This is a genomic window from Kitasatospora sp. HPM-01-4, assembly GCF_051374625.1.
Lineage (GTDB): Bacteria > Actinomycetota > Actinomycetes > Streptomycetales > Streptomycetaceae > Kitasatospora.
The window spans coordinates 7,486,901-7,544,571 of sequence record NZ_JBPQGP010000005.1; the positions used below are offsets into that span (position 1 = coordinate 7,486,901).

Here is a 57,671-nt window from a genome sequence, read left to right on the forward strand (position 1 = left end):
ACGACCCATCGCCGGGCCCGCGTCGAGTTTCCGGTCCTCCTCGCGGTCCTCCTCGCGGATCTCCTCCCCGGCGCCGTCCGGTCGGCACTCCGGTCGACCCGGAGGGCCGGCGGGCACGCCGCGAGCTCCGGCCGAAACCATCCGGTACCCGAAAAGTCAACTGGCAGTATTCCCAACGGTGTTCTGGACAGCCTGACTTCATCGCCGTAGCCCTCGACCGAAAGGCCGCCCCTTGTCCACCACAACCTCAGGCAGGACCGCCGGCGCCACGCTGCTCCTGTCCCTGGGCAGCGTGATCGTGCTGGCCTCCTGCGCGATGGCCTTCCAGCACGCCTTCGCCATGGACCCCGCGATGCCGATGGCGCCCATGCCGTCCGCCACGGGACGGAAGCTGCACGGCATGCCGCTGTCCAGGATGCCGGAGATGTTCATCGCCATCGGCGGACTGCTGCTCGTCGTGGCCGGCGCCGCCCTGCGCGGGCGGCCGCGATCCGCCTCGGCCGACGCCCGTCCGGGCCGGCGCGGCCGGCTGGTGGTCGCCGTCATCGGCACGGCCGCACTGACCATCGACATCAGCAAGACCTCCACGCTGGGCTTCGTCATCCCCGGTATGCGGGCCGAGTACGGTCTCGACCCCCGGACGGCCTCCCTGCTGGCGGTCTGCGGACTGAGCGGGACGGCGGCCGGAGCGCTGCTGTTCGGCGTGCTCACCGACCGGATCGGACGCCGCAGTTCCTACCTGATCGCCACCCTCGGCTTCGCCGCCACCAGCATGTGCGGCTCGATGCCCTCCTTCCACGGGAACCTGCTGATGTGCGGCCTGATGGGCCTGGCGGTCGGCGGCCTCGCCCCGCTGCTGATCACCCTGCTCACCGAGACGGCCGGCGGGCAGGTCCGCGGCTCGGTGGTGGTGGCGCTCTCCGTCGTCGCCACCGCGGTCGGCTACCTGGTCGCGGCCGGCTCGGCACTGTGGCTGGAGCCGGTGTTCGGCTGGCGGATCCTCTGGCTGATCGGCGCGCCCACCGGCGCCGTCCTGGCCCTCCTCGCCCCCTTCGTACCCGACTACACGTCCGCCCCCGCCCCCGCCCCCGTCCCAGCGACGCGGAGCGCACCGGCCGTCCACCACGTCCCCAGTTCCGCACGCGCTCTCACCCACGGCCTGCAGCGGGCCTTCGCGACCCTGATCGGACTGCTCACCTTCGGCCTCACCACCTGGGTGCCGAGCCTGGCCCGGGTCGGCGGTGTGCCGGTGCGCACCGCGAACCTGATGCTCACCGTGGCGGCGATCGCGATGGTCCCGTGCGCCCTGCTGCTGATGCTGGGCTACCGCCGGTTCGGCCCGACCTCCATGGCAGCGGGCCTGGCCACCGTCACCGCCGTGCTGCTGCTGGCGCTCACGGCCAGTGGCGCGGTGGCCCGGGTCGGCTGGATCTGCGCGGGCGCGCTGGTGGCCGCGCTGTTCTCGGTGAACTCGATGGCCGCGATCTTCCTCCCGATCGCGGCGGACCTGGCCGCCCCGGAACGGCGCGGCCGGACCACCGGGTGGGTCTCGCTCTTCAACCGCCTGGGCGGCCTGTGCGGACCGCTGCTGCTGGCGGGCCTGGTGTCCTCGGCCTCCGACGTCCTGATGGCGGTCTCCGCTCTCGCCCTGCTGTGCGGCGCGGCCGCCTGGTACATCAGCCGCCGCCACCGGCTCGCCGCACCGGCCCTCGGCGCGGTGACCGAGTGACCGCCGCGCCCCGGCCGAGGGCGAAAGACGCGAGCGCACAGGCGCGGTGCGAGCGCGCGAGGGGGTGCCGGGGCGCGGGCGCGAGTGCACAGCAAGGGCGGAGAAGAACGCCGATCTCCGGCGGCCGATACTGATCTCGCTCAACTCACCAGTCTTGGTTGTGAGTTGAGAAGACGTCAGGTGCTCTCTGAACCGCCCAACGGAAGGAAGAGGCATGGCCGACTCACAGGACGTGATCCACGCACTGGCGGCAGACGGCGAGGCCGTCGAGGCCCTGGTGGCCGACCTGGCGGAGACCGACTGGGCGCGCCCCACGCCGGCGCCCGGCTGGACCATCGCCCACCAGATCGCCCACCTGACGGCCACCTTCAGGATGGCGGGCCAGGCGGCGGGCGATCCCGAGGCGTTCAAGGAGGTCGCCGCGGGCGCGGGGAGGGACTTCGACGGCTCGGTGCAGCAGGTGCTGCGGCCCTACCTGGCGAAGGCGCCGAAGGTCCTGCTGGAGTGCTTCCAGGTCGAGCGCAGGGCCGCGGAGAAGGCCCTGGCGGCCGTCCCGGCGGGCCGGACGGTGCCGTGGCTGGTCCGTCCGCTGCCGGCGCCCGTCCTCGCCGCCGCCGGGATGATGGAGCTGTTCGGACACGGCCAGGACATCGCCGACACGCTCGCGGTGCGCCGGGAGCACACCGACCGGCTCCGTTATCTGGTCGAATTCGCCGTCCGCACCTGGGACTTCGGCTACCAGGCGCACCAACTCACGCCGCCTGAGACCGAGTTCCACTTCGAGGTCACCGCTCCGTCGGGCGCACGGTGGGAGTTCGGTCCCGCCGACGCGGACCAGCGCATCAGCGGCCCCGCTGTCGACTTCTGCCTCCTGGTGACCAGGCGGCGGCACCGTGACGACCTCGCTCTGACGGCCCGCGGCAAGGACGCCGAGGCCTGGCTCGACATCGCCCAGGCCTACCGCGGCCCGGCCGGGCCGGGCCGCACGCCCGGTCAGTTCCGCGGGCGCTGACCGCCGCACCCGCCTGCCCGGCCGGACCGTACCCGACTCCGCGCCGACGCCGGGCAGCAGCAGCCGCGCCGAGCCGCGAAGAGCCGGCCGGGCGCCTGCCCGGCCGGCTCTCCCGTGCGGCGCCGCACGGGAGGGGTCACACCTCGCCGAAGGGGCTGTTCTGGTAGGCGGCCAGCCGCCACTGGTCGCCGTTGCGCACGGCGATCCACGACGCGCGGATCTTGCGGTCGGGGTGGACCGTGCTCTCCCCGGGTGCCAGGACGCCGCCCTCGGTGACCAGTACGGCGGCCGATTCGGAGAGGAACCGCAGGTCGATCGGCGTGCCGGTGACCCGGGTGCCCTTGAACGCGCCCCGGAAGGCATCGTCAAGGAAGGACCGGATCGCCGCCTGGCCCTTGCAGTAGACGCCGGGCAGGACCATCGTCGCGTCCTCGGTGAAGACGGCCGCGAAGGCCTCGGCATCGTGCTTCGCCCAGGCGGCGATGATGCGCTGCGGAAGGACGGCGACCGCCTCCTTCGCCGTCGCGGCTGTCTTGCTGGTGTCGTTCATCAGATCCCTGCCTTCGTCCGAATCTTCCACTCCGGGGCGGTCTCACCCCGAAGCGGCCGACGTGTCATCAGGTCGTGGTGCGGAGTCGGCCGGTGCCGTCTCCCGGTGGCTTCTGCCGGGGCTCCCACGCCGTGGCGAGGCCCGGACGTTCCGTCCGGACGGCGGTGCGCCGGATCGGCTCGGGGGAGCGGGCCGGGCCGGTGGTGGGCGGCGTGAGTGCGAGGTCCATCACTTCTCCGGAGCGCGAGGGCGGTGGAAGCCCGGGAGCGGTCATCGCCTGCGCTCAGCCGGTGGACACCTCGATGCTCGCCCGTCGCGCGGATGCCGGACCACTCCCGGCTTGCTCTGGGCCGCTTCCGGCTCCGGTGGGGTGTGCCACGGGCTCATCACCAAGGATCTGACATGCTGTCAGATTCGACATCGACGCGAACCTGCCCCGCCCGAGGGCCACTTCCCCGGACGTGCTCGCCCCCCGGCCGGGAGAACCCCCAGGACACCGCCCGGCCGAGGTCGAGAGCGGCACGCCGACTCCGACGACGGGGTGAGAGGCGTCCGAAGGTGGCGTCGAAGCCGTCAGGAGCGCAGGCGTGAGGTACTTACTGATCATGCATATGAACCGCAGCGCGTGGGATGCCCTCACCGAGGCGGAGCGCGAGGAGATCGCGCGAGGGCACCGCGCCTTCCAGGAGACCATCAGGGAGGCCGGCGAGATGCTTTCCACCCACGCCCTCGCCGACCCGCTGCGGAGCTCCGTGGTGCGGGTGAAGGACGGGACGGTGACGGTCACCGGCGGCCCGCTCCAGGACACCGCGCTCTTCCTGGCCGGCTACTACCTGGTCGACTGCGAAACCCAGGAGCGGGCACAGGAGTTGGCGGCGATGATCCCCGACGCCCGGATCGACGGGCTCGGCATCGAGGTACGGCCCGTCATGTTCTCGGCGGGGGTCGAGATGTGACGCGCGGTGTTCACACCGGGCCCGTCCGGAAGCCGCGCGACCACCGGCTCCCGGACGGGCCGCGGCGCGTGGGGCCGCGGCGCGTGGGGCCGCAGAGCCCCGCCGCGAGTAATCGGGTGGACGCGCCCTCGGACCGAGGACGAGGAGCGGAACGGCCGACGCCCCCGCGCGCGCTCAGACGCGCAGGGTCGTCGGGCGTACCGCCCCGGGGTCACTCCCCGGCGCCGCCGCTCTGCTTGAAGAACACCGCCGCGAGGACGGCCAGCAGCGCGAACACGGCCGCGGAGAAGGCGCCGACCAGGTTGAGCCCGCTGACGAAGGCCTCGCGCGCGGCCCGCTGCAGCGCGGCCGAGGACTCCGGCGGCAGCTGGGCCGCCTCGGCGACGGCACCCGCGACGGTCGCCCTGGCATGGGCCGCCCCCTCGGCGGACAGCCCGTCGGGGACCGCGCCACGCATGCGGTGGCCGTAGACGGCGGCGCTGACCGTACCGAGCAGCGCCAGGCCGAGCGCCCCGCCGAGGTAGTTGGCGGTCTCGCTCATCGAGGCGGCGGAACCGGCGCGCTCCGGTGGCACCGAGCCGACCACCAGGCCGGTACCGAGCGCGAACAGCGGCCCGGTCCCCACCCCGAGGATCGCGATGCCGGCCACGACCGGCCACACCCCCCGATCGTCGCTCGCCAGGACGAGCCAGGACGCCCCCACCGCCGAGACCACCAGGCCGCCGACGAGCGCGGTCCGCGGCCTGACCGAACGCGTCAGGGCCGGCGTGCACATCGTCCCCGCCGCCACGGCGAGCCCCATCGGCGCGAACCACCAGGCCGACAGGAGCGGCGAGTACCCCAGCACGGTCTGCAGGAGCTGGGTGACCAGCAGACCGATCCCCGCCATCACCATCCCGGCCAGCACCAGCGCCGTCACGATCAGGGCGACCGAATCCGTCGTGAACAGCCGCAGATCCAGCAGCGGGTCGTCGAGCCGCAGCTGGCGCCGCACGAACAGGGCCACGAAGACGGCGCCCACCACGATGGCCGCCACCGCCGTCACGGTGGACCCGCTGCCCACGCCCAGCGCCTTGATCCCGTACACCACGGGCAGGATCCCCAGCAGGGACAGCACCACGCTCACCGGGTCGAGCCGCCGGGCCTGCTCGGGGCGGAACTCCGGCAGCAGCAGCGGACCCGCGATCAGCACCACCGCCATGACGGGTACGGCCAGCAGGAAGACCGAGCCCCACCAGAAGTGGTCCAGCAGCACGCCGCCGACCACCGGCCCGAGCGCGGCCCCGGCGAACAGGCAGGTCGCCCACGCCGAAATGGCCTTACCGCGCTCGCGGTCGTCCCGGAACATGTTGGTGATCAGCGCCAGCGTGGACGGCATCAGGGTCGCCCCGGCGGCACCCTGCGCCCCACGGGTCACGATCAGCATCACCGGGTCGGTCGCGTAGGCGGCGGCCACCGAGGTCACCGCGAACGCCGCCGAACCGGCCAGCAGCAGTCGGCGCCGTCCGATCCGGTCCCCGAGTGTGCCCATCGTGATCACCAGCCCGGCGACGATGAATCCGTACGCATCGGTGATCCAGAGCTGCTGGACGCTGTCGGCGCCGAGATCGGCGGTCAGCCGTGGCAGCGCCAGGAACAGGACGTTGACGTCCAGTGCGACCACCAGCGTCGGCAAGGCCAGGACCACCAGTCCGAGCCAGGGGTTGTGCTCCGTCTTCGACGGGCTGCTCTCCGCCACAGTGACGGACATGATCAGCCTCCCTCTCCGTGAGTGCCCTTCTCACTCGTCCGTCGGAGCCGGAGACCGGATCTTGCGCATGGGCCGCGGGATTCTCCGCCGGACCCCTGCCGGTGGCGCGGATCGCAGCGTTCCCGGGCGGTACGGCGGACCCGGACGGCGTACCTGGATCAGGCGTCGTCCCCGGCCAGGCGGGCCGCCCGGGACTCCAGGTAGTGGCGTTCGGGGAGACTGGCAGTGCGGCGGGCCGCCTCCCGGTAGCAGGCGCGGGCCCCGGCACGGTCACCGGTCATCTCCAGCAGGTGCCCGCGCACCGCGTGGAGCCGGTGGTGGTCGGCGATGCGGGCGTCGTCGTCCAGCGGGCGGAGCAGCTCCAGACCGCTGTCCGGGCCGTCGGCCATGGCCACCGCGACGGCGTGGTTGAGCGTCACCATCGGGTTGGGCGAGACCTGATCGAGCAGCCGGTACAGGATGACGATCTGCCGCCAGTCGGTGTCCCCGGCACTCGGCGCCTCGGCGTGCAGTGCGGCGATGGCGGCCTGGAGCTGGTAGGGCCCCAGCGGATCCCCGGCCAGCGCCTCCGTGGTGAGCTCGACGCCCTCCTTGATCGCCTGGCCGTCCCAGCGGCCGCGGTCCTGCTCGGCGAGCGGGATCAGACGGCCCTCGGCATCGGTGCGCGCCGCCCGACGGGCGTCGGTGAGAAGCATCAGCGCCAGCAGCCCGGTCACCCCGGGGTCCTCGGGCAGCGCCCGCCGCACGGCACGGGTGAGCCGGATCGCCTCCCGGGTCAGTTCCACCTGCTGGAGGTCGGCGCCGAAGGAACTGGCGTACCCCTCGTTGAAGATCAGGTACAGCACGTGCAGGACGACACCGAGCCGCTGCGCGCGCTCGGCGGCGGGCGGCAGCGTGAAGTGGCCGCCGGCGGCCTTGATGCGCCGCTTGGCACGGCTGATCCGCTGCGCCATGGCCGCCTCGGGCACGAGGAAGGCCCGCGAGATCTGGGCGGTGGTCAGCCCGCCGCACGCCCGCAGCGTCAGGGCGAGCTGGGAGGAGGGGGACAGGCTGGGGTGGCAGCACAGGAAGAGCAGGATCAGTGAGTCGTCCCGGTCCGAGGGGAGGCGGTCGTCCGGGCCGGGCGCGGCCGACCCGTCCGGCGGGGCCAGGGCCGCGACGGCCTCCTCCCGGCGCCGCCGTGCGATGTCGCTGCGCGCCCGGTCGGTGAGCCTGCGCTGCGCGACCGTGATCAGCCAGCCGAGCGGGTTGTCCGGGATCCCGTCCCTGCGCCACTGCACCGTGGCGTCGAGCAGCGCGTCCTGGGCGGCGTCCTCACACGCCTCGAACCTGCCGTAACGCCTGGTCAGGTTGGAGACGACCTGGGGGATGAGTTCACGCAGGAGGTCGCCGGCGTCGTCACCGTCGTTCACCGCGCACCCGGGAGTTCCCCGGAATCCGCTGGGCGGGGAAGGGCTAAGACCGACCGGCAATAGGGAGCGTGGGTGAAGGAGCGGGGTGAGAGCCGAGTCTGGGCGTGCATCGTGAGGAGAGCGCAGCGGCGCTGCGCGCGACGAGGGATGTGCGTTCAGGCGAGAGCTATCGGCACGCGACGCCGCGGGCCCTATTGCCGGTCGGTCTAAGGCAGTCATCCGACGTCAGACCATCCAGAGTGATACGTACTGGTCGATACCAGTGGCGTCACGGTAGCACGCGGTGGCGGCGCGTTGCGGCGGCGGAGCAACTCGTCCGAAGGACCCGGGGCCCGGGGGACGGGGCGTCCCCCGGGCGGAGGATTCACGCGGCCGAGCCGTCGGAGAAGACGATCTCCCGGACCTCGATGCCCAGGCCCTCGACCTTGGCGTCCGGGATCATCGCGGCGATCTCGTGGGCCCGGTCGCGGTCCTTGCAGTCGATCACGTAGTAGCCCGCCAGGAACTCCTTGGCCTCCGTGTACGGGCCGTCGGTCACCGCGGGAACCCCGTTCCGCACCCGGACGACGGAGCTCTGCCCGGGCGCGGCGAGCGCCTGGGTGAAGACGAACTCCCCGCTTTCCTTGATCTTCGACATGAAGGCGCCGTGGCCGCTCATCACCTCGTTGCGCTCATCCTCCGACAGGGAGTCCCAGACCGCCGGGTTCATGTGCATGATCAGCAGGTACTTCACGGTGCTGCTCCTAATGATGCGAGGCGCCCGGTGCGCCCTTGTGACCCTATGTCGGAGCCCGGTCGGCGCTTTCGACATCGCCCGGAAAAATTTTCCTGGTCTGTTCCCGGGAGCCGGGAGCCGGGCGCGTGACACGGCGGGGTGACTCTCCCGTGCGGGTGCCGCCTCAGGCGGCGCGGTGCACGATCCGGCCGCCGACCGCGGTGAGGGCGGGGGTGAGGTGGCCCAGTTGCTCCGTCGGGCAGGTGAGCGGGTCGGTGGAGTAGGCGACCAGGTCGGCCGGTGCGCCGGGGACCAGTGCGACGCCGTCCGGGGCGCCGAGGAGCCGGGCGCCGGCGGTGGTGTACAGGTGCAGCGCCTCGGGACGGCTGATGGCGTGCCGGGGGCCGAGTACCCCGGCGGGGGTCTGACGGGTGGTCATGCCGTGCAGGCCGAGCAGAGGGTCGAGGGGGCCGATGGGGTGGTCGGTGCCCGCGCTGATCCAGGCCCCGGCGTCGACCAGTTCCCGCAGGGGGAACAGCTCGGCCGTCCGCTGCGGGCCCCAGGAGGCGGTCAGGGCGTGGGAGAGTCCGCCGAGCAGCGCCTGCTGGACGGTGATGTGCACGCCCAGCGCGGCGGCGTCGGCGATCCGCTCGGGTGTGATCAGGCCGCCGTGCTCGACGACCAGCATGCCGGGCGGCACCGGACCGAGGCGGCCCTCCACCTCGCGGACGGCGTCGAGGAGTTCGGCGACGGCCCGGTCGCCGAACGCGTGGGTGCCCACGGGCCAGCCGCGCCGCACGCAGAGGGCCAGGGCCTCGGTCAAGTCCGAGCGGTCCCACAGCAGTTCGCCGTGGAAGTCGGGCCGGTCGGCATAGGGCAGGGACAGTGCGGCGGCTTCGACACCGCCGTCGAGCACGAACTTCAGGCCCCACAGCCGCAGCAGCCCCTGCCCCGTCCCCGGTGTGATGCCCTGGTCCTCGAGGCCGTCGAGATAGGCGGCGGTTGATCCGGCGGAGGCGATGGCCGCCGGTGTGGAGAAGATCATGGCGTGGCTGCGTACCGACAACTGCCCGGCGGCTTCGGCCCTGCGGTAGGTCTGCCACTCCTCGGGGGTGACGGCAGGGTCGCGCACGGTCCCGATCCCGTGGGCCGCGTAGGTGGCGGACGCCTGGCGCAGGCCGTCGGCGAGGGCCTCGGAGGGCAGTGGGGGCAGGACTTTCAGGGCCAGTTCCAGTGCGGCGTCCTGCACCCAGCCGGTCGGACGGCCCGCCGCGTCGCGGGAGATGAAGCCGCCCGGCACATCCGGCGTGTCGGGGCCGATGCCGGCCAGGCGCAGCCCGGCGGAGTTGAGCACTCCGTTGTGGCCGCCGCGCAGTGCCAGCACGGGGTGGTCGGTGGTGGCCCGGTCCAGCTCCAGGGCGGTGGGCATCCGCCGCTCGGCCAGCTGGAGTTCGTGCCAGTCGGCACCGGTGACGATCCACTGCCCGGCGGGGGTGCGCGCGGCACGCTCACGCACCAGCCCGACGAACCGGGGGATGTCCCGCGCCTGGGAGACGGGCACGCCGAGCAGGTTGCGGGCGGCCAGCATCAGATGGTTGTGGGTGTCGACGAACGCCGGCAGTACGACGAGTCCGGGATCGTCGACCACCGTGGTGGCCGGGCCGCTCCATTGCCGCAGCAGGTCCCGTTCCTCGCCCGGCCCGGCCACGGCCGCGATCACGCCACCGCGCACCGCCAGTGCGGTGGCCGGCCGCCCGGTCGCCGCCAGGGTGTGCACGGTGCCCGCGCGCACCACCAGATCCGCCGTCCTGTCGTTCATCGGAGCACTCCCCTTTTTGTCACCGTGGACACCACCGGACCGGCCGGCCTCGCGGCCGCCGTGGCCGCAACCTACCCCGACGCGCTCCACCGCCTGCCGACCGGCTCCCCTGACGACGCATCACCGCACGGACCCGCCGTCAACTCCGTACCACTGTCGATACCGATCGGGTGAATTCCCGCCGGTGTTCTCGGGCCGTACGGGCCCCAGGCGACCTCGTGCGAGCGGTTCGGACCTCCCGTGGCGCGCACCGGTGACCTGTGGGATTCCCGATCACGGTGCGGTACCCGTCGGGCCCGGCTGCCGAGCCGGTGGGATCCGCCCTCGCGGCACGGGTGACGGCGCCGTTGCGCGGGACGGTCGCGGTTCCTACGGTCCCTGGCATGACTATTCCCACGGAGGCCATCGGCAGCATCCCGAGGCCGAGCTCCCTGCAGGCAGCGTTGGCGGAGCACGCCCAAGGAAGGCTGAATGAAGCCGAACTGACGAAGCTTCAGGAAGAGGCGACGATCGAAACGCTGACCAGGCTGGAGGAGCTGGGCTGCCCCGTGCTGGTCGACGGAGAGCAGAGCAAGCCCAGCTTCGTCACGTACCCGCTCGCGGGGCTGACCACCCTCGACCCGGACGGTGCCGTCATCCCCTTCGCCGACGGCCACATCCGCCAACTGCCCCGGCTGACCGCGGGGCCGTTCCGCTACCGGGTCCATGCGGACGGCTATCTGCGCAACGCCCTGCGCCACACCGGCCGCCCCGTCAAGCAGGCGGTCATCGCACCGTCCGCGCTCAGTCTGCTCTACCCCGCCGAGCCGATCGACGGCTACCCGCGCGACGCGTTCCTGCGCGATCTGGCCGACGAGGCCGAGGCCGACATCCGCGGCTGCCTCGAGGCGGGCGCGCACCGCGTCCAGCTGGACTTCACCGAAGGCCGGCTGTCCCTCAAACTGGACCCGTCCCAAGGTGTGCTCGACGACTTCATCGCCCTCAACAACGAGGTGCTCGGCCGGTTCACCGAGGAGGAACGGGCCCGCATCGGGGTGCATACCTGCCCGGGCGGGGACCAGGACTCCACCCACAGCCTGGACGTCGACTACGCCGAACTGCTGCCCAAGCTCTTCCAGTTGAAGGCCGGCAACTTCTACGTACAGCTGGCTGGTGAGCCCGACCCCGAGCGTGTCCTGAGCATCATCGCCGGCCAACTGCGGCCGGGGATCCGGGTGTTCGTCGGGGTGACCGACCCGATCGATCCCGTCGTCGAGACCCCGGAGCAGGTGCGCGACCGGGTCCTGCTCGCGGCCCGGCACATCCCGGTCGACCAGTTGGGCACCTGCGACGACTGCGGTTTCTCCCCGTTCGCCGACGACACCTCCACCTCGCGCGACCTCGCCTTCGCCAAGATCGACGCGCGGGTGCGGGGGACCGCGCTGGCATCGCAGGCCCTCGGCCTGTGACCGTGCTCCACACCCGGCACGGGTGACGGGCGGCGACCCGCCGTGGGCGGGTCGCCGCCCGCTTCTGTGGCCGAAGGCCCGCGCAGTCGAGGCCGGAGCCGGGTCCACGCGGCCGGAGCCGGGCCGACGCGGCCGGAGCCGGGTCGACTCGCCGGCTCGGGGGAACGTGTCGGCTCGGGCCAACGCGCCGGCTCGGGGAACTCGCGGGCTCGGGGCAGCCGGCTCCGAAAGCGTTTCGTACGGCGAGTGGCGGAGATCTTCGCCGGGTGCGGGATGGCCGCGACCGACGGAAATCCCCCGGACAGTGGGCTGCCCGGGGCGGGCCGGTGGGCCCAGGGCAGACGAATTGACCCGTGGAGAGCCGCCGACCGTTCAGGAATCCCGAATCGCCCTGCGGTCGGGGCGGGTTGTCCATCGCCGCACCTTTGTGCTTCCTTCGCCGAAATTCCGTCCGCGATGCGGCAGGCCCGCGATGCGGCGGCCCGCGATCCGCCGTCGGCGGCATGCCGCCCTGCTCGGGCCGGTGACCGCGGACGAGGAGCCCAGGGCTGCCCGCACCCCTGCCCTCGGGAGTTTTCCCGACGGAGAACCCCTGGTAGAGCCGGTTGTCCGGCGGTGAGCAACGTGAGAGAAGCTACGGCGAGCGCGCGGCGTACATCCTCGTGTAGTAAACCTGCGCGTGAAGTTGGATTCACCGTCGCAATTCGGAAACGCGGATTCCAAGAAACGCGGAACTTTCCTGGTTTCAGGAGGTCTTGACCGCGTCCTTGCACGCCCTGTGAGTACGGGAACTTGTCGATCCGTCGAGAGGGGAACTCGGTGGCGTACCGTGAGCGGTTCCGCAGACTGATACCAGGCCTGGTGGTGATAGTGGTGGCCACCTCGTTGTTCTTCGCGGTACGGACCTCGGTCGCGGTAGCCGGGGGGGAACAGGTCGCGAAGCAGTACGGCTTCAAGGAGATGCCGATAGCCATGCCGCCCGGTTACGACCGGCAGCCGATGAACACCGTCCGGACCGTGAACCCGGCCTACCAGAAGATCCGTTCGTGGATCTCCTCGGTCGGTGCCAGCATCGCGATCAACGACCTCACCGGGCACGGCGTGGCCGACGGCATGTGCATCGTCGACACCAGGACCAACAGCGTGATCGTGACGTACACGCCGACCGCCCGGCCGGCCGACCGCTTCACGCCCTTCGTGCTCGACGCCGCGCCGCTCCCGGTGGACGACACCATGGCGCCCACCGGCTGCACGCCCGGCGACTTCAACGGGGACGGCCGGATGGACCTCCTGGTGACGTACTGGGGGCGCACGCCGATCCTGTTCATGGCCAAGTCGGATGCCACCACCCCGTCCGCGGGTTCCTACGTACCGCGGGAACTGGTGCCGTCGCAGTCGCTGGACGGCAGGTACCACGGCCCGCGGTGGAACACCGACGCGGACTACGTCGCCGACCTCGACGGCAGCGGCCACCCGTCCATCGTGATCGGCAACTACTTCCCCGACTCCGACGTGCTCGATCCGCACGGGCTGAACAACGTGGTGATGAACAACTCGCTGTCCAGCGCCAGGAACGCCGGCGGCGACCACGTGCTGCGCTGGTACCGGAGCACCTCGGGGCCCGAGCCCACGGTGTCGTACGTGGAGGAGAAGGACGCCATCCCCTACAGCGCGTCGACCGGATGGACGCTGGCCATCTCGGGTGCCGATCTGACCGGTGAGGGACTGCCGGACCTGTACATCGCCAACGACTTCGGACACGCGCACCTGCTGTACAACAGGTCGACGCCCGGGCACATCAGCTTCACCGAGGCCAAGGGCGAGCGCACGCCGACCACACCCAAGTCCTTCGTGCTCGGCAACGGTTCGTTCAAGGGCATGGGCGTCGACTTCGGCGACCTCGGCCACGACGGCAGGTTCGACATGGTGGTCAGCAACATCACCGTCCCCTGGGGCCTGGAGGAGAGCAACTTCGTCTGGATCAACCAGGCCAAGGACGACGCCGACATGCGGCGCAGACTGAGCAGCGGCGTCGCGCCGTTCACCCAGGAGGCCCAGCAGTACGGAATGGCCTGGACCGGGTGGGGCTGGGACGCCAAGATGGGCGACTTCCTCAACAGCGGCGACCTGTCGGTCCTCCAGGCCGACGGCTTCGTGAAGGGGAACATCGACCGGTGGCCCTGGCTGCAGGAGATGGCCATGACCAACGACGACCTGCTGTCCAACCCGGCGATGTGGCCCAACGTCCAGCCGGGTGACGACATCGCCGGGGACGAGGCCATCGCCTTCTACGCGAAGACCCCCGACGGCCGGTACGTCAACATCAGCTCGCAGCTGGGCATCGCGGTGAAGACGCCGACCCGCGGCATCGCCACCGGTGACACCATGGGGACCGGCGCACTGGACTTCGCCGTGGCCCGTCAGTGGGGGCCGCCGGCCTTCTACGCCAACACGTCGCCGAACCTGGGCGACTACCTGAACCTGCGGCTCTACCGGCCGACCGGGGCCGGCGGAGCGGGCCAGGGCCTGGTGAACACCGGGTCACCGGCGTACGGCGCCACGGTCCGGATCACCACCCCGGCCGGCACCCAGATCTCCCAGCTCGACGGCGGCGGCGGCCACGGCGGCTTCCGCAGCTTCGACGTGCGCTTCGGGCTCGGCACCTACCACGGGCCGGTCACCGCCCACCTGACGTGGCGGGACGCGGGCGGCACCCTGCACCAGACGACGAAGCAGCTCAGCCCGGGCACGCACTCCCTCATGCTGACCAGCGACGTCCAGGAGGTTCCGAGCCGATGAGCACGACCGCGCAACCCCGACCCAAAGGCGTGGCGGCGGCCGCGACGGCCGGCCCCGCGAAGCCGAAGGACCCGCGGTACCTCGCCCTGCGGAACTTCGCGATCTCGATCAGTGTGTTCAACATCTTCGGCTACACCCTGCTCGGCTTCGAGCAGCCCTGGCTGTGGCCGATCATCGCGGTGCTCACCGCCTACGTCTGCGAGATCTGCTTCGAGCTGATCAGCGCCTGGGCCCAGCGGCGCGCGCCCCGCTTCCGCGGGAACGGGGTGCGCGGGGTGTACGAGTTCCTGCTGCCGGCCCACATCACGGCGCTGGCGGTCAACATGCTGACCTACGGGAACAACCAGCTGCTGCCGGTGTTCTTCGGCGTCGTCGTCGGGGTCGGCGGCAAGCACGCGCTGCAGGCGCCGATCGCGGGCCGGATGCGGCACTTCATGAACCCGTCCAACTTCGGGATCACGATGTCGCTGCTGTGCTTCGGCTCCTGGTTCAGCATCGCGCCGCCCTACGAGTTCACGGAGAACGCGAACACCTACTTCCGGGTGATGATCCCGCTGATCATCGCCACCGCGGGAACGGTGATCAACGCCCTGCTCACCAAGCGGACCCCGCTGATCGTCGGCTGGCTCGGCGCCTTCGCCATCCAGGCGTTCGTCCGGCACTGGATCTGGCACGTCGCGCTGTTCTCCGCGCTCGGCGTGATGACCGGTGTCGCCTTCGTGCTGTTCACCAACTACATGATCAGCGACCCGGGAACGACACCGATGAAGGGCCGGGCCCAGTTCGTGTTCGGCTCCTCGGTCGCCTTCGTGTACGCGATCCTGATGGTGTTCAACGTCGTCTACACCCTGTTCTTCGCCACCACGATCGTCTGCGGTCTGCGCGGGCTCGGCTGGTGGGCCGCGCACCTGATCAAGCGGGCTCGGCAGGCGGACGCCACCGGGGCGGAGTCCTCCGGCGGGGCGGCCGCGCAGCCGCAGCAGAGCCAGGTCGGGGCGGTCGCGGCGTGAGGCGGCGGACACCGCGGGCACCGGGGGCTCCGACTCCCGGCGCGTGACACCGCGACGGCTCTGTGGCGCCGCCCGACGGGGCAGCGCCACAGAGCCGTTCTCCCGGTCCGCCGAAGACCGGTCCGCCGGGTCACCGCCCGGCGAGGGCGGCCTCGACGGACCGCGCCGGCGGGCGGAACGGCCCCCAGGCGAACGCGGGCAACCAGGTCTGGGGCGCGGCGCTCCAGGCCAGTTCGGAGATCTGCCCGAGCGTCCGCCGACCGGTGAGCGAACGGAGGAGATCGTGACGGTGCCCGTGGAGGGTGGCGGCCGGTTCGCCGTCGCCGGCCAGCCACTCGGCGCCCGGCGTCCCGATGCGCAGCGCCGGAAGCCCGTGCGCGCGCACCGAGATCGAGAAGCCCCGGACGACCAGGTCCAGCGCCGAAGGGTACGACGGATGGGCGGCGACCACCGGTGCCCGCAGGGCGCCCCGGAGGTCGAGCTCATGGGTGAACGCGTCCATCATCATCATGGTGTGCCGCAGCTGCGGAGAGTCGGTGAGCACCTGCTCCACCCGACCGTCCAGCCGCTCCCACTCGGCGAGCAGGCCGGTGAGGCCGGTACCGGAGTCGGTGTGCGGCACCTCCCACAGGTTGCCGGGCGCGTCGGCGGCCACCGCCCGGCAGACCTCGACGAGGTGGCCGACCACGTCCCTCACGGTCCACCCCGGACAGGCGGGAACGGGAACGCCCGCCGCTCCGGGCCTGCCGAGCACCAGCCCGGTGATGCCCTCCCGGGAGCCGCGATAGGCGAGATGGTCCGGTTCCCGGACCCACAGGGCCGGGGACGTGCTCTCGGCTTGCCGATGGTACGTGCTCATATGAGCTCTCCTCCGGTCGGACGGCCCTGGCGGGAAGCGGATCCGACGACGCCCGAATCGTGACCTGATCCACAGTCAATTCCACAGTGATGTAAGGGAGTTAGACAACGGCTCGTGGGGCTTCGGACGCAGCATTTCCGAAGATGCCCGGCGGCTGGTCCGGTTCGGGTATCGAGTGGTAAAAGGCCTGCAGGGTAAGGGAGTTGTCGGCATCCCGACCGACGCTTCGAAGGAGTGCTAGCGCGTCATCCGGGGCTCCGGGCGCCGGTCGGGAACGCAACCGCAGAGATGCGGGCCGCGACCTCGCCGCTGGACCATGGAGAGGCCGTCGTCAAGGACGTGAGGCTGGGAGGGGATCGTGCCGACGACCTTCGGATCGCTGCGCCGACTGGCGCTGACACCGTCACTGGCTTCGGTGGCCTTCGCCGGGCGCGGCTTCCCGGTGACATCCACGCCGGCCACCGCGCGGCTGGAGGCGGTGCCCCAGGCGGTGGTCTGCGGCTTCGAGTGGGGCATTGACGCGCGGGACCAGTGGGAGGTCGAGCGCCGACTCGGCCTGGTCGACCCCGAACATCGCGGATTCGCCTACGAGGGCGTCACGATGGCCTTCACCGTCCTCGACGCGATGGGCAGGGGCCGGCGTACCCGCGACCTGCTGGCCGGGCCCGGACAGCCGCACATCTTCCTGGCGTACATCGGCATCGGCTTCGCGATGGCGCGGCTGCCGCGGCCGCTCTGGAAGAAGGTGCTGCCGGAGCTGACCGGGACGCCGTACCACCCGACGATGAGCTGGCTGGCGGTCGACGGATACGGCTTCGACCTCGCCTACTTCCACACCCGGCGCTGGGTCGACGAGCAGTGCACACCGAAGCCGTACCCCTGGCAGGGCGCGCCCGAGTACTTCCCACGGGCGGTGGACCAGGGCATCGGACGGGCGCTGTGGTTCATCCACGGTGGTTCACCGAAGCAAGTCTCTTCCGCTGTAAGGAAGTTCGGCGTGCAGCGGCAGGCCGATCTGTGGAGCGGGGTGGGACTGGCCGCGACCTTCGCCGGAGGCTGCACGGCCGAGGGCCTGGCCGGGTTGCGCGACGAGGCGGGTGCGTACCGGGCGGAGCTCGCCCAGGGGTCGGTGTTCGCTTCCAAAGCACGCGCCTACGCGGGGTTCGTCCCCGCGCACTGCGAGGACGCCTCGACGGCTCTGACCGGCCTGTCGGTCGATGCGGCCGCGAAGCTGGCCGACGACTGCGCCGTCGACGACCGCGCCCGGGACGGCTCCGCCCACGGAGCGCCGCCGTACGAACTGTGGCGGGCGAACGTGCGGATGCGCTTCCGCGACTTCGGCAGCGCGCTGCGGCCCGCACCGAAACCGGCGGCCGAGGCGGACTGAGCACGAGGCGAACCGAGCATATGCGGAGATGTTCCGGGCCGGAGCGATGGGAAATCATCTGCGGGCCCGGATCCGCTGCCCATGAGGAAAACCTGAGGGGAGAATGGTGTGCCCAGCGCATGGCGGACGCTCCGACGTCGTATGCTCACTCCGAGCACCTCTGAAACGCTACTGGAGAAGCGTGGTTTCCACCGGAAGACGCCCTCCGCCCAGCAACTTCTGGAGACGGTCGGCGAGCGGTTTCTGGAGGGCTACGGCTATGCCATGGAGGCCCGGGACACGGTAGCGGCGGAGAACCTCCTGGAGGGCGTCCCGATCCGATTCCGCGGCTTCGCCTACGAAGGCGCCGGAATGGGCTTCGCCATGCTCGACGGTCTGCCGCTGTCCGGCTCCGGTTCGGTGGACCGGTTTCTCGCCGGAAGGGGCGCGGACCACGTCTACATGGTCTACATCGGGGTCGGCTGGGCGATGGCCCGGCTGCCGCGGTTCCGTTGGCCCGACATCGACGCGCTCGACCCGCTGCTGCGCTGGCTGGTGCTCGACGGATACGGATTCCACCAGGCGTACTTCCGTACCGCCCGATACGTTCACGAACAGTATCGGGATCCGGCTTTCCCCTGGCCGGCCCATGACTCGCCGTCGTACGCCGGCCGTGCGATCGACCAGGGAATCGGCCGGGCGCTGTGGTTCGTCGGAGGCACCGACGCCGACCTGGTCGCCACCATGATCGAGAAGTTTCCGGAGTCCAGGCGGTCCGACCTCTACAGCGGGGCCGGACTGGCGGCCACCTACGCAGGTGGCGTGGACGAGGCGGAGCTGCGGGCGTTCCGGGAACGGGCCGGCTCCCACCGGGCCATGGTCGCGCAGGGCAGCGCGTTCGCGGCCGAGGCCCGGGAGCGGGCCGGACTGCCGGCTCCGCACACCGAGCTCGCGACACGGGTCCTCTGCGGTATGACGCCCGCTCAGGCGGCCCGGGTCACCCAGGAGGTACGGCCGGCCGGGCCGGTGCCGGGTGCACTCCCCGCGTACGAGGTGTGGCGCCGGGCCATCGCCGACCGCTTCACCGACGTCGGGGGGTGCTAGCCGTGGCCACGACCCGCCGGGTGCCGCCGGGTCCGCCGCGGAGATCCGCCCCGGTCCTGCTGCGCAGGCTGGTGGGCGACCGGCTCGCGCTGATGCGCTCCGCCGCGGCGGAGTACGGCGACGCGGTCCGGATCTCCATCGGCCCCAAGACGCTCTACTTCTTCAACCATCCCGACCACGCCAAACACGTGCTCGCGGACAACGCGGCCAACTACCACAAGGGAATCGGCCTGGTCCAGGCCCGACGGGCCCTCGGCAACGGCCTGTTGACCAGCGAGGGCGAGCTCTGGCGGAAGCAGCGCAGGCAGATCCAGCCCGCCTTCCAGCACAAGCGGATCGCCCGGGCGGCCGGTGCCGTGGCGGAGGAGGCGGCCGAACTGGTCGGCCGGCTGCGGGCGTACGAAGGCGGTGGACCGGTCGACGTGGTCGGGGAGATGACGGCGCTCACCCTCGGAGTGCTCGGCCGCACGCTGCTCGACGTCGACCTCGGCGCCTTCGAGGCGGTCGGGCACGACTTCGAGGCCGTGCAGGACCAGGCGATGTTCGACATGGTCACCATGGGGATGGTGCCCGGGTGGGTGCCGCTGTCCAGGCAGCGCCGCTTCCGGCAGGCCCGGCAGGACCTGCAGCGGCTGGTCGACCGCCTGGTGGCGGACCGGGTCGCCCGTGACGGCGCGGAGAGCGAGGGGGACGACGCGCTGTCCCGCCTGATCGTCTCCACCCGCCAGGAGCCCGACCGCCGGGTCGGCCGGCAGCGGATGCGCGACGAGCTGGTCACCCTGCTGCTCGCCGGCCACGAGACCACGGCGAGCACCCTCGGCTGGACCTTCTACCTGGCCGACCGGCATCCCGAGGTGATGGACCGGCTGCACGCCGAGGCCGTCGAGGTGCTGGGAGAGGGCCTGCCCGAGTTCGAGGACCTGCACCGCCTGCGGTACACCTCGATGGTGGTGGAGGAGGTCATGCGGCTCTACCCGCCGGTGTGGATCCTGCCGCGGCAGGCCCAGGCGGAGGACGAGGTGGGCGGGTACCACGTGCCCGCCGGTGCCGACGTCCTGATCTGCCCGTACACGCTGCACCGCCACCCCGGGTTCTGGGACGCGCCCGAGCAGTTCGACCCGGAGCGCTTCGACCCGGACCGGGCCACGGACCGGCCCCGGTACGCCTACATCCCGTTCGGGGCGGGGCCGCGCTTCTGCGTCGGCAGCCATCTCGGGCTGCTGGAGGCCACGTTCACGATCGCCATGGTCGCCCGGGACCTCCGGCTGGCCAAGGTGCCCGGCCACCGCGTGGTGGCCGAGCCGATGCTGTCGCTGAGGGTCCGCGGGGGCCTGCCGATGACCGTGCATCCCGCCGGCTGAGGCGCCGGGGTCCGGCTGCGTCCTTCCGCCCGGCGCCCCCGAGACCGGTGTCGCGGGGACACTGGGCGGGAGGGCGCCCAGGCTTAGGAGTTGACGATACGTCAGGCGGTGTCGGCCACCGGCGTCCGTCCGCCGAGCGCCGCCGCCCGTACGTCCAGCAGTGCCAGCAGGATCGGCGGGTCCAGGGCGCGGATCGGGCGCAGGCGCAGCTCGACCGGCAGCAGTGGCACGCCGGGTCGTATCTCGACCGGTCCGACCGATCCCACCGAGACCTCGCGATCGCCGGTCAGCACCTCGTCGAAGGAGGCGGGGATGGAGTGTGCCAGCAGGTACCAGGTGCCACTCGGCACGCGGTCGAGCAGGAAGCCGCCGGGGTGCGGGAGGACGGTACAGGCGGCCGGCCGGCCCTCCGGGATCCGGGTCGGGAACAGTCCGACGAACACCCGGCCGAGCTCCCCGGCGACCGAGGCCCGGATCTCGCCCCGGAGGGTCGAGAGCTCGGCGCTCTGGGTGCGGGAGCGCGAGTCCACCTGGATCCGGGGGGTGAAGCCCCTGAGCTGACGGAACATCGTGGGGGAGACGCCGACGCTGCTCGCGAACCGCGAGCTGAAGGTGCCGACGCTGTTGTATCCGACGCGGTGGCTTATCTCGGTCACCGTGAACGTCGTTTCGATGAGAAGACGTTTTGCGGCCTCGATGCGAATGGCGGAGAGAAAACGCCTCGGCGACACCCCGGTCACTCGCTGGAATTCTCTGGAGAAGTGGAATTTGCTGTACATGGCGACCTGTGCCATATCGTCTATGGTCAGCATTTCGCCGATGTTCTCGTGCATGGTCTCGATGGCCCGGGTCACAGCTTGCTCGATGGCAGGTTTCATTACCGACTCCAGGTTCTCCACTGCACCGACGGATGAACAGAGATTCCGCCCTGGCACTGATCAGGAGCAAAAGTCGCAGCCGGAGTACCGAGCCGGCCGGCAGAGGAGCCAGGGCATGCGGAGGAGCCCACCTCTGGAAAGGCGAAGACGAAAAGTATCGACGCAATAACGATTGACGACCGTAGCAGGTGCACATGGCAGGCGCAACGGGCCTACCGCACATTCAGTAGACGGCGTCCAAGGGCGGGATACCGGGGGGTATGCGTGAGAACGCCCCAGCAACGCAGGAGATGCGGAGAGGGGGGTATTGCGCGGACGATGCCAAAGTCGCGTATGCGAATCGGGGTCGGCCGGTGCGCCGGGCCTCGATTTTCGACGAGCACCTGAGGAGATGCCGGTGGGCTCGCGTTCCCCAGATCAACACGATAACCGGACCATGACGCTCGAGGCGTTCGCGGACACGATCGTCCCGGGCGAGAAGCGTTCACCCGACGATCGGGCGGTGGCCGGCGCCTCCAGTGGCGGCGGCGCGGTGCAGGCCGGCGCCATCGAGCTGCTGGAGACACCCGCGACCGGACTGTCGGACGCCCTGGACGACTACGAGCAGGCGCTGAACCGCCATGCGCGGGCCTACGCCGCCGAGCACGGACTGCGGCTCGACGAGTCGGTGCCGCCGTTCGTCGCGCTCCCGTTCGAGGACCGGACCAGCCTGGTACGGACGTTGACCGGGCCGGACCACCAGGAACGGGAACTGTGGGTGCTGCTGGCGCTGTTCAGCAACATGGCCTTCGACACCGCCGCCCATCTGCACACCACGGACGCGATCGCGGCGGGCCATCCCGGCCTGGTGGCGATGGGATTCATGAAGCCGGACGACGACGGCCTGTGGCGGTTCCCCGACTTCTCCTACGGCAGGCAGCTGGCCGATCCCCACCCGGACACCACGCCCTCAGGGAGCCCCGCATGACGAGCACCGAGAGCACCGACGTCCTGATCGTGGGCAGCGGCTTCGGCGGGGCGATCGCGGCCTACCACCTGGCCGCCGGCGGCGCGCGGGTCACCGTGCTGGAGCGCGGCCCCTGGCTGGAGGCGGACGACTTCGAGCACGACTTCCTGCTCGGCTCCTCGTACACCCGGATCTTCGACTTCGTGGTGGGCGACGGCATGAGCCTGCTCGGCGGGAACTGCGTCGGCGGCGGCAGCGTGGTGTACTTCGCCGCCATGCCGCGTGCGCCGCGGTTCGTCTTCGAGCGCCGCGGCGGCATCGGTCGCCGGATGTGGCCGGCGGCCATCACCAGGGACGTCCTCGACCCCTGGTACGACCGGGTGGTGGAGGCGCTGCCCGTCACCCAGCAGGACTGGAGCGACGTCACCTACGCGGGTGGGCTGTTCGCCGCCGCCTGCGAGCACGCGGGACGCACCGCCAACCCCGTCCCGGCCGCCATCGACCGGGCGAAGTGCACCAACTGCAACTGGATGATGTCCGGTTGCCGCTTCGACGCCAAGCGGTCCCTGCTGCTGAACTACCTGCCCGCCGCCCTCGCCCACGGAGCCGAGATCCGGCCGCTGCACGAGGTGCAGCGGCTCTCCCGGACGGACGACGGCGGCTACCGGGTGCACTACGGCGTCGTCGACGACACGGACTACCGCGTGCACGTCGGCAGCGGCACGATCGACGCGAAGATCGTGGTGCTCGCCGCCGGCGCCGGCGCCACTCCGGTGATCCTCCAGCGCTCCGAGGCGGCCCTCGGCAGGATGCCCTCCGCCGTCGGCCGCTACTTCTCCGGCAACGGGGAGCGCCTCAACACGGCCGTCGTCAACGAGGACCGGGCCCGGGAGCTGCTGGGTCTGGGGCGCGGGGACGGCCGGGCGTTCGGGGCCAACCAGATCGGCAAGGGCCCGGTCGTGGCGAGTTGGGACAACCTCGACGGGTCGCTGCCGGAGCACTCGCGCTTCTCGCTGGAACAGCTCTACTTCCCACCGGGGTTCGGCACCATCCTGGCGCAGGTGCCCGACGCGAGCGGCCCCAGCTGGTTCGGCGTGGAGAAGAAGGAGCTGGTCCGGCGGTGGCAGTCCTGGCTGACCGTCTTCACCATGGTCGAGGATGACAACGAGGGCGTCTTCGGGCCGCCGCCGCCCACCGGCAACGCGGTCCGGATCTCCCAGCAGATGCTCGGGCGCGGGCCGATCAGCTACCGGCCGACCGCCAACACCCTGCGCGGCTGGGCCGAGTCGGACGCCGTGGTGAAGGACATCCTGGAGCGCGACGGACTGTCCCGCGTCATGCCGTGGACCAACGACCTGGTGGGCGCGTACACCGTGCACCCGCTGGCGTCCTGCCGGATCGGCGACGACCCCCGGACCTCGGCGCTCGACGACCGGCAGGAACTCCGCAACCACCCGGGCATCTTCGTCACCGACGGTTCCGCCGTCCCGGGAGCGCTCACGGTCAACCCCGCGCTGACCATCTCGGCGCTCGCCGAGCGCGCGATCCCCGGCATCGTGCGCGCCGCGCGGCAGCGGGGCGTGGACGTCAGGTACGGCGCACCCGCGCCGGACGGCGGGACCAGCGGACGGCGCGGTGTGCAGGCGCAGATACCCGGCCTGATGCGCTCGTAGCGCGTTCCGGCGACAGACCGAGCCATCGAGGAGGAGGCCCATGGCGACACCGTTCCTACGACCGGCCCTGCGGAGGTCACTGGCGCAGATCCGCCGGGTCTCCCCGGTCCGGCCGGCCGACGCGGGGAGGGAGGTGGCCGGCGTCTACGCCGAGGTCGAGCGGGAGTTCGGCATGCTCGCACCGCCGATCGGCCTGCACGCGGCCTCGCCGGCGGTGCTCGCCGCCTCCTGGGTGATGCTGCGGGAGACCCTGGTCGCCGCCGGACGGGTCGACCGTGCGACCAAGGAGGCGGTGGCCGCCGCGGTCTCGGCCGCCAACGCCTGCCCGTACTGCGCTCAGGTGCACGGTGCGACGCTGGCCGCGCTGCTGCCCGGGGCGGGTGCCCCCGCCACGGCCCGCGTGAGGGCCGAGGGGGTGGCCGACTGGCTTCAGCAGAACGGGAGTCGGGGGACGGAGCCGGGAGGGAGGCCGCCGTTCCCCGCGGCGGAGGCACCCGAGCTGATCGGGGTGGCGGTCACCTTCCACTACCTGAACCGCATGGTCAACCTGTTCCTCGAGGAGAGCCCGCTGCCGGCCGGTCTCCCGCCGGCCGCGCGGCCGGCGGCAACGGCCGTACTCGGCCGGTTGATGCGCCGAACCGCGCGTGACGCCCCGCCGGCCGGGACCTCGCTCGACCTGCTGCCGTCCGCACCGCTGCCCGCGGACCTGCGCTGGGCGGCGGGCACCCCGAGCATCGCCGGCGCGTTCGCGCGGGCGGCCGCCGCGGTCGACGCGGCGGGAGCCCGTTCGGTACCGGACGGTGTCCGGGGTCTGGTGACGGCCCGACTGGCCGAGTGGGACGGCCGGCCGCCCGGGATCAGCCGTGCCTGGGTCGAGGACGCGGTATCGGCCCTGCCCGGGGAAGAGCGCCCGGCGGGCCGGCTGGCCCTGCTGACCGCCAAGGCCTCGTACCAGGTCGACGACGGCCTCGTCGCCGAGTTCCGGCGTGAGGGTCCCGGCGACGCCGCGCTGATCGAGCTCACCTCCTGGGCCGCCCTGGCCGCGGCCCGGGAACTGGGCGCCCGGCTGGGCGAGCGAGGTCTGGCGGGCGGTCACATCCGATAGCCCGTACGGCCGTGCACACCCGAGGCTCCCGCCACCGGCGGGAGCCTCGGCCCGTTCCCGGCCACCGGCACCGGTGCGGCCGCGCGGGGTATCACGGCGTTATGGAATATGGGCGCCGTGAAATCACGCCGTTATGGAATAAAGGTGCTCCGTACCAGGGGGAAAGCAAACTCGGAGAAGACATCCGGAGGGCCGCAGATGCACGCTTGATCGGTGCACGGCGTGCCGAGTCGGCGAAGTTATTCGCCGTCAATTCATCTCCATGGGTGGTGAATACATGAGCAGTGAGCGGATCGCTATCGTGGGGATCGGCCTCCGCTACCCGGATGCCAATTCGGCGAGTGAGCTCTGGGACAACGTACTGAGCGGCCGCAGGGCCTTCCGGAGGCTGCCGGACGAGCGGATGAACCAGGCGGACTACTGGTCGGCGGACCGCAGTGCACCCGACCGGTACTACGCGACAAAGGCCGCCGTCCTGAGGGACTACAGCTTCGACCGCATCAGGTACAGCGTCGCCGGAAGCACGTACCGGGCGACCGATCTGACGCACTGGCTGGCCCTTGACGTCGCTGCCGAGGCGCTGGCCGACGCCGGATTCCCGGACGGTTTAGGACTGCCCAGGCAAACCACCGGCGTGGTGGTCGGAAACAGCCTCACCGGGGAATTCTCGCGGGCCAACGTCATGCGGTTGCGGTGGCCTTATGTGCGTCGGACGGTGGCCGCCGCGCTGGTCGGCCAGGGCTGGTCCCAGGGGGACATCGCGGTATTCCTCCAGGACCTGGAGCCCCGGTACAAGGCGCCCTTCCCGCCCATCGACGAGGACTCGCTGGCCGGCGGTCTCGCCAACACCATCGCCGGCCGGATCTGCAACCACTTCGACCTGCGTGGCGGCGGATACACGGTCGACGGCGCCTGCTCCTCCTCCCTGCTGTCCGTGGTCACCGCCGCGAAGGCGCTGGCCGACGGCGACCTGGAGGTGGCCGTCGCCGGCGGGGTCGACCTGTCCATCGACCCGTTCGAGGTGATCGGCTTCGCCAAGACCGGCGCACTGGCCACCGGCGAGATGAAGGTCTACGACCGGGACTCCAACGGCTTCTGGCCCGGCGAGGGCTCCGGAATGCTGGTGCTGATGCGCGAGGAGGACGCGCTGGCGCAGGGGCGGCGGATCTACGCGAGCATCACCGGCTGGGGAGTCTCCTCGGACGGCAAGGGCGGCATCACCCGACCGGAGGCGGGCGGCCACCGACTGGCGCTGGACCGCGCCTACCGGCGGGCGGGCTACGGTGTCGAGACGGTCTCGTACTTCGAGGGCCACGGCACCGGCACGGCCCTCGGCGACGCGACCGAGATCGAGGCGCTGTCCTCCGCGCGCCGCGCCGCGGATCCGACGGCCCGTCCGGCCGCCCTCGGGACGGTCAAGGGGAACTTCGGGCACACCAAGGCCGCGGCGGGCGTGGCCGGTCTGATCAAGGCGGCCCTCGCCGTGCACCACCAGGTGATCCCCCCGGCGACCGGCCACCACGACCCGCACCCCGGGCTGCTCGGTGAGACGGCGGCCATGTACGTGCCGCGCCGGGCCGGGCTCTGGCCGGCCGACCAGCCCGTCCGGGCCGGCGTGTCGGCCATGGGCTTCGGCGGGATCAACACCCACATCGCCCTCACCCAGGCACCCGGCGCCACCCGGCGCGAGGCCCTCGACGAGCGCACCACCCGGCTGGTCGCCGGCCGCCAGGACGCCGAACTGCTGCTGCTGGACGGAGCGGACCAGGCCGCGCTGCGGGCGGAGCTGGTCCGGCTGCTGGACCTGGTGCCCAGGCTGGCCCAGGCCGAACTGGCCGACCTGGCCGGAACGCTGGCCGACCGGCTCTCGGACGGTCCGGTCCGTGCCGCCGCCGTCGCGACCTCCCCGGACGACGCCGTACGCGCCCTCGAACGGCTGGTCGCACTGCTCGACTCGGGGACATGCGAGGCGTTCTCGGCCGGTGAGGGGATCTTCCTCGGCCGGGCCAGGACCGCCCCCCGGATCGCCTACCTCTTCCCGGGGCAGGGCTCCGGCCGCGGCGGGGTCGGCGCCATCAGCCGCCGGTTCGCCACGGCGGAACGGGTGTTCCGTGACTTCGGCCCGCCCAGCGGCGACGACCAGGTCGCCACCCAGGTGGCCCAGCCGCGCATCGTCACCGGCTCGCTGGCCGCCCTGCGAGTACTGGACGGGCTCGGCATCCGGGCCGACGCCGCCGTAGGACACAGCCTGGGCGAGTTGACCGCGCTGCACTGGGCCGGGGCGATGAGCGAGGAGCAGCTCGTGCGCCTCGCCACGATCCGCGGCCGGGTGATGGCACGGGCGAGCCACGGCCGCGGCGCCATGGCCGGCCTGGCGGCGACACCGTCGCGGACCACCCGGCTGTCCGCCGGGCAGGACGTCGTCGTCGCGGGTTACAACGGCCCCCGGCAGACGGTCGTTTCGGGCCCCGCCGAGGCGGTCGACGAGGTCTGCCGCCGGGCGGCGGCCGAGGGCGTCACGGCGACCCGGCTGAACGTCTCGCACGCCTTCCACTCGCCGCTGGTCGAGCCCGCCGCGGTCGCGATGGCGGCCGAACTGGCCGGGTTCGACTTCCGCGAGCCGGTCCGCCCGATCGCCTCCACGGTCACCGGCGAACTGCTGGACCCGGCCGCCGACCTGCGTGAACTCCTGCGCGACCAGGTGCTGTGCCCGGTACGGTTCCACGAGGCCGCGGGTGTGGCGGCGGCCGGCGCCGACCTGGTGGTGGAGGTCGGCCCGGGACGGGTGCTGTCCGGTCTGCTGGCGGAGATCGCGCCGGACCTCACCGTGCTGGCCCTCGACACCGACAGCGCCTCGCTCGGTGCGCTGCTCAGGGTCGTCGGCGCCGCGTACGTGCTCGGCGCGCCCGTGCGGACCGGCGCCCTGTTCGGCGACCGCCTGATCAGGCCGCTGCCGGCGGACGGCGTGATGACCTTCCTGGCCAACCCCTGCGAGGCGGCCCCGCCCATCGGCGCGGGCCTGGCGCCGCAGGACGGCGGGGACGGCGGGGACGGCGCGGCGGACCGGCACGAGGGGATCGCGCCGGCCCGGACCGCGGACAGCGGCGCGTGCCCGGACTCCACCCTGGAGCTGCTGCGCAGGCTCGCGGCCGAGCGGGTCGAGCTGCCGCTGGAATCCGTCACCGCCAGGACCCACCCGATGGACGACCTGCACCTGAGCTCCATCACGGTCGGTCAGATCGTCAACGACGTCACCCGGGCACTGGGGCAGCCCGTGCTCACCGCGACACCCAGCTTCGCGACCGTGAGCCTGGGCGAACTCGCCGACCTGATCGACGGGTTGGCGGACACCTCGCAGGGCGGCGCCGGCGCCGCGGACGAAGTCCCCGGCGTGGCCCCGTGGGTGAGGCCCTTCGCGGTCGAGCACATGGAGGCCGCCCTGGTGCCACGGCCGCTGCCCGCCCCCCAGGCGGTAGCCGGCGACTGGACGGTGTACAGCACACCCGGCCACCCGCTGGCCGAGCCGCTGCGCGCCGCACTCGCCCGGGCGGGGATCGGGGGCGGCGTGCTGCTCTGCCTCCCGGCCGAGTGCGGCGCGGGCGAGGCCGACCTGTTCCTGGCCGCCGGCCGCGCGGTCCTGGCCGCGCCCGAAGGCACCCGGCTGGTCGTGGTCCAGCACCGCTTCGGGGCCGGCGGGATGGCGAAGACCCTGCACCTGGAACACCCGACGGTCTGGACCACGGTGGTCGAGCTGGCCGATCCCGCCCCCGAGGGGGCCGCCCTCGACGAGGCGGTGGCCCGCGTCGTCGCCGAGGCCGCCGCGACGGCCGGCTTCACGGAGGTCCGCTACCGGCGGGACGGGCGCCGCACCGTCCCGGTGCTCCGTCCCCTGCGGCTGAGTCCGGCCCCGGCCGGTGAGTCACCGCTCGACGCGCGGGACGTCCTCCTGGTCACCGGCGGCGGCAAGGGCATCACCGCCGAGTGCGCCCTGGCGATCGCCAAGGACTCCGGGGCGGGCCTGGCCCTGATCGGCCGCGCCGACCCGGCCGCCGACACCGAACTCGCCGAGAACCTCGCCAGGATGGACGCCGCGGGCCTGCGCTACCGCTACGCCCGGGCCGACGTGACCTCGGCCGACCAGGTCGCCGCCGCGGTGGACCTGCTGGAGGCCGAACTCGGCCCGGTCACCGCGGTGTTGCACGGAGCGGGCCGCAACGAGCCGGCCGCCCTCGGGACACTGAGCGCCGAGGACTTCCGGCGGACGCTGGCACCCAAGACCGACGGCCTGGAGGCGGTCCTGGCGGCCGTCGAACCGGAACGCCTGAAACTGCTGATCACCTTCGGTTCGATCATCGGCCGGGCCGGACTCCGCGGCGAGGCGCACTACGCCACCGCCAACGACTGGATGACCGAGCTGACCCTCCGCTTCCGGCGCCGCCACCCGCAGGTCCGGGCCATCGCACTGGAGTGGTCGGTCTGGTCGGGCGCGGGCATGGGCGAACGGCTCGGAGTCGTCGAGGCGTTGATCCGCGAGGGCATCACGCCGATCTCCACCGAGGACGGGATCCAGGTGCTCCGCGAGGTGCTCGCCGACCCCTCGGCCGGCCCCGTCCTGGTGGTCAGCGGACGGGTCGGCGGCCTGCCCACGCTCACCACGGTCCACCGCGAGCTGCCGCTGACCAGGTTCGTGGAACGGGTGGTCGTGCACCACCCGGACATCGAGCTGATCACCGAGGCCGAGCTCACCGAGGGCAGCGACCCCTATCTGACCGACCACCGGCTCCAGGGCGACCTGCTGTTCCCCGCGGTGCTGGGCATGGAGGCGATGGCCCAGGTCGCCGCCGCGGTGAGCGGCCACCAGGGCCCGCCGCTGCTGGAGGACGTCGAGTTCCGCCGTCCCGTGGTGGTCAGGCCGGGCGGCTCGACCACCATCAGGATCGCGGCGCTGGTCCGGGCCCCCGGGACGGTGGACGTGGTGCTGCGCAGCGCGGACACCGGCTTCGCGGCCGACCACTTCAGGGCCAGGCTGCGCTACCCCAGGCCCGGGGTGCCCAGCACACCGGTGCCGGTCGCCTTCGGCCTGCCGACGGTGCCGGTGGATCCGGTGACCGAGCTGTACGGCAGTGTGCTGTTCCAGGGCAAGCGGTTCCAGCGCCTGCTGGAGTACCGGCGGGCCGGCGCCCGGCACGCCCTGGCGGAGATCTCCACCACCGCCCAGGCGCCGTGGTTCGCGGCCTTCCTGCCGCAGGACCAGCTGCTGGCCGACCCCGGCACCCGGGACGCGATGATGCACGCCATCCAGTGCTGCGTGCCGGACGCCACGCTGCTGCCGCAGAGCATCGAGCGGCTCTGGCTGGCCGACCGGGCGGACCAGGACTCCGAGTACGTCGTTCTCGACGCCCGGGAGCGCTCGCAGCACGGGGACACCTACGTCTACGACCTCGACGTCCGCACCCCCTCGGGAACGGTGGTCGAACGCTGGGAGGGGCTGGCCCTGGTCGCCGTCCGCAAACGCGGCGGGGCCGGCCCGTGGGTGCCCGCCATGCTCGGTTCGTACCTGGAGCGCGGCCTGGAACGGGTACTGGGCGGCAGCCGCGCGGTGGTCGTCGAACCCGCCCCGGACGCCGCCACCGCGGACCAGGACCGCCGCTCCCGCACCGAGACCGCCGTCGGCCGGGCGCTGGGCCGGCCGGTGAAGCTGCGCCACCGGCCGGACGGCAGGCCCGAACTCGACGGCGGACCGGGCCTGGAGGGACTGACGGTGTCGGCCTCGCACGACGCCGGACTGACCCTCGCGGTGGTGGGCGCGGGACGGCTCGCCTGCGATGTCGAGTCGGTCCGGGAGCGGACCGCCGAGGACTGGGACGGGCTGCTGGGCACCGGGCAGCTCGCCCTGCGGAACCTGCTGGCAACCGAGGCGGGCGAGGACCGGGCGGTGGCCGGCACCAGGGTGTGGAGCGCGCTGGAGTGCCTGCGCAAGGCCGGTGCGACCACGCAGGCGCTGACGCTGGACCGCGTCCACCCGGACGGCTGGGCCGTGCTGTCCGCCGGCGACGCGACCGTCGCCACCTGGGTGACCACCGTCAACGGCCGGACCGGGCCGGTGGTCTTCGCGGTACTCGCCGGGAAGGAGAACTGATGTCGGGCTACTACGAGATCCGTCACACCGTGGGTTTTGAGGAGACCAACCTCGTCGGCAACGTCTACTACGTGAACTACCTGCGCTGGCAGGGGCGTTGCCGGGAGATGTTCCTCAAGGAGAAGGCGCCCGGGGTGCTCGCCGAGCTGCGGGACGACCTGAAGCTGTTCACCCTCAAGGTGGACTGCGACTTCTTCGCCGAGATCACCGCGTTCGATGAACTGTCGATCCGGATGCGGCTGGATGAGCTGACGCAGACCCAGATCCAGTTCAGCTTCGACTACCTGCGGCTCGACGGCGGGCAGGAGAACCTGGTCGCCCGTGGCCGTCAGCGGATCGCGTGCATGCGCGGGCCCAACACGGCGACGGTCCCCGCCAGGGTGCCCGAGGAGCTGCGCCTCGCCCTGGCCCCCTACGCCGAGGACCCGGCGGCCGCCCGGCTGCCGGCGGCGACGCCGCCCGGCGGGCCGGTGAGGACGGGGAGGGGGCGGTGATCGACAATGGCCGGGCCCTGCTCAACACCCAACCGCCGACCGTGACTTCGCCGCTCCCCGGGTGCAGCACGGTCCTCCCGGGCTCACTGCGCGAGACGATGGCCCGCTTCGCCACCGGGATCACGGTGCTGACCACGGGCGGCGAGTACGTCCACGGGATGACCGCCAACGCGTTCAGCTCGGTGTCGCTGGAACCGCCACTGGTGCTGTGCTGCGTGGCCCGCACCGCGACGATGCACGAGGCGATCACGGTGACCCGGTCCTTCGCGCTGTCCGTGCTGGGGGCCGAACAGGAGCACCTGGCACGGTACTTCGCGGACCGGAGCAGACCGCGCGGCGCCGCCCAGTTCCACGGCGTCGACTGGCGGCCCGGCCCGTTCACCGGTGCCCCGCTGCTGTCGGACTCGCTCGCCTGGCTGGAGTGCAAGCTGGCCGAGCGGTACGACGGCGGCGACCACTCCATCTTCCTCGGCGAGGTGCTCGCCTCAGACTGGGCCGACGACCGTCAGGCGCTGCTGTTCTACGGCGGCGGCTTCCACCGGGGTGTCTGCGGGACCACGGAAGGGACCGGCTCTCACGTCGGTCCGACGGCAGGGGAGAGGGAGCGATGAGCACTTCGGAGTACGACGTCATCCCCCTCGTCCTGGCGAAGCCGCGCGCCCGGGCGGCAGGCCGGATGGAGCCGGACGCCGCGCCGAACGGGTGGGGCCTGCGGGCGGTACCGCTGCCGCGGCCCGACCGGACCATGCGCTCGATCCGCGAGCAGCGGGCCCGGCTGAGCGAGCGGATCGCCGCGGGCGAGCGCGAGGCGGTGCAGCGGCAGCACCGGCAGGGCAAGCGCACCGCCCGCGAGCGGCTCGAACTCCTGCTGGACGAAGGCTCGTTCACCGAGATCGAGATGTACCGCCGGCACCAGGCGGAGGGACCGAAGCTCTCCGGCCAGCGCCCGTACACCGACGGCGTGGTGGCCGGCTCCGGCACGGTCGACGGGCGCCGGGTGTTCGTCTACGCCCAGGACTTCACCGTCTTCGGCGGATCGCTCGGCCAGGCCCATGCGGCGAAGATCCACAAGGTGATGGACCTGGCGATCGCCACCGGCGCCCCGATCATCGGGCTCAACGACAGCGGGGGCGCCCGGATCCAGGAGGGGGTGACCGCACTCGACGGGTACGGCGGGATCTTCCGCCGCAACGTGGCGGCCTCCGGGGTGGTGCCGCAGATCAGCGTGGTCCTGGGCCCCTGCGCCGGCGGGGCCGCGTACTCGCCCGCACTGGCGGACTTCACCTTCATGGTCCGCGAGACCTCGCAGATGTACCTGACCGGCCCCGACGTGGTCGCCACGGTGACCGGGGAGCGGGTGGGCCACGAGGAACTGGGCGGCGCGGATGTGCATGCCCGGCGCTCCGGGGTCGCCGCCTTCGTGTACGAGGACGAGGAGAGCTGTCTGGCCGAGGTGCGCTACCTGCTCTCGCTGCTGCCCGCGAACAACCTGGAGGATCCGCCGAGTTACCCGCCCTGCGGGGCGACGACGGACGAACGCCCCAGACTGGCGGAGATCGTGCCGGTGGAACCGAACAAGCCGTACGACATGCGGGCGGTACTGGCCGAACTGGTCGACGACGGGGAGTTCATGGAGGTCCAGGAGGACTGGGCGGGCAACGTCGTCTGCGCGCTGGCCCGGATAGACGGCCAGGTCGTCGGCGTGGTCGGCAACCAACCCCTGGTGCTCGCCGGGGTGCTGGACATCGCCGCCTCCGAGAAGGCCGCCCGGTTCGTGCGCTTCTGCGACGCCTTCGGCATCCCGCTGGTCACGCTGGTCGACGTCCCCGGTTTCCTGCCCGGCACCGAGCAGGAGTACGGCGGCATCATCCGGCACGGCGCCAAACTGCTGTACGCCTACTGCGAGGCCACCGTGCCCCGGGTCCAGGTGATCGTGCGCAAGGCGTACGGCGGGGCCTACATCGTGATGGACTCGCGGTCGATCGGCACCGATGTCTCGCTGGCCTGGCCGACCAACGAGATCGCGGTGATGGGCGCCCAGGGAGCGGTGAACGTGCTGTTCCGCAAGGAGCTGGCCACGGCGGCGGACCCGGAGGGCCTGCGCGCCGAACTGGCGGCGGACTACACCGACCGGCTGGTGCACCCCTATCACACGGCCGAGCGCGGACTGGTGGACGACGTGATCGACCCGGCGCAGACCAGGTCCGCCGTCGCGCGGGCCCTGGCCATGCTGTGCGGCAAGCGCCGCCCCGCGCCGCAGCGCAAGCACGGGAACATCCCGCTCTAGGAGGAGCCGGTGGGATGCCGAAGGGTGGTGGGCCGAAGAGGTCTTCGGCCCACCACCCTCGACTGGTTCAGCGGCCGGTGCCCGCGTGTACCACCGCCTCCTGGTCGGCGCCGAGTTCGAAGGCCGTGTGCCAGGCGCGGACGGCGTCGGGCAGGCGGTCGGCGGAGCAGAGCGCGGTGATCCGGGCGTCCGAGAGCGAGATGGTCTCGATCCCCACCCCGGCCCCGGCGAGCGTCTCGCAGCAGGCCGCGAGCACCCCGGGCTGGGCGCGCAGGCCCGTTCCGACGAGCGAGACCTTGCCGATCCGCTCCTCGTGGTGCACGCCCTCGAAGCCGAGCTCCACCTGCTCCTGCCGCAGCACGGCGAGCGCGGCCAGGCTGTCGTCCCTGGACAGGACCAGGGAGATGTCGGTGTAGCCGGGGGCCGTGCGAGAGGCCTCCTTGACGGCGAGGTCGAGCTCGGCCTCGCCGGCCGTCACCAAGTTCAGGATCCGGGCGGTGAGTTCGGGACTGTCCGGGACACCGGTGAGAGTGATCTTCGCCTTGGAGGCGTCGTGGGCGACCCCGGTGACCACCGAGCGTTCGGCGCAGGGGATCTCCGCCGCGCCGGAGACCATCGTCCCGGGCCTGGTGCTGTAGGAGGACCGGACGTGTAAGGGCACACCGTGCCGGCGCGCGTACTCCACGCTGCGCGCCGCCAGCACCTTGGCCCCGTTCATGGCCAGTTCCTGCATGGTCTCGTAGGTGACGTGCTCCAGCAGCCGGGCGTTGGGGACGATCCTCGGGTCCGCCGTGTAGACGCCGTCCACGTCGGTGTAGATCTCGCAGAGGTCGGCCTTCAGGGCGGCGGCCAGGGCGACGGCGGTGGTGTCCGAGCCGCCGCGTCCCAGGGTGGTGATGTCCCTGCTGTCCCGGTCGATCCCCTGGAACCCGGCGACCAGCGCGATCACGCCCCGGTCCAGTGCCTCGCGGACCCGCTCCGGTGCGACGTCGATGATGCGCGCGTTGCCGTGTGCGGCGGTGGTGACGATCCCGGCCTGGGCGCCCGAGAGGGAGTGCGCCGGTGAGCCGAGCGCGTTGATGGCGATGGCCATCAGGGCGTTGGAGATGCGCTCGCCCGAGGTGAGCAGCATGTCGAGTTCACGGGGCGGCGCTTTCAGGTTCAACTCGGCTGCGAGATCCAGGAGTTCGTCGGTGGTGTCGCCCATGGCGGACACCACCACGACGACGTCGTGACCGGCTTCGTGGGTGGCGACGATGTGCTCGGCGACCTGCTTGATCCGTTCCGTGCTCTGCACGGACGAGCCGCCGTACTTCTGGACGATCAGGCTCATGAACTCACGCCTCCAACACGGATTCCTTCGTGGCTTGAACGGTCTCGGTGACGGCCGCGGCCTGGACGGCTGCGGCGACGGCCTCGCTCGGGCCGGCCGTGGCGGCGGCCTTCGCGACGCTCTGGTCGGTGCTCTCGGCGACGGCCTCGGCGGTGGCTTCGGTGATGGCGTCGAGGAGGATGGTGCAGGCGGTGTCGACGGTGTCGGGGGTGACGTTGAGTGGGGGCATGAGGCGGACGACGCAGTCCTCGCGGCCGCCGACTTCGACGATGAGGCCGTGTCGGAGGGCGGTGGCCTGGACGCGGGCGGCGAGTTTTCCGGCGGGGCGGTGGCTGGCGGGGTCGGCGAACTCGATGCCCCACATCAGGCCGCGGCCGCGGATCTCGGTGACGTAGGGGTTGTCGTCGAGGGGGGCGAGGCGTTCGGTGATCTGCCGGCCGCGTTGGACGACGTTGGTGAGGATGTCGTCGCGGCGGATGATGTGGATGGCCTGGGTGCCGGCGGCGAAGGCGAGTTGGTTGCCGCGGAAGGTGCCGGTGTGGGCGCCGGGGGCCCAGGTGTCGAGGTCGCGGTCGTAGAGGATGAGGGCGACGGGGGTGCCGATGCCGCTGAGGGCCTTGGAGGCGATGATGACGTCGGGGTCGATGCCGTACTCCTCGAAGGCGAACCAGGTGCCGGTGCGTCCGCAGCCGGTCTGGACCTCGTCGACGATCAGGGGGATGCCGAGTTCCCTGGTGAGGGTGCGGATGCGGCGGACGAAGTCACGGCGGGCGGGGATGATGCCGCCCTCGCCCTGGATCATCTCCATGATGACGGCGGCGGGCAGCGGCAGGCCCCCGTTGCCGTCGGTGAGCGCGCGTTCGAGGTAGGCGACGCAGTTGGTCGCACAGCTGTCGGGAGTCAGATCCAGGGGGCAGCGCGCGCAGTAGGAGTAGGGGAAGAAGTGGATGCCGGGGACGGGGTTGGGCACCGGCTGCTTCTGGGAAACGAGCCCGGTCAGCGCCATCGCGGCGTGGCTGCTGCCGTGGAAACCACCCTGGAAGGTGATGATGTCGCCGCGCTTGGTGGCGGTCTTGCACAGCTTGACGGCGGCATCGACCGCGTTCGCACCGGTGGGCCCGCAGAAGTGGATCTTCATACGGTCCCGCAGATGAGGCGGAAGCATCGACAACTGCGCCTGGGTGAAGGCGTCCTTGGCCGGCGTGGGAAAGTCCAGACCATGCGTCAGGACACCGAGCTGCGCGGTGATCGCCGCAACCAACTCCGGGTGATTGTGACCCAGCGACAGCACACCGGCACCGGTCAGGAAATCGATGAACACATTGCCGTCCACATCACGCACCAGGCTCCCACAGGCCTCCGCGATCGCGATCGGCAACCGCCGAGGATAACTACGCGCATTCGACTCATGCTGCGCCTGGCGGGCGAGCAGCTCGGCGGAGCGGGGCCCGGGCAGATCACCCTCGACATGCGGGCCGGACCACGTGCCGAGATCGAGCGAGGTCATGCGTTGCCTCCAGAGTGGGTGGGGTGGGGGTGGCAGGGGCCGCCCCCGTGGTGCGGAGCGCGATGTGACGGGTGTTCGGTGGGGAACGGCGGGCCACCGGGGACAGGGCCTGATGGCCCGCCGAGGGAGTGGGTGCCGCAGCTGACGAACGGGTGCCGCGGCACGGACGGGCGTCGGTTCAGCACGGACGGGCGGGGATACCGCGCCACCGGGTGTGCTGGGGCAGGCGTTCGCCCTTCATGACCAGGGACAGCCCGTCCAGCGAGGTGCCCGCGCCGACCTCGGCGTCGTACAGCACGACGCTCCGCAGGCCGATCGAGCTGGCCTCGCCGACCTTGACCGTGGACATCTTCATCACCCGGTCCTCGAACAGGTGGGTCTGCAGTGAGGTGACCTCACCGACCGCCGCGTCGTCGCCGACCTCGACAAGGTCGAACTCGGTCAGGTAGGTGGTGTTCAGCCAGACCCGCCGGCCGATCCGGGCCCCGAACAGCCGCATCACCCAGGACATCAGGGGTGTCCCGATGAGGAAGCCGACCAGCCCGGGTACCACCAGGTTCTCGAACAGGCCGGTGATCAGCTCGGTCCGCCGGACCCAGACGCCCCAGAGCGGCTCCACGCGCGGCCGGTAGCGGCCGATGACCAGCCACTTGAGCACCACCACGACCAGGGTGGAGAACACCCCGGCACCGAGGAGCAGGGCCGGCCCGATCAGGTAGACGTCCAACGGCGAGGTGGATTCGGCGAGTTGGACTCCGCCGAACAGGGCGAGCAGGGCGGAGAGCATGCCGATCGTCGCGGGCAGGGTCACCCGGAGGTACTCGATGGCCAGACGGGCCGCGATCAGTCCGGGGCTCGGGTCGTAGGTGTACTTCGGGGGGAAGTTCTGGCTCTCCTCACGACGCGGCAGGAAGAGTGCCGGCGAGCCCAGCCAGGTCGTCTCCGGGTCGATGGGCTTGGTGGGCGCCACCGAGTGCACACCCAGCAGGCTGTTGTCGCCCATCCGGCAGGCGCCGGGCAGCAGCGCGCCGTTGCCGACGAAGCTGCGCTTGCCGACCTCGGCCGGAGCCAGCGCGATCCGGCCCCGGTGGAAGACGGCCGGCGCCACCACGCTGACGTCCGCCACGAAACTGCGCTCGCCGATGATCAGCATGTCCGGGTCGACGAAGCTGACGGTGGCCACCTCGGACCAGCGCCCGGTGCGGGCACCGAGCATCCGCAGGAACGGCACCAGGTAGAGCGTGGAGTAAAGCGAGTGCGTCATGGTCAGACTGGTGGTCAGCAGGCCGTCGGCGATCCACTTGCGGACGCCGAAGGCGCTCCGCTCCGGGTGGAGGCCGGCCCGCGCCCTGGGCAGCACCGCGCGCTTGACCAGGACGATCAGGGCGCAGGTGGTGAGGACGATCACCGGGCCGGCCAGCAGCGTGGCGACCAGCGCCCAGTCGAAGCCGTCCTTCCAGGCCACGAGGCCGACCACGGTGGAACCGGCGGCGACGATCAGCAGCGGCACCAGGATCAGCAGCAGTGCCCCGGCCGCGAAGCCGGCCAGGACCCGCAGCGGCCAGGCCCGGTCGTCGGGCTGCTCGGCCATGGTCTGGAGCACGGCCGGAGCCGCCTCCTGCACGGTGGCCGGGGAGCCGGCCCAGTGCTCGCCCGCCGGGATCAGGTAGTCCGCGGGGACGAGCGACTGCTCGCCGATCGAGGCGCCCCGCGAGACGACGGCACCGGGCAGCACCACGCTGTTGGTCCCCAGGTAGCTGCGGTCCTCCAGCCGGACCGGTGCCAGCCGCAGCCAGCCGCCCTCGACCGCGTAGGACTGGATGCGCGCCCCGTAGCCGACGCTCACCTCGTCGCCGAGCTCCACGAACGGAGGCAGGGCGAACGGGGCCGAGATGTGGCAGCCGCGGCCGATCCTGGCACCCAGCAGCCGCAGGAAGGGCGGCAGCAGCGGAGAGCCCGACAGCAGCCCGGCCGGTGTGAGCGCGGCGATCCTGGTGTACAGCCAGAACCGCAGATAGGTGACGCCCCACAGCGGGTACCGGCCCGGGCGGACCCCGGCCAGCACCAGCCGGCAGCCGACGACCGGGAGCACCAGCAGGTCGAGCAGCGTCCAGGCGATCTCCAGCGGCACGAACCCGCTGTACCGCATGTGCGCGAGGGCGTTCAGCGGTCCGCCGCCCAGTCCCGGCTCGGCCACGTTCCAGGAGACCAGCACCCGGTAGAGCAGGACCAGGGCGGGCAGGCCGAGCAGGAGCAGCCATGCGTAGAGCCCGGTGATCTGCGCCAGTCCGCAGAGCGCCACCCGGAAGGTGGAGTGCCGTAGCGGCGGCGGGGCCGCGACCCGCTTGTCCTCGGGGACGGGCGTGGCCGCGTCCGCGGCCGCCGCCAGCTCGACGAAGCTCGCGAGGCCGCGCACCGTGGGGTGGGCGTAGAGGTCGGCCATCGCCAGGCGTTCGAGCTCCGGCATGCGGCGCAGCCGGGACATCAGCCGGGCGGCCGCCATGGAGTGGCCGCCCAGGTCGCAGAAGAAGTCGTCCTCGACCGAGATCTGCCGGCCGCCGAGAACCTCCTGCCACACCGTCGTCAACTGCTGCTCCAGCAGTGTGGCGGGAGCGGCGTGCGGCCGGGAGCGGCGGGCCAGGGGCGAGGAGACGGGGGCGGGCAGCGCCTTGCGGTCGACCTTGTCCGCCGCCAGCAGCGGGAACTCGTCGAGCACCTCGACGAAGGACGGGATCATGTAGCCGGGAAGCCGGCGCCGCAGCGAGGCGTGCAGGCGCTCGCGCAGCTCGTCCTCGGACTCCTTGGCGCGGTCGACCAGGGTGATGTAGCCGATCAGGTCCTGGACCACGCCGTCCTGCTCCCGGGGGGTGACCACCGCGTTCTCCACGGCCAGGTCCTCCCGGAGCACCTCCTCGATCTCCGCCAGTTCGATCCGGTAGCCACGGATCTTGACCTGGGTATCGATCCGGCCGAGGAACTCGATCTCCCCCGTCGGGCTCAGCCGTCCCAGGTCGCCGGTGCGGTAGATCCTCGGGTTCTCGGCCCGTTCGGGTTCCACCGGGTTGGAGACGAAGCGCTCGGCGGTGAGCTCGGGCCGGTTGAGGTAGCCGATCGCCACCCCGGGGCCGCCGACGCAGATCTCGCCGCTCTCGCCGTCGGGGACCGGCCGCAGCTGCTCGTCGAGGATGTACACGCGGTAGGTGGGCAGCGGCATGCCGATGGTCACCGGCCGCCGGGGCGACAGTTCCGTCCAGGTCGCGGTGACCGTCGACTCGGTGGGGCCGTACACGTTGAGGATCCGCCGGCCCTCCCGTGCCCAGCGGCGCACCAGGTCGGGCGGGCAGGCCTCACCGCTGACCAGCAGGCTGCGCAGGGCGGGGACTTCGGACTCGATGGTGGTCAGCAGGGTCGGCACGCAGCACAGCACCGTGACCTCGTGGTCCCGGAGGAACGCGGCCAGCCCCTCGCCGACCCGGCGGTCGTCGGTCGGCCCGGCGACCAGCACCGCACCCGAGACCCAGGCCGGCCAGATCTCCTCGACCGAGAAGTCGAAGGCGATCGACAGGCCCTGGTAGACCCGGTCCTCCTCGTCGACCCGGTAGATCGGCGCCACGGCCCACAGGAAGTTGACGATGTTGGCGTGCGAGACCGCCACGCCCTTGGGGCGTCCGGTGGTACCGGAGGTGTAGATGACGTAGCAGACCGACGACGGGTCCACCTCGACACCGGGGCGGGTGTCCGACTGCTCGGCCAACTCGCCTTCCAGTAGGTCGAGTTCGATGACCTGGCAGCCGAGTCCCTGGGTGCGCTCGCGGGCCGCCGAAGTGGTGAGGAGACCGCACATCTCCGCGTCGCGGGCGATGAACTCCACCCGGTCGGCGGGGAAGGACGGGTCGAGCGGGACGTAGGCGGCCCCGGACTTCATCACGGCGAGCAGGGCGACGTAGGTGTCCAGGGACCGTTCGAGTAAGATCCCGACGCTCCGGCCCTCGGTGGCGCCCCGCTGCCGCAGCAACCGGGCCAACCGGTTGGCCCGCCGGTCGAGTTCCACGTACGTCAGCCGATCGGAGCCGCAGGCGACCGCGATGTTCCCCGGCACGCGGTCGCAGGTCCGTTCGAAGTACTGCACCAGCCGCTGAACCCGGGGCAGGACCCAGGGCTGTGCGAGTGGTGAGGCTTCGTCGACCTCCTCCCGTTCGGCCATGCGTGAAGTTGATTCCAAAGGTGGCACAACTCCTCCTGAAATTCAGATAAAAGGACTTTCAAAATGCCCGCCGAATCGCCCGCCGTGGCTGCCTGGATGTTACATCCGGTGAAACCCGTGCGGTCGCGTCAATGACCGCGGGACGCTTTCCCGGTGAAGGCGGCGGAAGCCGTGCCCGATCGAATCCCGGGAGGATGGGCGAATGGGGGAGCCGTCAAGCGTGACAGTCTCTTCGCGGCCGCCCCGTCGGCGTCGTGCTACTCATCTGCCTGTGATCCCGTCGACTGGCAGCCGTAGCCGTGGCGGCTGCTCGGTGAGACCCCCGTCCGCGCCGCGTGCGACCGCCCCCGTGGTGCGGTGTCGCCCGTGGCGAAATGAACATGACGGACACTAGGTGGCCGCGTCGAAGGGGGACAAGCGTCGCGCGGGGATTTTTAGAATTCTCATATTCAGAGCCCGATCTCATGTGGTGGGTCTCGTACGGATGATCGGATCTCGTCGACGGAGGGGCGCCTGGTGATACGCGCACATTCACCGGACAGCTGTATCGATCGAACGCTCGACGGGTGATGTAGCGGAACCTTTGCTTTCTCCGGCGCCGACGACAGGGACGACGACATAATCGCTGGCCCCGGCCATTCATGCCACGCGGGCCGACGGCGCGGAGGGTCAGCGGCCGGCCCGGTCGGCCGCGGCGTCGATGATGGCCGAGGCCCAGTCGGCCTCGGACTGGGAGGACAGTCGGGCGGCAGCCTCCTGGAGCAGCCGCCGCCACAGGCCGGCGCGGGTCCAGGTGTAGAACCTGCGGTGCGCGGTGGCGGGTGAGACGCCGAACTCCGGCGGCAGGCTGCGCCAGGCGCAGCCACTGGTCAGGACGTAGACCACGGCGGTGAACACGGCGCGGTCGTCCAGGGGCGCGCTGCCGCCGCCCTGGGGGCGCGGCGCGAAAGGCGGCAGCAACGGCTCGACCAGGTTCCACAGCCCGTCAGGAACCAACCGGCGTGCAAGACCTACCCGCATACGGCCATCATGCCGCACCGGGAGGTTGTCATGCGGGGGTCGAGCTGATGAACAATGGTCTACACCACGTGAGACGGAGCCGGCCCGCCCGGGCGGGCCGGACCATATCCGCGGGACCCGCCGGCCCGGTGGCATTCCCGCACCCGGACCCGGTCGTCCACCGGGGGCAACGCGTGCGGGATCAGGTCCTGGCGCCGACGTCGACGATGGTGCGGTACCCGGTTGCGACGCGGCCTCAGATCGCCGGCGAGTGACCGGCGGCAGCGGTTTCCATGCGCGTCGGTCCAGTGGGTCGGTCCGGCCGGGGGCCAGGGCTCCTTCGGACGTAACGCGACCCGGCCTGCCGCCATCGCGGAACGCGATGGCCGCACCCACCCGGCCGGGTCCGGTCAGAGGCCGCGAGCGCTCGCCGCGCGCCGCGGCAGGATCGGCAGCTGGGGGCGGCGCCCGGTCGCGCCGGGCATCCGCATGAACGGGCGGGCCACCTCTCCTCCGAGGTTCACGCCGATGGCGAGGGCCATCGCCATCGCGGCGGCGCGGCCGACGGAGGACAGCCCGGCTTCCGGCTGGCCCTGGGTGAACGCCAGCATGCCGAAGTACAGCACCGAACCGGGCATCAACGGGGCTATCGCGGCGGTGACATGGGGCAGCGCGGGGGCCTTGCGGTAACGGGCCATCAGCTGGCCGAAGAGGCCGACCAGGCCGGCCGCCAGCCCGGTGGCCACGATCGGCTCGACCCGGGCGTTGACCAGCACACCGTAGGTCGTCCAGCCGATGGCGCTGTTGAGCACGACCAGCGGCAGGGAGTGGCGGTCGGTCTGCAGCAGCACCGCGAAGGCCAGTGCCAGCAGCATCGCGGCCGCCAGCTGGAGCGGCGGGTTCACCGTGCCGCCCGAGCCCTCGAAGCTCTTCAGGTTCGCCTTGTTGTTGACGCCCACGTAGAGCACCAGCATGACGCCGATCACGATGCCGGCGACCAGGTACAGCACTTCGAGCATGCGTGCCGCGGCGGTGAGGTAGAAGCCCGTCAGCCCGTCGTGCACCGCGGCGACCATGGGACGGCCGGGCAGCAGGGCGAACAGTCCGCCCGTGACCACCACCGAGCCGCGCAGGTGCAGGTCGTTGAACGAGAGCAGTATGCCCAGCAGCGCGGCGGGCATCGCGGCGAGGACGAACTGGTAGAACTCGGGCAGGCCGCTGCTGGCGACCAGCGCGGCCAGCCGGTCCCCGGCCATGGCGGAGGCGAAGGCGCTGGCGAAGACGAGCCAGGCCCTGCTGTCGGCCCTGCCGCCGACCAGCAGGGTGGCGGCCCCGGCCAGAAAGCCCGAGGCGACGGCGAGCAGCCACGCCGGGTAGGGGTGCCGGTTGCTGCGGATCTCGGCCAGCCGGCCGTACGCCTCGTCGACCGCCACCTCCCCGGCCGTGATGTCGGTCACCAGGCGGAACACGGCGGCCAGCCGGGTGTAGTCGCAGGTGCGACGGCGGACCGTCCGCTCGGCCGCCAGCGGCGCGCCCACCGGTGAGGGCTGGTGCGAGACGGCTATCAGCGTGAAGGTGACCTGAGGCTCGCACTGGTACAGCCGGTAGGCGCGGGCGATACCGAGCATCGCGGCCTCGACGTCCTCGGCCGCCTCGCCGCTGGCGAGCAGCAGTTCGCCGATGCGGAGGGAGAGATCCAGGATCCGGGCGACGTTCTTCGGATCGAGCCTGCCCTCGTACGACTCGTACGACTCGCCCTCGAACTCCGGGCGTTCGACCATCGGTGTGCGCAGCAGCGGGCGCATGCGGTCCGGCCACGGGGCGCCGTCGGGGGCCTCCTGGCGCGGCTCGGGGACAGCCTTCCCGCCGACCGGTGGTCTGGGAGGTCCCAGTCTTGGAACCGGGGCGTCCTCGGCGGACGCCTCGGAGGCCGCGGATCCTTCGGCCGGGCCCTCGGACCGGCCCGGTCCGTCCCGTCCGGTCCTCGCCCCGTCGCCCGGTTCACTCTGCTTAGGCACTACCACTTCTCGCCGCCTCACTTCTGTGTGATGGTGCGTCAGATCTGTCCGGTCGGCGCGTGCGCACATGTGTGCCATGGCTCACAGCGGCCCCATCCGGTAACAGAACGCACCCGGGTAACTACCCATGGCCACTGTCAATCGAACGATCCACTCGCGAAACCGGGCCGGTCGCCCGGCCGTGCGGGACGTGGAGGCGGGCTGTTCCGTGCCTGCGCGGGCGGACGCGGACCCGTGGCCGGCCTTGAGGCGGGCCTCCCGCGCGTGCGGCCCGACGGGCGGCGCGCGGCCCGGCGCGATCGGGGGTCCGCGCGCCGGGGGCCTGGGTGGGCGGCGTGGGCCGGGACCGCGGGACGCCGGGCGGTGACCCGGCGCCGGACCGGCGGGACGGCGCCGGAGCGTCGGTGGGCCGGGTGACTCGCGGTGGGCCGTCACCGCCGGCGGGTCACACCGTCAAGGCCGGGGCGTCGCCGAACTCGGCGGTGAGGACGGCTCGACGTGGGCTCCCCGCGCCGTCCGGGCTGCTCCGCGCGCCGTCGCCTCGGGAGGCCGGCCGTGATTTCGCCGCGCCGCGCGCCGGCGGTGACGCCCGCTTCCGCGGATCTCCCGGGGGTGTCGGGTCCTGATGCCGACGAAGACGGAGGCTCCGGCGCCAGCGCCCGCGCGCCGGTCAAGCAACGGATCGTATGCGCCCCTCACTTGAGCGCTGCCCGGAACCGCGGCGGTGACGTACCCGGTGCGGGCCGCCGCCGGCGGGGGCGCAAGTCCCGGTGTGCCGCCGTGTTTCCACCGCTGCGAGCCCGGGTCCTCGGCCTGCCTGCCCGCCTTCCGGCTCGCCGACTACGGCCCGGGCGGCCGGAGTACGCAGCTGTGGGCCGCCTCTTTGGTGGTCGTGAGCCGCCCGGCTTCGGAGGCGTTTCGCAGGTTTCTCCCAGGAACGGGTCCTAGGATCGGAACAGCCCGGTCCGGCCGCTTCCCCCGTGCGGCCGGACCGGGCTCTCTCGTGTGCGCCCGACGGCGCGAGCCGACGCGGGCACCAGGGCTGTCCGGCGGAGCCCGATGAATCGACACTCGCCAGGGTCCGGGAAGCCTGCGGTTCCCGGCCGCGGTGCTGGTTCCCCGGGCCCGGCCGCCGGGAGACGGCAGCCGACGACGCGGTTGTCGCCCCTTGCCCTATCGCCCGGTCAGCGGCGTGCGCGCTATTCGCGGGAGCCCAGCGCCTGCTGGGTCAGCCGGACGGCCAGCGGCATGGCCAACTGGACGAGCGCGCCCGCGCCGACGGCCGCGGCTGCACTGCTCGCCACGGGCTCCGCGTAGGCCAGGGCCTGCCGCACCATGCCGGGGGTGCCGGTCTGCATCCGGCGCAGCGCGGGACGCAGGGTGTCGACCGCGGGGACGGGGATGGTCAGGGTCCATTCGGCGGCGTTCTCACGCGGCCAGGTCAGTTCGATGCGCACGATTTGATCTCCCTGGGTGGGTCGGGGTCGATCGCGTGCTGCGCGTGCCGCTGTCCGGGCGCACTCGGGACGCTCCCGCGGGGCGGGCGGGAGCCGGAGCGCGGGCGTCGTCAGCGCGAGCGGAGGCCGCGATCAGGGGATGACGGGTGAGTGTGCCCGGGAACGGGCTCTGGACTGGACCAGGGACTCATTTCCCCCACCTCCTTGCGGCCGGGACACGCGCGGGTGTCATCGAAACTGTGCGGGAGGAGCCTCGCCGTGCGGCGAGGGCTGCCTCGTCTCGTCGGGGCCGGGCGCTGTGGAGCGGATGTCCGGGAGGATCCGGAAGCCGCTTCCGAGCGGACCGTTCACCCGTCGAGATGCGGGTATATGTCGAGAATTGTCCGAGCTGCGATACGTTGTCAACGCGATATGCGTAACACGAGATGAACAGGCGGAGGCCGGCCCGTGACGCGCGGCGAGGCCCGTCTCGGAGCGGCGAATCGGAGAGTCCAATGAGTGACAGTGCGGGCACATCCTCGGCGTCCTCGTCGCCGGAGGGCACACCCAAGCTGATGCACCAGGTGGAGGCGGTGACCTCGGCGGTGCGGCAGGTCCCCGGTGCCTCCCTGGTGAAGGGGGTTCTCGACGGGGCGCTGGACGCGGTCGGAGTCGTGTCACCCCGGGCACGGAGGGTGGCCGCCTACGCGGGCGTCGGTCTGCTCGGAGTCGTGGGCGTGGTCGAGTGGCCGGTGGCGGCCGCGGGTGCGGCGATCGTCTGGCTGACGCAGTCGCGCCCCGGGAACGCCGCCCGGGGCACGGCCCGGACCGACGCCCGGAAGCCCGCCGCCGGGCCGGCCGAGCGGCCGAAGCCCGAGCCGGAGACCAGGACGGCCAAGGCCGCCAAGACCGCCAAGGCCGTGAAGAAGGCGGCGGCCAAGCCGAAGGCAGCGAAGCCGAAGGCGGCCAAGGCGCCGAAGAGCCGTACGGCGGCTCCGGCGACCGAACGCCGCACCACCGGCCGGCGCTCCACCGCATCGAGCTCTTCCGGCGCCGGCACGCGCAAGTCCTGACCGGCCTCACGCCTGGCCGCCGCCGGGGTGGCGACCGCCCGGCTCCGTGTTCCGCCCCGGGCAGGACGGCACGCCCGGTGGCGGGAGTGCCCGTGAAGGGTGAGAGATGCTGCTGCGCTTACTGACGCGTCTGCCCGCGGCGGGGCTGGACCTCGCCCTGGCGGCGCCGTCCGAGGTGGCCGACCGGATCGTCCCGACGGTCGGCCTCGCCGTGCGTACGGCGGCCGAACTGGCCACCGCCGGGGCACGGACCACCGTGCGGGGCGTCGAAGCGGCCTCGGCGGCGGCGGTGCGGGTGGGCCGGGTCGCCCGGAACGCCGTGACGCCCGGCCCGGGTTACTGGCGCGCGGGGAGCAGGCTGCAGCTGCCGCTGCGCCAGGGCGGGGGCGCCGCGCCGAGCGCACGCGGGCTGGCGACCGCGGCGAAGAAGGTCGCGCTCGCCCTGGTGGACCACCCCGACGTGGTGACGGCGTACTGGGACGGCGGGCTGGCACGGCTGGTCGTGCAGATGACCGAGGACGCGGCCACCGACCAGGTGGTGGACCGGGCGACGGAGCTGGCCGCCGGGCAGGGGCTGGAGCGCCCCGACGAGCAGGTGCTGGAACACGTCCACCCCGGCCAGACCGGGGACGTCCGCTCCGGGGTGATCGCCCTGGTCTGCGACGCGGCGGGCATCGCCGCCGCGGTCAGCGCACGGGCGGGCGGCCGGAGGAGCTCGTCGCGGGCGGTCACCGCCGCGGTCGCCCTGATGCGGGAGGACTCGCGGATCAGGGCGTTCCTGAGGAGCCGGCTGGGGACGTCCGGGGCCGATCTGGTGCTGGCCGCGGCCAACGCGGCCGCCCACGGCGCGGGGCAGTCGCCCGCCTCCCTGGTGCTGGACGCGGCGCTGAGGGCGGGCCAACTGGCGGAGGCGATCGCCCGCGCGGCGGCGTTCGACGCCGCCCACGACACGGTCTGCGTACCGGGGCGCCTGAGTCCGGCCGTCGTCGAGGTCGCGCGGCCGGCGCTGCGGCCACTGCCGGGCGACGAGTACGCGGACCAGGCGGTCACCACGAGCGTGGTCGGCGCCGCGGCGACCCTGCTGTTCACCCGGGACGTCCACGAGGCGGCCGAAGCGGTGCTGGCCGGATCCCCCAAGGCCGCCAGGTACGGCCCGGCGGCCTTCACCGCGGCCCTGGGCGGTGTGCTGGCCCGTGAGGGCGCGCTGGTACGCGACACCGACCGCCTGCGGCAGCTGGAGCTCGTCGACACGGTGGTGCTGCACGCCGAGGCGCTGCGGAGCACCAGGCGGATGGTGCTGGACGCGAACCCCAGCGCGGCGGACTGGGACCACGACCGGTTGTGGCGGGCGGCGGCCGCGGCCCTCCACTCCTCCGAGGCGGAGCCCGGGCCCGGCACCGAGGCCCCGGTCCTCCTGCATCCGGTGCCCGACGGGGGAGCCGAGGAGACCGGGCTGATGATCGTCTCGGAGCGCGGCAGCGACGTCGGCACCGTACTCGTCGGCTGGGAGATCGACCCGCTCGCGGAAGCCGCGCTGGACGCCGCACGCCTGGCCGGTCTGCACGTGGTGATGGTCGACGACGGCTCGCTCGGCGACTTCGGGGCGCTGGCCGACGAACGGGTCGAAGCGGGCCGGCCGCTGGCCGAGGTGGTGCGCGGCCTGCAGGACCGGGGCCGGATGGTGCTCACGGTGGCGCGCGTCCCGGGCACCGCCGCCGACGGACGGCACCCGGACCGGCAGGACGTACACGCCGGGCTGCTGCACAGCGACATCGCCGTCTCGGTGACGGACGAGCGGAGCGCGGTGGTGTGGGGCGCGGACGTGCTGGCGCTGAACGGACTGGGCGGGGCATGGCGGCTGCTCGCGGCCGTGCCCGCGGCCCGGACCGTCGCCCGGCACTCCAGGACCCTCGCCGAGGCGGGCGCCGCGCTGTCCGGACTGCTGGTGGTCACCCGGGGCACCCGTGACCACCAGGCCGCCTTCCCCGTCGAGTTCCGGCTCAGCCCGGTCAACGCCGCCGCCGCGGTCTCCCTCGCCTCGGGCTGGTACACCGCGCTGCGGGTGGGCACCCGCGATACGCCGCACCCCGGACCGCGGGTGCCGTGGCACGCCCTGCAGCCCCGCGAAGTGCTGTCCAGACTGAGGGCCGCCCGCCGCGCCGCACCGTCCGCCCCGGCGGTGGTGCGGGAGGCGGTCGGACGGGCCGCGGCCAGGACGGTGATGCTCCCGGCCTTCACCCCGGCCCGCCTGACGGTCCGGCTGCTCGGTGCCGTCCGGGCCGAACTCGACGATCCCCTCACCCCGGTGCTGGTGGTCGGCGCGGTCGCCTCCGCCCTGCTGGGGTCCACCGTCGACGCGCTGCTGGTCGCCGGTGCGCTGGGAGTCAACGCGCTGGTCGGCGCGGTACAGCGGCTGCGCGCCGAACGCGCGCTGTCGGCACTGGCGGTCGGCCAGCGCCAGACGGCACGGCGTGTCACGGACGGCGGGGGAGAGACGACCACCGTCGAGGCCGCCCGGCTGACACCCGGTGAAGTGATCGACCTGCACACCGGTGACGTCGTGCCGGCCGATGCCCGCCTGCTGGAGGTCGACGGCCTGGAGGTGGACGAGTCCTCGCTGACCGGTGAGTCGCTGCCGACCGCCAAGCGGCTGGACGCCACACCGCAGGCGGCCGTCGCGGACCGCCACTGCATGGTCTTCGAGGGCACGACGGTGGTCGCCGGCCACGCCCGGGCCGTGGTCGTGGGCACGGGGGAGGAGACCGAGGCAGGGCGGGCGGCGCACCTCGCCTCCCGCGCCCCGACGGCCCCCGGGGTGCAGGCGCGACTGCGCGAGCTGACCAACCGCGCGCTGCCGCTCACCCTCGCGGGCGGCGCGGCGGTGACCGGACTGTCGCTGCTGCGCGGACAACCGGTGCGCGAGTCCGTCCGCAGCGGACTGGCGGTCGCGGTGGCCGCCGTGCCCGAAGGCCTCCCGCTGGTGGCCACCGTCGCCCAGCTGGCGGCGTCGCGCCGGCTCAGCCGGTGCGGCATCCTGGTCCGCACACCGCGCACCCTCGAAGCGCTGGGCCGGATGGACACCATCTGCTTCGACAAGACCGGCACCCTGACCGAGAACCGCCTGCGGGTGGTCCGTGTCGTCACCCCCGAGGGCGTCACCCAACCGCCCGCCGCCCCCGACGCGGAGTCCGTCATCCGGACGGCGGCCCGGGCCTGCCCGCACATCCTGGACGAGGTGGGCATCCACGCCCACGCCACCGACGAGGCCATCCTCGCCGCGGCCCCGCACGATCCGGGCTGGAAGGCGACCGACGCGCTGCCCTTCGCCGCCAACCGCGGTTACGCCTCCGCCACGGGGACCGACGCCGACGGTGTCCGCCTCCTGGTGGTCAAGGGCGCGCCGGAAGTCGTGCTGCCCTGCTGCCCGGACGCCGGGTCCCAGGCGACGGCGACGGCGCAGTCCCTGGCCGGACAGGGGCTGCGGGTACTGGCCGTCGCGGTGCGCCGGCTGAAGGGCGGTCAGTCGGCCGAGGTACTCGGGGAGCCGTTGGCGGCGCTGGAGCTCACCGGGTTCGTGGCCCTGGCGGACACCCCGCGCGCGGGCTCCGCCCCACTGGTGGCGGCACTGCGCGAGGCGGGCGTCCGGCCCGTCATGCTCACCGGCGACCACCCCCACACGGCCCGCGCCGTGGCCAGGGAACTGGGCTGGCCCGAGGACGTCACGGTGGTCACCGGTGACGAGCTGGCCGCAGAGGACCGGGCCGGCCGGGCCCGGCTGCTGCGCGAGTGCGGTGTCGTGGCACGGGTCGCACCCGAGCAGAAGCTGCAGGTCGTCGAGTCGCTCCAGGACGAAGGGCATGTCGTGGCCATGGTCGGCGACGGTTCGAACGACGCCGCCGCCATCCGCGCCGCCGACATCGGGGTCGGCATCGCCGCCCGGGGCTCGGCGGCGGCCCGCAACGCGGCGGACCTGGTGATCACCAGTGACGAACTGTCGGTCCTGATCGACGCCGTCGCCGAGGGAAGGTCGCTGTGGCGCAGCGTGGCGGACGCGGTCAGCATCCTCATCGGCGGCAACGCCGGGGAGATCGGGTTCTGTGTGCTCGGCACGCTGCTGTCCGGGGTCTCACCGCTGTCCACCCGTCAGCTCCTGCTGGTCAACCTCCTGACCGACATGTTCCCGGCGATGGCGGTGGCGGTCACGCCGCGGACTGGCGACGAGACCGGTGACGACGTCGGTGACGGCGCCGGTGACGATGTCGGCGACGAGCCCGGCGAGCCCGCTCCCGGCGCCGCCGCACCGGAGAGCGCACCCGTGACGGGCACCGCTGCCTCGACGGGCGCCGGACCCGTGGGGACCGCGGCACTCGGCGAGCCGCTGACCCGCCAGATCCGGCAGCGCGGCATGGTCACCGGACTCGGCGCGGGCACGGCCTGGCTGATCGGTACCGTCACCCCCGGCACCGAACGGCGCACCAGCACCATGGCGCTGTGCGGAGTGGTCGGCGCCCAGCTCACCCAGACGGTCATCGGGCGGCGGCACAGTCCCCTCGTGCTGGCCACCGTGCTCGGCTCGGCTGCCGTACTGGTCAGCCTCGTCCAGACCCCGGTGGTCAGCCACTTCTTCGGCTGCACCCCGCTGGGACCGGTGGCCTGGACCGGCGTGGCCACCGCCATCGGCGTCGCCGCGCTGGGCCCCTGGATGGTCCCGCCGGTGGAACGACTGCTGTCCGACGTCGGATCACGACTGCGCCCGACGGTACGCGTGATCCGCTGACCGCGGCCGACGGCCCGACCGCCGTCGGCGGGCCCGAGGCGTCGAGGAACGACCGCCGTCGGCGGGCCCGAGGTGTCGAGGAACGGCGCACCCCCTCCGCGATCGGTGCGGGTACGGGCCCGGCCCGTGACCGTACGCCCTGCACCGACTTCGACGCCGGGGCCCGTCATGGCCGCCGGCCGCACCAACCCCGGCCGTGTCCGGCGGCCCTGACGGGGCGTCCGCCAGCCTCTACGCTGTGCCTTCGTGACTTCTCCACACCGTCAGCGCAACGGCTCCGCGGTCGGCTCCGCGATACCTCGGGACGGCCGGGCCACGGCGGCCGCCCGGGGGCAGGGCCGCTCGCCGCTGCGCCGCCTGGTGGCAGCGAGGGAAACCGGCGCGGACGACCCGGCGGCCTCCTCGGGCGTGCCCGCAGGCGGCGGGGGAGAGGGCCGGCCGTCACTCCTGGCGGCGGGTCCGGTGCTGGGGTCGGGCCTGCACCGGGCGCGGTCGTTCATGGTGCTGGCGACCATGCTCTACCGCGCGAGCCATCTGGTGGGCGGTCTGCTCACGATCGTCCAGCACCAGCCGGACTCCTGGAGCGGATGGAGCGTGCTGGCGGCGGCCGCGGTGTGCAGCGCCCTGGTCTACGGCGGGGCGCTGCGCGGCGGTTGGTTCGCGGCGCCGGCGGTCTGGACGGACGTACTGGTCAGCGGCTGCCTGCTGCCGTTCCTGGCGTCCGCCTGGAGTGACGGCCGTGAGCCGGCCGCGACCGCCTGGGTGCTGCTGCTGGGCGGCTCGGCGAGCGCGGCGGCGGCGGTCGCCCTCGAAGGGCCGCGGATCGTCGCAGCGGTACTGCTGCTGACCGGTGCCCACCTGGCCTGGCACCGGACCACCGGGGCCGGGCCGGCGATCCTCGGCGGCGACCTCGACGCGCTGGCCTCCTCGGCGGTGCTGGCCTGGGTGTTCTGGTGGTACCTGCGCCGGCAGGGCCGGCTGCTGGACAGCGCCAACCGGCGGGCGCTGGTCGCGGAGGCCGAGCGGGCCCGGTACGCCGAGCGGCTCGACCATCACCGCGCGCTGCACGACACCGTGCTGGCCACCCTGACCGCGATCGCCGGCGGCGGGGTGGACGCGAACGCCGCCCGGGTGCGCGAGCGCTGCGCCCGCGAGGCGGCCTACCTGCGGCGGCTGATCCAGCGCACCGCCGACGAGGAGCACCATCCCGAGGTCGGCGCGGCACTGGAGGCGGCGGTCGGCTCGGCCGAGAGCCTCGGGCTGCGGGTGACCGCGCAGTACCGCGCGCTGCCCGAGGTGCCCGCCGAGGTCGCCGCCGCCCTGGCCGACGCGGTCACCGAGGCGCTCAACAACGTGCTGCGGCACGCCGGTACGGGCCATGCCTACCTGACCGCGACCGGGGCGGGTGGCACGGTGCTGGTCACCGTGGTCGACCGGGGGGCCGGCTTCGACCCGGAGCGGGTGGTCCACGGACTCGGCCTGCGCCGCTCGGTGCGCGACCGGCTGAGCGAGGCCGGCGGACGGGCGAACCTGGACAGCGCCCCGGGCGAGGGCACCCGGGTCGAGCTGAGGTGGCCGGCGTGATCACGGTCGCGGTGGTCGACGACGACCGGATGCTGCTCGACGGGCTGCGCTCCTGGCTGCGCGACGTACCCGGGCTGCGGCTGCTGGCCACCGCCGCCACGGTGGACGAACTGCTCACCGGCCGGGACCAGTCCGCCGAGGTGGTCCTGCTCGACCTGGTGCTCCGGGACGGCTCGGTGCCGGAGCGGAACATCCGCCGGCTGCGCGCGGCCGGCAGCCGGGTGCTGGTGATCAGCACGGTGCCGGACCGGTCGCGGATCCTGGACGCTCTGGCGGCCGGCGCGGACGGCTATCTGACCAAGGACAACGACCTGCCCGCCCTGGTGGCCGCGGTCGAGGAGATCGCGCTGGGCGGCACCGCGCACTCCCCTGAACTGGCCTTCGCCTGCGCGCACGACGACCGTCCCGGCCGGCCCCGGCTCTCGCCGCGGGAGCTCCAGGTACTGCTCGACTACGCGTCCGGGATGACCCTCAAGTCGGCGGCGCGGCGGGCCGGCATCACCCCGAACACCGCCAAGGACTACCTGGACCGGGTCAAGGCCAAGTACCAGCAGGCGGGCCGGCCCACCTACACGAAGATCGACCTGGCGCGGCGGGTCCGGGAGGACGGGCTGGACACCTGACCGCGCTCGCTCAAGCCCCCTGAACGGGTGGCGGCGGGCGGCCGCGCATCCCCACTAGCGTCGCGCTCAACCGATCGAAGTGAGGGATACATGAAATCCATCGGTATGTGGCTGGCCCGCCTGCTGTCGGCGCTCACTCTGCTCGCCGGCGGTCTGGTCTTCTTCGCCGGCAGCGCACAGGCGGCCACCATCTGCGGCAGCGTCCCGGTGCCGCCGGGCCAGGTGATCGTCTCGGAGACCCTGACCAACAGCTGTACCGGGGGCTATCTGACCGAGACCATCCAGCCCCCGTCCAACGGACTCCAGATCTGCGAGAACGGGCCGGTCCCCAGCCCCTACGTGATCACCTCCACCTACACCACCAACAACTGCGGCCCGTACCAGACCGGTCGGATCAACACGGTCTACGACGGCATCCAGATGTGCGGAAACTCCAACGGGTCGATCCCGAACGGGTACGTGATCACCAGTGAGGGCCCGAACAGCGCCTGTGCGCAGGAGTACGGCGAGGTGTTGCACGTCGCCTCCAACGGGATGCAGATCTGCGGCAACTCGCCGGTCCCGACCGGTTACGTGATCACCGCGAACCCCCAGCTCCCGTCCTGCGGCATCTACCTGGGCGCCGTCGTCAACACCGCCTACAACGGCATGCAGTTCTGCGGCAACTCGCCGGTCCCGGCGGGCTATGTGATCACCGCGAACTACCAGATCCCGTCCTGCGGCATCTACCTGGGCGGCCGGCTGAACACCGTCTACAACGGCATCACCGCCTGCGCCGACTCCCCGGTCCCGGCCGGCTACTGGGTCTCCGCCACCGGTATCCAGAACGCCGGCTGCGGGATCTACATGGCGGAAGTCCTGCGGAACAGCTGACATCCGACCGGCACACAGCCACCGAATCCTCCAGGGCCCGGCGTTCCCGCCGGGCCCTGGCCGTGTCTCGGGCGGGCGGCGCGATGTCAGCGCCGGCGGGGTGCGAGTGCGGTCGCCGGACGGCGCGGGGCGCCTCGCCGGTCGAGGCTTCGTGTTCACTGCTGCGCATTAGTGCTTGCTCTGAGCGAGATGTTGACAAGTCCGAGCAATGGCGGTGCACTTGTCGCGGCCTTCGATGCCAGAACTCCCCGCATCTCCACCCGCCGCTGCCGGGACGGGTGTTGTGCAGCCGTCACCGGTCGCGTCCCGACCTGTCGTGCCCCGACCGCGCAATCGGACGTAGAGGAGTGCCACGTGCCCCACCTTCGAACCGCCGTGCTGCGACGCCTGTCGGCGGCGGCCGTCTGCGCCACCCTGCTGGGGGCGCTGCCGCTGACCGCCGTCCCCGCACAGGCCTCGCCCACCGCCACCGCCACGGCCGCGCTCGCCGCCACCCCGCCCATGGGGTGGAACGACTGGGCGCACTACCAGTGCGGGGTCACCGAGCAGACCGTCACCGCCAACGCCGACGCGCTGGTCTCAACCGGCCTGGCCGCCAAGGGCTATCGCACCGTCACGGTGGACGACTGCTGGATGGCCGCCCAGCGCGACCCGGCCGGCCACCTGGTCGCCGACCCCGTGAAGTTCCCGCACGGAATGGCCTGGCTCGGCTCCTATCTGCACCGCGAGGGCCTCGAGTTCGGCATCTACGAGGACGCCGGGTCCACCACCTGCGGCGGCTACCCGGGCAGCGGCCGGCCGCAGGGCGGCGGAGCCGACCACTTCGCCGAGGACGCCGCCGACTTCGCCGCGTGGGGCGTGGACTACCTCAAGCTCGACGGCTGCAACGTCGACGTCGCCTCCGGGCAGACCCAGGAGCAGGCCTATCGCCAGGCGTACGCCGCCGAGGCCGCCGCCCTGCGCGGCTCCGGCCGGGCCATCACCTTCTCCGAGTCCGCGCCCGCCTACTTCCAGAGCGGCGAGTGGGGCAATCCGGGCTGGTTCTCGGTCCTCGGCTGGGTCGGCCAGTACGGTCAACTCTGGCGTGAGGGCTGGGACATCGCGACCTACGACGCCGCGCACCCGAACGCCTCGCGCTGGAGCAGCGTGCTCTCCAACTACGGCTACAACCGCTGGATCGGCCGCTACGCGGCCCCCGGCAACTGGAACGACCCCGACTTCCTGATCGCCGGCGACGGCGGCCTGAGCGACGACGAGGCACGCAGCCAGGTGGCCCTCTGGGCGATGATGGCCGCGCCGATGATCCTCTCCTCGGACGTCGGCCACCTCACGCCCGCGGGGCTCGCCGCACTGGGCAACACCGACCTGATCGCCGTCGACCAGGACCGGGCCGGCCGCCAGGCCGGTGTCGTCGCCACCGGCGGAACGACCGATGTGCTGGTCAAGCCGCTCGCCAACGGCGATCGCGCGGTCGCCGTACTCAACCGCGGCCCCTCGGCGGCGGCGGTCTCCGTCCCGCTCGCCGGCATCGGCCTGCCCGGCTGCACCGTGACGGCCAAGGACCTCTGGACCGGGGCGGCTTCGAGCACCGGCACCTCGCTCGGCGCGACCGTTCCGGGCCACGGCACCGCCGTCTGGCGGGTCACTCCCGGCAAGGGCTGCGCCCCCGCGGTGCCCACCGGCCAGGTCACCGGCAACGGCGCCAAGTGCGTGGACGACTCCGGCAGCGGCACCGCCGACGGCAACCCGGTGATCCTCTACGGCTGCACCGGCAACGCCAACCAGCGCTGGACGCTCGGCACCGACGGCACCGTCCGCACCCTGGGCGGCTGCCTGACCGCGAGCGGAACCTCGGCCGGCAGCCCGGCCGTGCTCAGCGGCTGCTCCGGCGCCACCACCCAGCGGTGGTCCGCCCACCCGGACGGCACGCTGACCAACACCGCGTCGGGGCTCTGCCTCGACGTCACCGGCGGTGGCACCGCGGACGCCACCCGCCTGGACGTCTGGCCGTGCGGCGACCACCAGGCCAACCAGGCCTGGTCGCTGCCGGTCTGACGTCGGGTCGGACCGCGTCGGGCCCCTGTCCGCACCCGGCGGTTTCTAGGGGCCCGACGCTCGCTCGGCCGGTGGATGCTCCTATAGACGTCAAGCCGCAGGAGCAAGATTGTTTTGAGTGGTTTGTGTCGATGGGATATTGGTCAGCGTGCGGTAGACCTCACGGGCGACGAAGCGCTTGAGGCAGCGAGTGATGTCCTTCTTGGACAGCCCTTCCTTGGTGCGGCGCGCGACGTAGGCACGGGTGCGTTCGTCGTAGCGCATGCGCACCAGGACGATGGTGTGCAGGGCGTTGTTCGCTGCCCGGTCGCCGCCCCGGTTGAGGCGGTGACGATGGGTGCGGCCGGAAGACACGGGGATGGGAGCGACCCCGGCCAGGTGTGCGAAGGCGGCCTCGGAGCGCATCCGTTCGGGGTTGTCTCCGGCGGAGGCCAGCAGCTGGCCGGCGGTCTCGGGGTCGACGCCGAACAGCGCGAGCAGTTCGGGCATGGCCTGCTTGAGCAGCGGGGCGATCTCGGCGTCGAGCTCGGCGATCTCGTCGTCCAGTGCTTGATGGCGGTGCGGCAGGCGCCGTAGTGCGGCCTTGGTCGCGGCCAGTGGTGCGGACAGGTCACCGCCGGAGCGCAAACGCGCAGCGGTGCGTATCAGTACGCTCCGGTCCAGGCCGGCCAGTTGCTCGCGCAACATCGCAGGCGCGGACACCGGCAGGCCGCGGATCTGGTTCATTGCTTGGGTGCGGGCCTTGACGGCGCTACGGCGGGCGATCCGCAACACTCGCACCGCCTCGACCACGCCGTCGCGGCTCTTGGGGATGCCGGTGGCTCGACCGGAGGCCACGGCTGTAGCGGCGGCGTAGGCGTCGATCGGGTCGGACTTGCCCTTCATCCGACGGGTCTTGCGGTCGGGCCGGTCGACGTCCACGACCGTGACACCGGCCGCAGTCAGCACCCGGGCGAGCTCGGCACCGGGCGGACCAGGCGCCGGACGTCGGCGGCGACCTGGTCGGCGGGAAGGCCGGTGGGCTCTCCGGGCAGGCGCTAGCGTGGACTGGACGACGTCCGCGAACAGAGGAAGCGCCCCGTGACGCAACACAGCAGCGAGCCGTTCCGGCTGATCGTGACCGGAGGCGGCACCGGCGGTCACACGTACCCGGCCCTGACCGCGGTCCGGACCCTCCAGGCTCGGCTTGCCGCGGCGAGCCGCGCGCTGGAGGTGTTGTGGGTCGGCGTCGACGGTGGCCTGGAGAACCGCGTCGCCGCCAGCGAGGGCATCCCCTTTCGCGCGGTCGCGACGGGCAAGGTCCGGCGCTCGTCCAACCCCCTCAAGCTCGTGTCGCCCGCGAACGTGCGCGACGGCCTGTCACCCTTGCGGAGATGGGCATGGCTGGCCTCCCCGTTGACCCGGCCGCGATGGGGTTGGATTTCCCCAGAGACGCCGGCGACGCCGTGCGCAACGCCGCGAACTTCTGGAGCACCGTGCACCGACGCGACTTCATCGGCGGCGCGTTCGCCGTCGCTGCCTACACCACCCCGGTCACCCGCTGGCTGGTCCAGCCCTCCGCGCCGCTCCCTGGGCACCGTGGCAGCCTCCAGGTCGGCCGCGCGGACCTGGAGGAGCTGTGGCAGGCCGCGAGCGAGGCCCGCTCCTGGGACTCGAAGTACGGCGGCGGCAGCTGGCGCTCCAGCAGTGTCGCGGACTGCCTCCGGCACCGCGCGAGCCCGCTGCTGGTCGGTACCTACCCGGAGAAGATCGGCGCCGAGCTGTACTGCGTGACCGC

At 72.5% G+C, this 57,671-nt stretch carries 37 protein-coding genes and 2 pseudogenes (1 of these 39 cut by a window edge); 24 read left to right on the top strand and 15 right to left on the bottom strand.

The genetic code is table 11. The features are described 5' to 3' along the window. The first annotated feature begins 232 nt into the window (after nt 1–232). A complete protein-coding gene (locus ACSMTC_RS32510; RefSeq protein ID WP_436563314.1) occupies nt 233–1,729 on the top strand; it encodes an MFS transporter in 1,497 nt (498 codons plus the stop codon). Nucleotides 1,730–1,943: 214 nt separating this feature from the next. Then, complete coding sequence (locus ACSMTC_RS32515) at nt 1,944–2,741, top strand: TIGR03084 family metal-binding protein (RefSeq protein WP_436563315.1); 798 nt, start codon at nt 1,944–1,946, stop codon at nt 2,739–2,741. Between the two features lie 136 nt (nt 2,742–2,877). On the opposite strand, the gene ACSMTC_RS32520 is transcribed toward ACSMTC_RS32515, so the two are convergent. Next, a complete protein-coding gene (locus ACSMTC_RS32520; protein ID WP_436563316.1) occupies nt 2,878–3,291 on the bottom strand; it encodes an SgcJ/EcaC family oxidoreductase in 414 nt (137 codons plus the stop codon). A 67-nt stretch (nt 3,292–3,358) separates the two neighbouring features. Next, a complete protein-coding gene (locus tag ACSMTC_RS32525) occupies nt 3,359–3,520 on the bottom strand; it encodes a hypothetical protein (protein ID WP_436563317.1) in 162 nt (53 codons plus the stop codon). Between the two features lie 358 nt (nt 3,521–3,878). Between ACSMTC_RS32525 and ACSMTC_RS32530 the strand changes: the two genes are divergently transcribed. Next, on the top strand, nt 3,879–4,247 hold the full coding sequence (locus ACSMTC_RS32530; RefSeq protein ID WP_436563318.1) for a YciI family protein: 369 nt from the start codon (nt 3,879–3,881) through the stop codon (nt 4,245–4,247). Between the two features lie 211 nt (nt 4,248–4,458). Here the strand turns inward: ACSMTC_RS32530 and ACSMTC_RS32535 are convergent, their stop codons facing one another. From ACSMTC_RS32535 to ACSMTC_RS32550, 4 genes are all read right to left on the bottom strand, one after another. Next, on the bottom strand, nt 4,459–5,997 hold the full coding sequence (locus ACSMTC_RS32535) for an MFS transporter (RefSeq protein ID WP_436563319.1): 1,539 nt from the start codon (nt 5,995–5,997) through the stop codon (nt 4,459–4,461). Between the two features lie 158 nt (nt 5,998–6,155). Then, nucleotides 6,156–7,409: an RNA polymerase sigma factor gene (locus ACSMTC_RS32540; RefSeq protein WP_436563320.1), complete on the bottom strand. Its 1,254-nt coding sequence runs from the start codon at nt 7,407–7,409 to the stop codon at nt 6,156–6,158. Nucleotides 7,410–7,773: 364 nt separating this feature from the next. Next, nucleotides 7,774–8,142, bottom strand: coding sequence for a YciI family protein (locus ACSMTC_RS32545; protein WP_436563321.1), 369 nt, complete (start codon nt 8,140–8,142; stop codon nt 7,774–7,776). 166 nt (nt 8,143–8,308) lie between these two features. Continuing rightward, nucleotides 8,309–9,943 carry an amidohydrolase gene (locus ACSMTC_RS32550; RefSeq protein ID WP_436563322.1) on the bottom strand — a complete coding sequence of 545 codons (1,635 nt, stop codon included), beginning with the start codon at nt 9,941–9,943 and terminating at the stop codon, nt 8,309–8,311. Nucleotides 9,944–10,326: 383 nt separating this feature from the next. On the opposite strand from ACSMTC_RS32550, the gene ACSMTC_RS32555 reads away from it, so the two are divergent. The 3 genes from ACSMTC_RS32555 to ACSMTC_RS32565 all read left to right on the top strand — a co-directional run bounded on the left by ACSMTC_RS32555 (nt 10,327) and on the right by ACSMTC_RS32565 (nt 15,200). Next, nucleotides 10,327–11,391 carry a cobalamin-independent methionine synthase II family protein gene (locus ACSMTC_RS32555; RefSeq protein ID WP_436563323.1) on the top strand — a complete coding sequence of 355 codons (1,065 nt, stop codon included), beginning with the start codon at nt 10,327–10,329 and terminating at the stop codon, nt 11,389–11,391. An 864-nt stretch (nt 11,392–12,255) separates the two neighbouring features. Then, nucleotides 12,256–14,190 (top strand): CRTAC1 family protein, encoded by a 1,935-nt coding sequence (locus ACSMTC_RS32560; RefSeq protein WP_436564879.1) that lies wholly within the window; start codon nt 12,256–12,258, stop codon nt 14,188–14,190. Beyond that, entirely contained in the window at nt 14,187–15,200 is a 1,014-nt protein-coding gene (locus ACSMTC_RS32565) for an enediyne biosynthesis protein (protein WP_436563324.1), read from the top strand. Before ACSMTC_RS32560 ends, ACSMTC_RS32565 begins: the two co-directional genes overlap by 4 nt. A gap of 130 nt (nt 15,201–15,330) precedes the next feature. Here ACSMTC_RS32565 and ACSMTC_RS32570 read toward each other — a convergent pair whose 3' ends face one another. Continuing rightward, on the bottom strand, nt 15,331–16,059 hold the full coding sequence (locus ACSMTC_RS32570) for a maleylpyruvate isomerase family mycothiol-dependent enzyme (protein ID WP_436563325.1): 729 nt from the start codon (nt 16,057–16,059) through the stop codon (nt 15,331–15,333). Nucleotides 16,060–16,417: 358 nt separating this feature from the next. On the opposite strand from ACSMTC_RS32570, the gene ACSMTC_RS32575 reads away from it, so the two are divergent. The 3 genes from ACSMTC_RS32575 to ACSMTC_RS32585 all read left to right on the top strand — a co-directional run bounded on the left by ACSMTC_RS32575 (nt 16,418) and on the right by ACSMTC_RS32585 (nt 19,890). Beyond that, nucleotides 16,418–17,446, top strand: a complete 1,029-nt coding sequence (locus tag ACSMTC_RS32575) for a DUF1702 family protein (RefSeq protein ID WP_436563326.1) — start codon at nt 16,418–16,420, stop codon at nt 17,444–17,446. Between the two features lie 108 nt (nt 17,447–17,554). After that, nucleotides 17,555–18,529: a DUF1702 family protein gene (locus ACSMTC_RS32580; protein ID WP_436563327.1), complete on the top strand. Its 975-nt coding sequence runs from the start codon at nt 17,555–17,557 to the stop codon at nt 18,527–18,529. 2 nt (nt 18,530–18,531) lie between these two features. Then, on the top strand, nt 18,532–19,890 hold the full coding sequence (locus ACSMTC_RS32585) for a cytochrome P450 (RefSeq protein ID WP_436563328.1): 1,359 nt from the start codon (nt 18,532–18,534) through the stop codon (nt 19,888–19,890). A 101-nt stretch (nt 19,891–19,991) separates the two neighbouring features. On the opposite strand, the gene ACSMTC_RS32590 is transcribed toward ACSMTC_RS32585, so the two are convergent. After that, complete coding sequence (locus ACSMTC_RS32590; RefSeq protein ID WP_436563329.1) at nt 19,992–20,768, bottom strand: helix-turn-helix transcriptional regulator; 777 nt, start codon at nt 20,766–20,768, stop codon at nt 19,992–19,994. A gap of 391 nt (nt 20,769–21,159) precedes the next feature. Between ACSMTC_RS32590 and ACSMTC_RS32595 the strand changes: the two genes are divergently transcribed. The 7 genes from ACSMTC_RS32595 (at nt 21,160) to ACSMTC_RS32625 (ending at nt 33,412) form a co-directional block, all read left to right on the top strand. Continuing rightward, a complete protein-coding gene (locus ACSMTC_RS32595) occupies nt 21,160–21,735 on the top strand; it encodes a DUF5987 family protein (protein WP_436563330.1) in 576 nt (191 codons plus the stop codon). Beyond that, a complete protein-coding gene (locus ACSMTC_RS32600) occupies nt 21,732–23,387 on the top strand; it encodes an FAD-dependent oxidoreductase (protein WP_436563331.1) in 1,656 nt (551 codons plus the stop codon). The genes ACSMTC_RS32595 and ACSMTC_RS32600 overlap by 4 nt, the downstream gene beginning before the upstream one ends. 40 nt (nt 23,388–23,427) lie before the next feature. Beyond that, nucleotides 23,428–24,492, top strand: coding sequence for a carboxymuconolactone decarboxylase family protein (locus ACSMTC_RS32605; RefSeq protein ID WP_436563332.1), 1,065 nt, complete (start codon nt 23,428–23,430; stop codon nt 24,490–24,492). Nucleotides 24,493–24,769: 277 nt separating this feature from the next. After that, nucleotides 24,770–30,631 carry a type I polyketide synthase gene (locus ACSMTC_RS32610; protein ID WP_436563333.1) on the top strand — a complete coding sequence of 1,954 codons (5,862 nt, stop codon included), beginning with the start codon at nt 24,770–24,772 and terminating at the stop codon, nt 30,629–30,631. Further along, complete coding sequence (locus tag ACSMTC_RS32615; protein ID WP_436563334.1) at nt 30,631–31,125, top strand: acyl-CoA thioesterase; 495 nt, start codon at nt 30,631–30,633, stop codon at nt 31,123–31,125. Before ACSMTC_RS32610 ends, ACSMTC_RS32615 begins: the two co-directional genes overlap by 1 nt. Beyond that, nucleotides 31,122–31,736 (top strand): flavin reductase family protein, encoded by a 615-nt coding sequence (locus ACSMTC_RS32620; protein WP_436563335.1) that lies wholly within the window; start codon nt 31,122–31,124, stop codon nt 31,734–31,736. The genes ACSMTC_RS32615 and ACSMTC_RS32620 overlap by 4 nt, the downstream gene beginning before the upstream one ends. Before the next feature lie 134 nt (nt 31,737–31,870). Beyond that, the gene (locus tag ACSMTC_RS32625) at nt 31,871–33,412 is read left to right on the top strand and encodes an acyl-CoA carboxylase subunit beta (RefSeq protein ID WP_436564880.1); all 1,542 of its coding nucleotides are present in this window, start codon (nt 31,871–31,873) and stop codon (nt 33,410–33,412) included. A 67-nt stretch (nt 33,413–33,479) separates the two neighbouring features. On the opposite strand, the gene ACSMTC_RS32630 is transcribed toward ACSMTC_RS32625, so the two are convergent. The 6 genes from ACSMTC_RS32630 to ACSMTC_RS32655 form a co-directional block, all read right to left on the bottom strand. Beyond that, a complete protein-coding gene (locus tag ACSMTC_RS32630; protein WP_436563336.1) occupies nt 33,480–34,745 on the bottom strand; it encodes an aspartate kinase in 1,266 nt (421 codons plus the stop codon). 4 nt (nt 34,746–34,749) lie between these two features. After that, nucleotides 34,750–36,252 (bottom strand): aspartate aminotransferase family protein, encoded by a 1,503-nt coding sequence (locus ACSMTC_RS32635; protein ID WP_436563337.1) that lies wholly within the window; start codon nt 36,250–36,252, stop codon nt 34,750–34,752. A 178-nt stretch (nt 36,253–36,430) separates the two neighbouring features. Continuing rightward, on the bottom strand, nt 36,431–40,456 hold the full coding sequence (locus ACSMTC_RS32640; RefSeq protein ID WP_436563338.1) for a Pls/PosA family non-ribosomal peptide synthetase: 4,026 nt from the start codon (nt 40,454–40,456) through the stop codon (nt 36,431–36,433). A 669-nt stretch (nt 40,457–41,125) separates the two neighbouring features. After that, nucleotides 41,126–41,476 (bottom strand): transposase, encoded by a 351-nt coding sequence (locus ACSMTC_RS32645; protein ID WP_436563339.1) that lies wholly within the window; start codon nt 41,474–41,476, stop codon nt 41,126–41,128. Nucleotides 41,477–41,865: 389 nt separating this feature from the next. Continuing rightward, nucleotides 41,866–43,473, bottom strand: a complete 1,608-nt coding sequence (locus tag ACSMTC_RS32650; RefSeq protein WP_436563340.1) for a threonine/serine exporter family protein — start codon at nt 43,471–43,473, stop codon at nt 41,866–41,868. 1,199 nt (nt 43,474–44,672) lie between these two features. Further along, nucleotides 44,673–44,930, bottom strand: coding sequence for a hypothetical protein (locus ACSMTC_RS32655; RefSeq protein WP_436563341.1), 258 nt, complete (start codon nt 44,928–44,930; stop codon nt 44,673–44,675). A gap of 494 nt (nt 44,931–45,424) precedes the next feature. On the opposite strand from ACSMTC_RS32655, the gene ACSMTC_RS32660 reads away from it, so the two are divergent. From ACSMTC_RS32660 to ACSMTC_RS32685, 6 genes are all read left to right on the top strand, one after another. Then, nucleotides 45,425–45,982 (top strand): hypothetical protein, encoded by a 558-nt coding sequence (locus tag ACSMTC_RS32660; protein WP_436563342.1) that lies wholly within the window; start codon nt 45,425–45,427, stop codon nt 45,980–45,982. A gap of 106 nt (nt 45,983–46,088) precedes the next feature. Next, a complete protein-coding gene (locus ACSMTC_RS32665) occupies nt 46,089–50,759 on the top strand; it encodes a cation-translocating P-type ATPase (RefSeq protein WP_436563343.1) in 4,671 nt (1,556 codons plus the stop codon). Between the two features lie 246 nt (nt 50,760–51,005). After that, nucleotides 51,006–52,343 carry a sensor histidine kinase gene (locus tag ACSMTC_RS32670; RefSeq protein ID WP_436563344.1) on the top strand — a complete coding sequence of 446 codons (1,338 nt, stop codon included), beginning with the start codon at nt 51,006–51,008 and terminating at the stop codon, nt 52,341–52,343. Then, nucleotides 52,340–52,966 carry a response regulator gene (locus ACSMTC_RS32675; protein WP_436563345.1) on the top strand — a complete coding sequence of 209 codons (627 nt, stop codon included), beginning with the start codon at nt 52,340–52,342 and terminating at the stop codon, nt 52,964–52,966. The genes ACSMTC_RS32670 and ACSMTC_RS32675 overlap by 4 nt, the downstream gene beginning before the upstream one ends. A gap of 90 nt (nt 52,967–53,056) precedes the next feature. Then, nucleotides 53,057–53,839, top strand: a complete 783-nt coding sequence (locus tag ACSMTC_RS32680; protein ID WP_436563346.1) for a hypothetical protein — start codon at nt 53,057–53,059, stop codon at nt 53,837–53,839. Nucleotides 53,840–54,193: 354 nt separating this feature from the next. Next, entirely contained in the window at nt 54,194–55,894 is a 1,701-nt protein-coding gene (locus ACSMTC_RS32685; RefSeq protein WP_436563347.1) for a ricin-type beta-trefoil lectin domain protein, read from the top strand. Between the two features lie 90 nt (nt 55,895–55,984). On the opposite strand, the pseudogene ACSMTC_RS32690 reads toward ACSMTC_RS32685, so the two are convergent. Further along, a pseudogene (locus ACSMTC_RS32690) lies at nt 55,985–56,869 on the bottom strand (transposase); the annotation flags it as partial. A 105-nt stretch (nt 56,870–56,974) separates the two neighbouring features. Here ACSMTC_RS32690 and ACSMTC_RS32695 point away from each other — a divergent pair. Together ACSMTC_RS32695 and ACSMTC_RS32700 are read left to right on the top strand one after the other, a co-directional pair. Beyond that, a pseudogene (locus ACSMTC_RS32695) lies at nt 56,975–57,247 on the top strand (glycosyltransferase); the annotation flags it as partial. A 26-nt stretch (nt 57,248–57,273) separates the two neighbouring features. Next, nucleotides 57,274–57,671, top strand: the start of a protein-coding gene (locus tag ACSMTC_RS32700; RefSeq protein WP_436563348.1) for an NsdA family TPR-like regulatory protein. 724 nt of this gene lie beyond the right edge of the window; 398 of the gene's 1,122 nt are visible here — the first part of the coding sequence; the start codon lies at nt 57,274–57,276; its stop codon lies off the right edge, out of view.

Excerpts from the sequence above, each read along its gene's own strand:
- ACSMTC_RS32515 (WP_436563315.1), top strand. The coding sequence starts at position 1,944 with ATGGCCGACTCACAGGACGTGATCCACGCACTGGCGGCAGACGGCGAG.
- ACSMTC_RS32520 (WP_436563316.1), bottom strand. The coding sequence starts at position 3,291 with ATGAACGACACCAGCAAGACAGCCGCGACGGCGAAGGAGGCGGTCGCC.
- ACSMTC_RS32525 (WP_436563317.1), bottom strand. The coding sequence starts at position 3,520 with ATGGACCTCGCACTCACGCCGCCCACCACCGGCCCGGCCCGCTCCCCC.
- ACSMTC_RS32535 (WP_436563319.1), bottom strand. The coding sequence starts at position 5,997 with ATGTCCGTCACTGTGGCGGAGAGCAGCCCGTCGAAGACGGAGCACAAC.
- ACSMTC_RS32550 (WP_436563322.1), bottom strand. The coding sequence starts at position 9,943 with ATGAACGACAGGACGGCGGATCTGGTGGTGCGCGCGGGCACCGTGCAC.
- ACSMTC_RS32555 (WP_436563323.1), top strand. The coding sequence starts at position 10,327 with ATGACTATTCCCACGGAGGCCATCGGCAGCATCCCGAGGCCGAGCTCC.
- ACSMTC_RS32565 (WP_436563324.1), top strand. The coding sequence starts at position 14,187 with ATGAGCACGACCGCGCAACCCCGACCCAAAGGCGTGGCGGCGGCCGCG.
- ACSMTC_RS32570 (WP_436563325.1), bottom strand. The coding sequence starts at position 16,059 with ATGAGCACGTACCATCGGCAAGCCGAGAGCACGTCCCCGGCCCTGTGG.
- ACSMTC_RS32590 (WP_436563329.1), bottom strand. The coding sequence starts at position 20,768 with ATGAAACCTGCCATCGAGCAAGCTGTGACCCGGGCCATCGAGACCATG.
- ACSMTC_RS32595 (WP_436563330.1), top strand. The coding sequence starts at position 21,160 with ATGCCGGTGGGCTCGCGTTCCCCAGATCAACACGATAACCGGACCATG.
- ACSMTC_RS32600 (WP_436563331.1), top strand. The coding sequence starts at position 21,732 with ATGACGAGCACCGAGAGCACCGACGTCCTGATCGTGGGCAGCGGCTTC.
- ACSMTC_RS32605 (WP_436563332.1), top strand. The coding sequence starts at position 23,428 with ATGGCGACACCGTTCCTACGACCGGCCCTGCGGAGGTCACTGGCGCAG.
- ACSMTC_RS32610 (WP_436563333.1), top strand. The coding sequence starts at position 24,770 with ATGAGCAGTGAGCGGATCGCTATCGTGGGGATCGGCCTCCGCTACCCG.
- ACSMTC_RS32615 (WP_436563334.1), top strand. The coding sequence starts at position 30,631 with ATGTCGGGCTACTACGAGATCCGTCACACCGTGGGTTTTGAGGAGACC.
- ACSMTC_RS32625 (WP_436564880.1), top strand. The coding sequence starts at position 31,871 with ATGCGCTCGATCCGCGAGCAGCGGGCCCGGCTGAGCGAGCGGATCGCC.
- ACSMTC_RS32630 (WP_436563336.1), bottom strand. The coding sequence starts at position 34,745 with ATGAGCCTGATCGTCCAGAAGTACGGCGGCTCGTCCGTGCAGAGCACG.
- ACSMTC_RS32635 (WP_436563337.1), bottom strand. The coding sequence starts at position 36,252 with ATGACCTCGCTCGATCTCGGCACGTGGTCCGGCCCGCATGTCGAGGGT.
- ACSMTC_RS32640 (WP_436563338.1), bottom strand. The coding sequence starts at position 40,456 with ATGGCCGAACGGGAGGAGGTCGACGAAGCCTCACCACTCGCACAGCCC.
- ACSMTC_RS32645 (WP_436563339.1), bottom strand. The coding sequence starts at position 41,476 with ATGCGGGTAGGTCTTGCACGCCGGTTGGTTCCTGACGGGCTGTGGAAC.
- ACSMTC_RS32660 (WP_436563342.1), top strand. The coding sequence starts at position 45,425 with ATGAGTGACAGTGCGGGCACATCCTCGGCGTCCTCGTCGCCGGAGGGC.
- ACSMTC_RS32665 (WP_436563343.1), top strand. The coding sequence starts at position 46,089 with ATGCTGCTGCGCTTACTGACGCGTCTGCCCGCGGCGGGGCTGGACCTC.
- ACSMTC_RS32680 (WP_436563346.1), top strand. The coding sequence starts at position 53,057 with ATGAAATCCATCGGTATGTGGCTGGCCCGCCTGCTGTCGGCGCTCACT.